We start from the raw sequence: 57,522 nt of genomic DNA, 5'->3' as shown, positions 1-57,522 counted from the left end.
CCTCCCGGGGCGCCCCGACGGCGTGGCGCCCCGGGACCAGACATCTGAACGAGAGGGGGACCGTCATGTTGTGGCGCGTTCGCATGACCCTGCCCGACCGCCCCGGAGCCCTGGCCGTCCTGGCCGCCAACTGCGGCGACCAGGGCGTCAACATCATGGGCCTCCAGATCTTCCCCGGCATCGAGTCGGTGACCGACGAGCTGGTGCTGCGCTGCCCCGACCACTGGGGCCTGCCCGACATCGCGGAGCTCGTCGAGAGCTCCGGGGGCGAGTCGGTCTCGGGTGCGCCGTGCACCGAACAGGCCCTGGTCGACCAGCCAGCCCGGTACGTGCAGGCGGCCCGCACGATCCTGGCCCAACCCGCGGCCTTCCCCGAGGTGGTCGCGCGGTTGTTCGACGCCGAGTCCGACCCGGCGGAGGACGCACTCGCCGTGGTGCAGGACGTGATGGAGATGCAGGTCGGCGAGGTCCAGGTGCAGGTACGGCGTACGGCGCCGTTCACCGCGACCGAGCACGCCCGCGGTTCTGCGATGGCCGACCTGGTCAGTGACGTGCTGGCCCGCGGCCGGCTCGAGGTCTCGCCGCTGCGGCCGAACCCGAGTCGGCGTCTCGGCGGCGGCGCCAACCCGGCGTACGTCGTCGAGGAGGGTGTGGTCACCGCCCGGGTGGAGGGCACTGTCGTCGCCGTGGCCAGTCTCGGGGTCGCCGGACCCGATGGCGCGGTTCCGGTGAGCCTGCGGGTGGACCCCGCATGGCAGCGTCGGGGGATCGGCACCCGGCTGCTCATCGACGTCGGTCGCCTCGCCAACGCCAATGGCATCCACGATGTCGTGCTGACCACGCGGGTGGACAACCAGGCCGTGCTGCCGATGGTCCTGGCGGCCGGGCTCAAGGGCCGGATCCGGATGTCGGCCGACGTGTTGACCGTCCGGATCCCGGTGCACGATCTCAAGCCGCTCCCGGCTTAGGTGGTTGCTTCGGCGTGTCGATACGATGTGCAAGTGGAGCTCCCTGACAAGTTCGCAGCCCTTGGCCTGACCTACGACGACGTGCTGTTGCTGCCGGGGGAGTCCGACATGGCTCCCTCCGACATCGACACCACCTCGCGCCTGACCCGCGAGATCTCGCTGAAGGTGCCTCTGGTCTCCGCGGCCATGGACACCGTCACGGAGTCCCGCATGGCGATCGCGATGGCCCGCGAGGGCGGCATCGGCGTGCTGCACCGCAACCTGTCGCTGCAGGACCAGGCCTACCAGGTAGACCTCGTCAAGCGGACCCAGACCGGCATCATCTCCAACCCGGTGACGATCGGCCCCGACGCGACGCTCGAGGAGCTCGACCGCATCTGTGGCGAGTACCGCGTCTCCGGGCTGCCCGTGGTCGACACCGACAACAAGCTGCTGGGCATCATCACCAACCGCGACCTGCGCTTCACCCCGGTCGCGGAGTGGGCCACCACCAAGGTCGACGAGGTGATGACCACCAGCCCGCTGTTCACCGGCCCGGTGGGCATCTCCCGCGAGGACGCCACCGCCCTGCTGCGCCAGAACAAGCGCGAGCGGCTGCCGCTGGTCGACGAGGACGGCCGCCTCGGCGGTCTGATCACGGTCAAGGACTTCGTGAAGTCGGAGCAGTTCCCCAACGCCTCCAAGGACGCCGACGGCCGACTCATGGTCGGTGCCGCGATCGGCTACTTCGGCGACGCCTGGGAGCGGGCCACCACGCTGATCGACGCCGGGGTCGACGTGCTCGTCGCTGACACCGCACACGGCCACGTGCAGCTCCTGCTCGACATGGTGCGTCGGCTCAAGACCGACCCGGCCACGAAGCACGTCCAGGTCATCGGCGGCAACGTCGCCACCCGGGCGGGCGCCCAGGCGTTCGTCGACGCCGGTGCCGACGCGGTCAAGGTCGGCTTCGGCCCCGGCTCGATCTGCACGACGCGTGTGGTCACCGGGTGCGGCGTGCCGCAGGTCACCGCCGTCTACGAGGCCTCACTGGCCTGTGCCCCGGCCGGTGTGCCCGTGATCGCCGACGGCGGGCTCCAGCAGTCCGGCGACATCGCCAAGGCGATCGTGGCCGGCGCGGAGACGGTGATGCTCGGCTCGCTGCTGGCCGGTTGCGAGGAGTCGCCGGGCGAGCTGGTCTTCGTCAACGGAAAGCAGTTCAAGGCCTACCGCGGCATGGGCTCGCTGGGTGCGATGAGCAGCCGTGGCAAGAAGTCCTACTCCAAGGACCGCTACTTCCAGGCCGAGGTCACCAGCGACGACAAGATCGTGCCCGAGGGCGTCGAGGGCCAGGTCGCCTACCGCGGCCCGCTCTCCGCGGTCGCGCACCAGCTGGTCGGCGGGCTCAACCAGTCGATGTTCTACATCGGGGCGCGCACCATCCCCGAGCTCCACGAGAAGGGGAAGTTCGTGCGGATCACCTCGGCCTCCCTCAAGGAGAGCCACCCCCACGACATCCAGATGACGGTCGAGTCGCCCAACTACAACCGCTGACCGTCCCTTCTGCCGCGAACCGTGGATTCTTGTTGCGCGAGCCGTGGGTTTTTGATGCGCGAACCGGCAATTCTTGTTGCCGCGACCTGCCGATAGGCTGTGCCGGTGACTGAGATCGAGATCGGCAAGGCCAAGCGCGCCCGACGGGCGTACTCCTTCGATGACATCGCCATCGTGCCCTCGCGGCGCACGCGCGACCCCGAAGAGGTCAGCGTGGCCTGGCAGATCGACGCCTACCGTTTCGAGCTGCCGGTGCTGGCCGCGCCGATGGACTCCGTGATGTCCCCCGAGACCGCGATCGCGTTCGGCAAGCACGGCGGCCTGGGCGTGCTCGACCTCGAGGGCCTCTGGACGCGCTACGACGACCCGATGCCGCTGCTCGACGAGGTGGCCGCCCTGCGCGGCATCGAGGCCACCCGGCGCATGCAGGAGATCTACGCCGAGCCGGTCAAGGCCGAGCTGATCACCGCGCGCCTCAAGCAGGTGCGCGAGGCCGGGGTGACCGTGGCCGGGTCGCTCTCCCCGCAGCGCACCAAGGAGTTCGCCAAGGCCGTGGTCGACGCCGGCGTCGACATGTTCGTCATCCGCGGTACGACGGTCTCGGCCGAGCACGTCTCCTCGCAGGCGGAGCCGCTGAACCTCAAGGAGTTCATCTACGAGCTCGACGTGCCGGTGATCGTGGGTGGCTGTGCGACCTACCAGGCCGCGCTGCACCTGATGCGCACCGGCGCGGCCGGCGTACTCGTCGGGTTCGGCGGCGGAGCCGCACACACCACGCGCACGGTGCTCGGTGTGGCTGTGCCGATGGCCTCCGCGGTCGCCGACGTCGCGGCCGCACGCCGTGACTACATGGACGAGTCCGGTGGCCGCTACGTCCACGTCATCGCCGACGGATCCATCGGTCGCTCGGGAGACATCGCGAAGGCGATCGCCTGCGGTGCCGACGCTGTGATGGTCGGTTCGCCGTTCGCCCGCGCCGACGACGCACCCGGTCGCGGCTTCCACTGGGGCGCCGAGGCCTGGCACGGCAAGCTGCCCCGCGGCGAGCGGGTCGAGTTCGGCACGGTCGGCTCGCTCGAGGAGATCCTGTTCGGCCCCTCGCGGGTCGCCGACGGCACGATGAACCTGATCGGCGCGCTGAAGCGCTCGATGGCCACCACCGGCTACACCGAGCTCAAGGAGTTCCAGCGGGTCGAGGTCGTCGTCGAGTGACGTTGCTCGTCGCTGCGGCCCAGGCGGAGTCCGTTGCGGGCGACGTCACGGCCAACGGGGCGAAGGCCGCCCACCTGGTCGAGCTGGCCACGTCGCAGGGCGCGCGCCTCGTCGTACTCCCCGAAGCGTTCCTGACCGGCTACTCCGAAGCGGCCTTCGCCGGCGACGTTCCGTCGGAGGACTCGCTCGACGGCGACTGGCTGGAGCCGCTCAGGGCGGCCTCGCGCGAGGGTGACTGTGTCGTCGTCGTGGGTACGCCGCTGCGGCGTGCGAGCGCAAGGACCCTGTCCCTGTTGGTGATTCGACCGAGCGGCGAGGTGTCGGCGCCCTACGACAAGCAGCACCTGTCCGGCTACGAGAACGACCACTTCGTCGCCGGTGACCACGGCGCCTCGATCGTCGTCGACGGCATCGAGCTGGGCCTGAGCGTCTGCTACGACGGCTGCTTCCCCGAGCACGCCAGGGCTGCCGCCGACGACGGAGCGATCGGCTACCTCAACTCCGCGGCCTACTTCACGGGTGGCGAGCACCGACGCGACCTCTACTATCCAGCTCGCGCCCTGGACAACGGCATGTACGTCGTCTTCGCCGGCCTCACCGGACGCTGCGGCCCGGGCGAGTTCATCGGCGGATCGGCGGTCTACGACCCCGAAGGCCGGCCGTTGTCGCGCCTGGGCACCGAGCCCGGGGTGGCCCTTGCCGAGATCGATCCCGCGCTGGTGTGGATGACCCGGTCGGCGCACCCGATGCACGCCGACCGTCGGTCGACCCTGGGCCCGCGTCTCCGGGCATGACCACGACAGCGCGGAACATCCCAGGCACCTGGTGACTGCGATGTTCCGTGTTGTCCCTGTGCCCACGATGCTCTTTGGCCGCCACACCTGGAACCGCCTGACAGACTGACCGCATGAGCCAGCCGAGTGCCCTCAGTCCCCACTCCCGCAACGACGCCCTCCGGGCCCTGGTCGCCACCGCCGACAACGGTGGTGAGCTCGACGTGCTCGTGGTCGGCGGGGGAGTCGTCGGCGCCGGCACGGCACTCGACGCGGTCACCCGAGGCCTCTCGACCGGACTGATCGAGCAGCGCGACTTCGCCTCGGGCACGTCGAGTCGCAGCAGCAAGCTGATCCACGGCGGCCTGCGCTACCTGGAGATGTTCGACTTCGGGCTGGTCCGCGAGGCGCTGGAGGAGCGTGGCCTCCTGCTCACCCGGTTGGCCCCGCACCTGGTCCGGCCGGTGCCGTTCCTCTACCCGCTGCACAAGACCATCGAGAGGCCGTACGTCGGCGCCGGGCTGGTGCTCTACGACGCGATGGCGATGGCCGGCAAGTACGACATGGGCGTGCCGAAGCACAAGCACCTCTTCCGCCGTCAGGTCGCCCGCATCGCGCCCGACCTCAAGACCGAGGAGCTGACCGGTGCGATCCGCTACTACGACTGCCAGGTCGACGACGCCCGACTGGTGATGACGATCGCCCGCACGGCGGCCACGCACGGCGCCCACGTGGCCACCCGCACCAAGGTGATCGGCTTCGTGCGCGAGGGCGAGCGGGTGATCGGCGTCCGCGCGATCGACCTCGAGACCGACCGCGAGTTCGAGGTGCGCGCCAGGGTCGTGGTCAACGCCGCGGGCGTGTGGACCGACGAGATCCAGGAGATGGTCGGCGGCCGCGGATCCCTCAATGTCCAGGCCAGCAAGGGGATTCACCTCGTCGTACCCCGCGACCGAATTCGCTCCGAGGCCGGCTTCATCACCAAGACCGAGAAGTCGGTGCTGTTCGTCATTCCGTGGGGACGGCACTGGATCATCGGCACCACCGACACCCCGTGGGACCTTGACAAGGCGCACCCCGCGGCGTCGAAGGCCGACATCGACTACCTGCTCACCCACGTCAACAGGATCCTCCGCGAGCCGCTCGACCACGACGACGTCGAGGGCGTGTATGCCGGACTGCGGCCACTGTTGAAGGGCGAGTCCGAGCCGACGTCGAGGATCTCCCGCGAGCACACCGTCGTGACACCGGTGCCAGGGCTGGTCATGATCGCCGGCGGAAAGCTCACGACGTACCGCGTGATGGCCCGCGACGCGATCGAGGCCGCCTCGCACTCACTGAAGACGACGGTGAACCTGACCGTGCGCGACTCGATCACCGACCGGGTGCCGCTGGTCGGTGCCGACGGGTTCGAGACGCGCTCCAACCAGCGGGTGCTGCTGGCTCGGCGCAGTGGGCTCCACGTGGCTCGTATCGACCACCTGCTCGGCCGGTACGGCGACCTCGTCGACGAGGTGCTCGCCCTGCTCGCCGAGCGCCCCGAGCTGCGGGTACCGCTCGAGGGCGCCGAGGACTACCTGGCCGGCGAGGTCGTCTACGCCGTGACCCACGAGGGAGCCCAGCACCTCGACGACGTGCTCACCCGCCGGACCCGCATCTCCATCGAGATGTTCGATCGGGGTGTGGCCGCCGCGCCGAAGGTGGCGTCGTTGATGGCCGGCAAGCTCGGCTGGGACGACCGACGCCGGGCCGACGAGGTCGACCACTACCTGCGCCGGGTCGAGGCCGAGCGGCAGAGCCAGGCCAAGCTCACCGACCAGGAGGCCGACGAGGCGCGGGTGCAGGTCCGCGACATCGTCTGACCCCGGCTTCGACGGCTTGGACGGGTGGGGCAGACTCCACGTCACGAACGAATAAATCCTTTCACGTGACCTCTGGCACGGAAAATCTTTCGTTGCTAGCCTGAATGAACAAGAATTCTCCGAAAGGAGACTTGGTTCGTCGTCGCGCCCAGGGTGGACGACGGGCCCTGCCCGGACACCCCTTGGAGGAACGACAATGGCGTCGCGTTTCCGCGTCACTTATGCCACTCTCTCTGCCGACAACGACGACCTGCACGCCGCCTACGAGCAGGGACTGGAGACCGCGAGGTCCTGGTTCGGCAGCACCCTGCCGACGTACGTCGACGGGGAGGCGCGCACCAGCGGCGAGCTCTTCGACGTGCCCAGTCCGGTGGACACCTCGGTCGTGCTCTGCCACGTCCATGCGGCGACGACTGCCGACGTCGACGACGCGGTGGCCGCGGCCAGGGCGTACGGCGCCGAATGGGCCAGGACCCCGTGGCGGGAGCGCGTGGCCATCCTGCGCCGCGCCGGCGACCTGATCAGCGAGCGCTCCAACGAGCTGGCCGCCCTGATGAGCATGGAGGTCGGCAAGAACCGCCTCGAGGCGCTCGGCGACGTCGAGGAGTCCGCGGTGTTCTTCCGCTACTACTCCGACATGATGGAGAAGCACGACGGCTTCGACGTCGCGATGGACTCCATCGTCGATGCCGAGTCCAACCGCAGCGTGATGCGCCCGTACGGCGTGTGGGGCGTGATCAGCCCGTTCAACTTCCCGATGGCGCTGGCCGCCGGACCGACCGCCGGTGCCCTGATCGCCGGCAACACCGTCGTGCTCAAGCCCAGCCCCCAGGGCACGTTCTCGGCGATCAAGCTCTACGAGTGCCTGCGCGACGCCGGCCTGCCCGCCGGTGCCTTCCACGTCGTCCCGGGCGGTGACGAGATCGGCAAGGCCGTGGTCGCCCACCCTGACGTCGCGGGCCTCTCGTTCACCGGCTCCTACGAGGTCGGCATGTCGATCTACAAGCAGTTCGCCACCGCCTTCCCGAAGCCGGTGGTCTGCGAGATGGGTGGCAAGAACCCGACCATCGTGTCCCGCAAGGCCGACATCGAGCTGGCGGCGGCCGGCATCGCCCGCTCTGCGTTCGGCTTCTCCGGCCAGAAGTGCTCTGCCTGCTCACGGGTGTACGTCGAGCGGGACGCCTACGAGCCGCTGATGGCTGCCCTGGCCGAGAAGGCCACCGGCCTGGCACTCGGCAACCCGACCGACCGGGACGTGTTCCTCGGCCCGGTCATCGACGAGGCGGCGGTGGCTCGCTTCACCGAGGCCGTCGACCACGCCCGCTCGAACGGGCGTGTGGTGGCCGGCGGCGACGTGGTCGGCAAGAGCCCGGCCGGAGCGCTGGGCCACTACCTGGCGCCCACCGTCGTGACCGACCTGCCCACCGACGACAAGCTGTTCCGCGACGAGCTGTTCGTGCCGTTCGTGGCGGTGGCCCCGATCGACTCCATCGACGAGGGCCTGGCCCTGGCCAACGACACGGACCTCGGCCTGACCGCCGGGTTCTTCTCGGCCGACGACGCGGAGGTCCAGCAGTTCCTCGACACGATCGAGGCGGGTGTGGTCTACGTGAACCGCGCCGCGGGCGCCACGACCGGTGCGTGGCCCGGGGTCCAGCCGTTCGGCGGCTGGAAGGGCTCCGGCACCGCCGGCAAGGCCGGTGGCGGCCTCTACTACGTGCAGCAATTCCTTCGTGAACAGTCCAGGACGGTGGTGTCGTGATGACGCAGGTGGAGATGAACCCGACGTGGCTGGCCGACCGGCCGGTGCCCGACATCCGCACGGCGCTGCCCGGGCCCGAGGGGCAGAAGGTGCTCGACCGCGACGGCAGCGTGACCAGCCCGTCGCTGCCGCGGGCCTACCCGTTGGTGCCCGCCCGCGGACACGGCGCGGTCATCGAGGACCCCGACGGCAACCTCTTCCTCGACTTCAACGCCGGCATCGCGGTGAACTCCACGGGCCACTGCCACCCCAAGGTGGTGGAGGCGGTGCAGGCCCAGGCCGCCCAGCTGCTGCACTACTCGGCCAGCGACTTCTACTTGCCGATCTACTCCCAGATGTGCGAGGCGCTGGCCCGCACGCTGCCGATCTCGGGACCCAAGCGGGTCTTCCTGACCAACTCCGGTGCCGAGGCCGTCGAGGGCTCGATCAAGCTCGCGCGCTATGCCACCGGTCGCCCCTACGTGATCAGCTTCTACGGCGCGTTCCACGGCCGCACCTACGGTGCGGTCAGCCTGACCGCCTCGAAGGCGAAGTACCACACGGGCTTCGGGCCGCTGCTGCCCGGCGTGCTGCACGCGCCGTACGCCTTCAGCGAGCGTGACCCCGAGACCGGTGCCCGCGTGCACGACGAGGACGCCACCTTCGACTACCTCGAGAACACGCTGTTCCGCTACGAGGTGTCGCCGACCGAGGTGGCCGCGATCTTCCTCGAGCCGGTGCAGGGCGAGGGCGGCTACATCGTGCCGCCCGCGGCGTGGGTGCAGCGGCTTCGTGAGCTCTGCGACCGCCACGGCATCCTGCTGGTCGCCGACGAGGTGCAGTCCGGCATGGGCCGCACCGGCAAGATGTGGGCGATCGAGCTGGCCGACGTCGAGCCCGACATCATCATCAGCGCCAAGGGCATCGCCTCCGGCCTGCCTCTGGGCGCGTTCGCGGCGAAGGCGGAGCTGATGGAGAAGTGGGGCGCCGGTGCGCACGGGTCGACGTACGGCGGCAGCCCGGTCGCCTGCGCGGCAGGCCTGGCCACCCTCGAGACGATCCAGTCCGAGGGACTGGTCGAGAACGCCACGAAGATCGGCGAGGAGCTGGTCCCCGGGCTCAAGGACCTGCAGTCCCGGTTCCCGAAGATCATCACCGACGTCCGCGGTGTCGGGCTCATGCTCGGCGTCGAGTTCCGCACGCCCGAGCAGGCCGCCGACGTGCAGCAGCGTGCCTTCGAGCAGGGCCTGCTGGTCCTGGAGTGCGGCGAGAGCACGATCCGGATGTCGCCCCCGCTGGTGGTCACGCCCGAGCAGGCGCAGACCGCGCTGCGGATCTTGGGCGACTCGGTGGCCGCGGTCGCGGAGTGAGCAAGCACGTCTTCTCGCGCGGCGGTGACCGGCTCCCGGTCGCCGCCCGCGGGAGCGGCGCGGAGATCTTCGACACCGACGGCCGCCGCTACCTCGACGGCTCCGGGGGTGCGATCGTGGTCGGCATCGGCCACGGAGTCACCGAGGTCGCCGACGCGATCGCCGAGCAGGCCCGGGCCATCGCCTACGCACACGGCACCGCCTTCACCTCCGACTCCCTCGAGGCGTACGCCGAGGAGCTGGCACCGCTGCTCCCGATGGACGACCCGCGGATCTACCCCGTCTCCGGCGGGAGCGAGGCGGTCGAGACCGCACTGAAGATGGCTCGGGCCTTCCACCTGGCGCGCGGCGAGGACCGGCACGTCGTCATCGGACGGGCCGGTGCCTACCACGGCAACACCCGCGGAGCCCTCGACGTCTCCGGCCGACCCGGCCTGCGGGCGCCGTACCTCCCGTGGCTGGGGGCGGCCGAGCACACCACGACGCCCTACGAGTTCCGCTGCCCGTTCCCCGACAGCCACCCCGACGGTTGCGGGACCCGGCACGCCCAGGCACTCGACACGCTGATCGAGCAGACCGGCCCCGAACGAGTGGCCGCGTTCATCGCCGAACCGGTCTCGGGCGCGGCACTCGGCGCCTGCGTGCCGCCGCCGGACTACTGGCCGGCCATCGCGGAGGTGTGCCGTCGGCACGGCGTGCTGTTGATCGCGGACGAGGTGATGACCGGGTTCGGCCGCACCGGCGCCTGGAACGGCTGCGACCACTTCGGGCTGCGCCCCGACCTGATGGTGCTGGCCAAGGGTGCTGCGTCGGGATACTGGCCGCTCGGCCTCGCGGTGGCCTCCGGCCGGGTGTACGACGCCCTCGCCGACGGTGGGTTCACGCACGGGTTCACCTACTCCCACCACGCGGTGGGGGCCGCGGCCGGACTCGCCGTCCTCCGCCGGCTGCGCGACCACGACCTGGTCCGCGCCTCGGCCGAACGTGGTGACCAGCTCGACGTCGCCCTGCGCACCGAGCTCGGGGACCACCCGGCCGTCGGTGACATCCGCGGACTCGGGCTGCTGCGTGGCATCGAGCTCGTGGCCGACCGCCGTACGTCGCAGCCGTTCGCCAGGTCCGAACGCGTCGTCGAACGCGTCGTCGCGGCCGGCAAGGAGCGAGGGGTGCTGCTCTATCCCTCGACCGGCTGTGCCGACGGCATCGACGGCGACCTGATCCTGCTCGGACCTCCGCTGGTGATCACGCCCGGGCAGACCGAGGAGCTGGCCGCCCTGGCCTCGTCCGCGATCCGCGACGTCCTCGGCTGACCGATCGACCTGTCGTGAGTTCTGATCGACCTGTCGCCAGTTCTGGAGCGCGCCCGGAACTGGCGACAGGTCGGCATGAACTGGCGACAGGTCGCCGAAATGGGGTGCACGATGTCCGACATTCGGGATTTACAAAAAGAATCAGAGTGTCAAGGGCATCCAATTGCTACTGAAGGGTAGTGAACGGATTGCCGGTCACCTAGGCTCGGTTCCATGAGCCAGCAGACCCCGCAGCCAGAGCCCCTCGTGGGTGGGCCTCACGACCCCGAGCACGACCCGAGTGCCGCCTACGCACTCGAACCCGACTACACGGCCGCGCTGACCCGGCGCATCGTGTCCACCTCGGGTGACTCGGTGCTGTCGGTCAGCCCGGTCAACGGCCAGCCCCTGGGCCACGTCCCGCAGTCGAGCGAGGACGACATCGTCGAGGCCTTCGCCCGTGCCCGCCGCGCGCAGGCCGCCTGGGCACGTACGTCGCTCGACCACCGCGCGGAGATCCTGTTGCGCCTGCACGACCTCGTGCTCGACCGCGAGGCGGAGATCATCGACCTGGCCGTCTGGGAGTCGGGCAAGGCCCGCAAGGACGCCTACCTCGAGGTCTACCACGTGGCCCTCACCGCGCGTTACTACGCGCGCACGATCCACCAGCACCTCGACACCCAGCGGCGCGCGGGCGTCGTACCAGGTGCCACGCGCATCGACCTGAACCGCGTGCCCAAGGGGGTCGTCGGCATCATCGCGCCGTGGAACTACCCGTTCACGATGGCGCTGTGCGACGGGTTGCCGGCGCTCGCAGCGGGCAACGCGGTGGTCACCAAGCCCGACAGCCAGACCATGCTGACCGCACTGCTCGGCGCCCAGCTTCTCGAGGAGGCCGGCTTCCCGAAGGACCTGTGGACCGTCGTCGCCGGTCCGGGTTCCCGGGTCGGCACCTCGCTGATCGCGAAGTCCGACTACGTCTGCTTCACCGGCTCGACGGCCACCGGCAAGCGGGTCGCCGCAGGGTGCGCGGAGCGCCTGATCGGCTGCTCGCTCGAGCTCGGCGGCAAGAACCCGATCCTGATCCTGCGCGACGCCTCGATCGAGAAGGCCGCCGAGGGCGCCGTCCGCGCGACCTTCTCCAACGCCGGGCAGCTCTGCGTCTCCACCGAGCGCCTGCTGGTCGCCGACCAGGTCTACGACCGGTTCGTCGAGCGCTTCGTGGCGCGCACGAAGGCGATGGTGCTCGGCCCGGGCCACGAGTGGGCCACCGACATGGGCTCGCTGATCTCGCAGGCCCAGCTCGACACGGTCACCGCCCACGTCGACGACGCCGTCGCCAAGGGCGCCACGGTGCTCGCCGGTGGCAAGGCACGGCCCGACCTCGGCCCCTACTTCTACGAGCCGACGATCCTCGAGGGCGTCACGCCCGACATGACCTGTTTCGGCAACGAGACCTTCGGCCCGGTCATCTCGGTCTACCGCTTCCACGACGAGACCGAGGCGATCGCGAAGGCCAACGAGGGCGACTACGGCCTCAACGCCGCGATCTACAGCCAGGACGGCAAGCGGGCCCGCGCGATCGCCCGCGAGATCAAGTGCGGCACGGTCAACGTCAACGAGGCGTACGGCGCCACCTTCGCCAGCGTCGACGCGCCGATGGGCGGCATGCGCCAGTCGGGCATGGGCCGTCGTCAGGGTGCCGAGGGCATCCACCGCTACACCGAGCCCCAGTCGGTCGGGACCCAGCGGGTCTGGGGATTCCGCCCGGTCAAGGGCATGTCCAACGAACTGTTCGCCAAGACGCTCACGGCCAGTGCGCGTCTCATGAAGAAGACGGGCCGCGCATGACGCACTACGACGTACTCATCATCGGATCCGGCTTCGGTGGCTCGGTCTCGGCGCTCCGGCTGACCGAGAAGGGCTACAAGGTCGGTGTGCTCGAGGCCGGTGCCCGCTTCGAGGACGACGACCTGCCGAGCACCTCCTTCGACCTGAAGAAGTACCTCTACATGCCGGCCGCCGGCATGTACGGCATCCAGCGCATCGACATGGTCAAGGACTGCCTGATCCTGGCCGGCGCGGGTGTCGGCGGTGGGTCCCTGGTCTACGCGAACACCCTCTACGAACCCCTCGACGCGTTCTACCGCGACAAGTCGTGGTCGCACATCACCGACTGGAAGGCCGAGCTGGCGCCGTACTACGACCAGGCCAAGCGCATGCTCGGCGTCGTCGAGAACCCGCTGATGACCGCCTCCGACCGGGTGATGAAGCAGGTCGCCGACGAGATGGGCGTGGGCGACACGTTCCACCCGACCCCCGTCGGCGTCTTCTTCGGTGGCCCGGGCCAGCCGAGCCACAAGGCCGTGGCCGACCCGTTCTTCGGTGGTGCCGGCCCCGACCGCAACCCGTGCAAGAACTGCGGTGAGTGCATGACCGGCTGCCGCCACAACGCGAAGAACACGCTGGTCAAGAACTACCTCTACCTGGCCGAGCAGAACGGTGCCGTCGTACACCCGCTTACCACGGTGACCCGGGTCCGCCCGCGTCGCCTCGGCGGCTACGAGATCCAGGCCCGCTGGACCAAGGCCAAGCTCTCCCGCAAGTCTGCGGTGAAGACCTTCACCGCCGACCAGGTGATCTTCGCCGCCGCAGCCCTCGGCACGCAGAAGCTGCTGCACCAGCTCAAGGGCGAGGGCGACCTGCCCTACATCTCCGACCGCCTCGGTGTGCTGACCCGCACCAACTCCGAGGCGATCCTGGGTGCCCTGGCACCCGACCGCTCGACCGACTTCACCCACGGCGTGGCGATCACGTCGTCGTGGCACCCCGACGAGCACACCCACATCGAGCCGGTCCGCTACGGCAAGGGCAGCAACGCGATGGCGATGATGCAGACCGTGCTGGCCGACGACACCGGCACCGAGCCGCGCTGGCGCACCTGGCTCAAGGAGCTCTGGAAGCAGCGCAGGCAGGCCCTCGACCTCTACGACATGAAGCACTGGTCCGAGCGCACCGTGATCGCCCTGGTCATGCAGACCCTCGACAACTCGATCACCACCATCGGCAAGAAGACGCCGTTCGGCTGGCGGATGAGCTCCAAGCAGGGTCACGGCGAGCCGAACCCGACGTACATCCCGGTCGCCTACGACGCCGTACGCCGGATGGCCGACGTGATGGGCGGTACGCCGGGAGGCAACGTGGGGGAGCCGTTCAACGCGCCGCTGACCGCGCACTTCATCGGTGGCTGCACCATCGGCGACTCGCCGGAGAGCGGGGTCGTCGACGCCTACCAGCGCATCTACAACTACGAGGGCCTGCACATCGCCGACGGCTCCGCGATCTCGGCGAACCTGGGCGTGAACCCGTCGCTGACGATCACGGCGCAGGCGGAGCGGGCGATGTCGTTCTGGCCGAACAAGGGCGAGGCCGACACCCGCCCCGCGATGGGTGCGGCCTACTCGCGGATCGCCCCGGTGCAGCCGGCGCACCCGGTCGTCCCCGAGTACGCCCCCGGCGCGCTGCGGCTGCCGATCGTCGGCGTCAGCTGACTCCACCGCCGGATCTGACGGTTTGCACCCCCTCAGACGGGGTGCAAACCGTCAAAACGGGCGTGCCCGAGCCGACGGGCTGGAAAGTTTTGAAGAATTGCGTGGTTCGGGCGTAACCCGCCCCCACGGCCCTCGTTGAGGTGTGTGGGTCCGACAGTCATGCTCCCTCCCACGTCGGGCCCCATGTCCAAGCTCTGTCCAGCAGATGCATGGACGATCAGGGCCCGACCACCCTCCCTCCCCGGTCGGGCCCTGATGCGTTCCCGGACCATTTCAGAACGGCGCACCATTTCGGAGCGGCCGCGGATGGTCGATAGGATCCCGCCATGACCGGTCCCGCGCACAGCCCGCACGAGCACGATCTCGTCCTCGTCGTCGATTTCGGGGCGCAGTACGCCCAACTGATCGCCCGTCGTGTGCGTGAGGCCCGGGTCTACTCCGAGATCGTGCCGCACACGCTGCCGGTCGCGGAGATCCTGGCCCGCAAGCCGAAGGCGATCATCCTCTCCGGCGGGCCCTCCTCGGTGTACGCCGAGGGCGCTCCCGGCATCGATGCCGACCTCTTCGCGTCCGGCGTACCCGTCTTCGGCATGTGCTACGGCTTCCAGCTGATGGCCAAGAGCCTGGGCGGCGAGGTCTCGCACACCGGGGCCCGCGAATACGGCCGTACGCCGGTCCGCGTCACCGCTCCGGGCACCCTCCTGTCCGACATCCCCGCCGAGCACAAGGTGTGGATGTCCCACGGAGACTCCGTGACCGCCGCGCCGGCCGGGTTCGACGTGCTCGCCTCGACCGACGTCACCCCGGTGGCCGCCTTCGAGAACCTGGAGAAGCGCCTCGCCGGCGTGCAGTGGCACCCCGAGGTGCTGCACAGCGAGCACGGCCAGCAGACCCTCGAGCACTTCCTGCACGACATCGCCGGCTGTCGCCAGACCTGGACGATGGTCAACGTCGTCGAGGAGCAGGTCGAGCGGATCCGCAATCAGGTCGGTGACGCCCGCGCGATCTGCGCCCTCTCCGGAGGCGTCGACTCCGCGGTGGCCGCGGCCCTGGTCCAGCGCGCCATCGGCGACCGCCTGACCTGCGTGTACGTCGACCACGGCATGATGCGCAAGGGCGAGACAGCGCAGGTGCGTCGCGACTTCGAGGAGGTCTTCGACACCCTCGACGTGGTCGACGCCGAAGACCAGTTCCTCGGTGCGCTGGCCGGTGTGCGCGACCCCGAGGAGAAGCGCAAGATCATCGGGCGCGAGTTCATCCGCACCTTCGAGGACGCAGAGGTGCGGGTCTTCGGCTCGCTGTCCGACGACGAGCGCGGCGACACGGCGTACCTCGTGCAGGGCACGCTCTACCCCGACGTCGTCGAGTCCGGCGGCGGTGCCGGCACCTCCACGATCAAGTCGCACCACAACGTCGGCGGGCTGCCGGAGGACCTCCAGTTCGAGCTGGTCGAACCGCTGCGCACGCTGTTCAAGGACGAGGTCCGGTCAGTGGGGGAGCAGCTCGGTCTGCCTTCCACGATGGTGTGGCGCCAGCCGTTCCCCGGACCAGGCCTGGGCATCCGCATCATCGGCGAGGTCACCCGCGAGCGCCTCGACATCCTGCGTGAGGCCGACGCGATCGCCCGCGAGGAGCTCACCCGTGCCGGCCTCGACCGTCAGGTCTGGCAGATGCCGGTGGTGCTGCTGGCCGACGTACGCTCCGTGGGCGTGCAGGGCGACGGCCGCACCTACGGCCACCCGATCGTGCTGCGCCCCGTGACCTCCGAGGATGCGATGACCGCCGACTGGGCGCGCATCCCCTACGAGGTGCTCGAGACGATCTCGACCCGCATCACCAACGAGGTGGCCGAGATCAACCGGGTCACCCTCGACGTGACCTCGAAGCCCCCGGGCACCATCGAGTGGGAGTGACCAACCGGGGGTTCTTGCGCTTCGAACCGTGGATTCTTGGTGACCGGACGTCAATGATCCACGGTTCGAGCATCAAGAATCCACGGTTCGCGTCAGACGTGGAGCTCGGTTCGGTCGGAGGCCAGGAGTACGGCGCCGACCAGTGAGGCCCGCTCGCCGAGCACGCCGGCCTCGACCGGAGTGCTCGCGGCGGTGTCGAGCGCGTGCCGGCGCAGGCCGACCCGCACCGAGTCGAGCAGCAGGTCGCCGGCGCGGGCCATGTCGCCGCCGATCAGCACGATGTCGGGATTGAGCAGGTTCACCACGGACGCGACGCCCCAGCCCACGTGCAGACCGGCGTCCTCGAAGGTGCGCAGCGCGGAGACGTTGCCCTCGCGGGCCGCGGCAATGATGTCGTCGATCGACGCGTCGGGGAACTGGCCGACCAGGAGATCCTGCACGGCGCCGACGGACGCGTAGGCCTCGAGGCAGCCACGGCTGCCGCACCGGCAGACCGGGCCCTGGGCGTCGAGGGTGAGGTGGCCGATCTCGCCCGCGCTGCCGGAGGACCCACGGAACAGTCGGTCCTCGAGGATCACGCCGGCGCCGACGCCTGACGAGATCTTGATCAGCACCGAGGTGGCGTGGTCGCGCGCCGCGCCCTGGCGGTGCTCGGCCAACGCCGCGAGGTTGGCGTCGTTCTCGATGTGCACCGGGCTGTCGAAGGCGGCTGTCGCCACCTCTCGGGCGTTCACGCCGACCCAGCCGGGCAGGATCGCCGACGAGCGGACGAGCCCGGCGACGATCGGTGCAGGCAGGCCCATCCCGATGTTGCGGACAGGCTCGTCGATGCCGGCCTCCTCACACAGCTCGGTCATCAGGCTCCGGGCCAGGGTGAGGCCCTCGTCATGGGTGTGGGCCGGGTCGAGGGGCTGGCGGCGCTCGGCGATGACGTTGCCGGCCAGGTCGCCCAGCCCCACCGAGAGGTGACTGTGCCCGAAGTCGACCCCGGCCACCACGCCGGCGGCCCGGGCGATGCGGATCGTCGTGCCCCGCCGGCCGCTGCCGGGTTCGGTGGACACGAGCCCGGCGCCGGCGAGGTCGCGGACGATGTTGGACACGGTCGCGGGGGCGAGCCCGGTGATCCGGGCCAGCTCGGCCTGGGTCAGGGGTGCGCCGTCCGCCGGGACGCCGCCGATGCGGCCACGGAGTACGTCGACCACGCGCAGCTGGTTCGCCGTACGCAGCGACGACGTCGAGCCGGGATGGTGCGCGGCAGGTGTCTCGGGCGGCATGGGTGAACCTTCTGACATCGCAACGCTTGTCGTCAAGAGAAGCGTCCAAATTGCTCAATGTTGCAACTTGGAACGATTTTGCGTTCAACTCTTGACGGCAAACGGTGTGAGCCACAACACTCGACCTCACCAGCGCCGGACGCCGTCCTCACGGTGGCGGACCGGGAATCAGGAGGAAGTCGTGACCACAAAGTTCCATCGCGTCGCCGCCATCGGTGTCGCCGTGCTGATCAGCGCCGGCACCCTGGTGGCGTGCGGCGCCAACGACGCGGCCGAGGGTGGCGACGACCCCGTCATCGCCCTGCTGCTCCCCGAGACGAAGACGACGCGCTACGAGACCTTCGACAAGCCTCTCTTCGAGGCCAAGGTCAAGGAGCTCTGCGAGGAGTGCGAGGTCAAGTACTTCAACGCCGACGGTGACGTGAACGCCCAGTCCGAGCAGGTCGACTCCGCCATCACCCAAGGCGCCGACGTGGTCGTCCTCGACCCCGTGGATGCGAACACTGCGACGTCGCTGATCAAGACGGCGCGAGAGTCCGACGTGCCGACCGTGGCCTATGACCGATTCATCGAGGGTGCCGACTACTACATGTCGTTCGACAATGAGACCGTCGGCCGGATGCAGGGTGAAGCCCTGATCGAGGCCATGGGCGACAAGGGAAGCATCATCATGCTGAACGGCGACCCGCGCGACCCGAACGCGCCGGTCTTCAAGAAGGGTGCGCACTCGGCGATCGACAAGTCGAACCTCAAGGTGATCGCGGAGTACGACAACCCTGACTGGAGTCCCGAGAACGCCAACCAATTCACCACGGACCAGTTGACCAGGTTCGGCAACGACAGGATCCAGGGCATATACGCCGCGAACGATGGCCAGGCCGGCGGTGCGATCAGCGCGCTCAAAGGCGCCGATGTCAAGGAGTTGCCGCCGGTGACCGGACAGGACGCCGAGGTCACTGCCATTCAGCGCATCGTGGCGGGTGAGCAACGGATGACGATCTACAAGTCGATCAAGGAGCAGGCCGAGAAGGCGGCCGAGGTAGCCGTGGCGATTGCCCGAGGTGACGAGGTCACCGGTGCCTCTGACTATGAAGGCGTTCCGTCCTTCATCTTCGACCCGGTCGTAGTGACGCAGGACAACATCATGGACACGGTGGTCGCGGATGGCTTCTGGTCCGTTGACGACATCTGTACGGCGGACTATGCGGACGCTTGTGCGGCGGCCGGTGTGAAGTGACGCACGACGTGGAGGTCGCATCGGCCGGGGAGAACGTGCTCTCCCTCACCGGGGTGACCAAGAGGTTCGGGGCCGTTCAGGCGCTCAGCGATGTGGCGCTCGAAGTTCACGCCGGTGAGGTGGTCGCGCTCGTGGGCGACAACGGCGCGGGCAAGTCAACGCTCGTCAAGATCATCGCCGGCGTCTATCAGGCCGACAGCGGAGCGATGACCTACGCAGGTACGACGACGAGTCCGGACGGCCCCTCGCAGGCCAAGGCGCTGGGTGTCTCCACCGTCTTCCAGGACCTCTCCTTGTGCGACAACCTCGACGTCGTGGCCAACCTGTTCCTCGGTCAGGAGCTGAGAAGGTGGTCGCGCATCGACGAGGTCGCGATGGAGAAGGAGGCCTGGCGACTGCTGCGCAGCCTGTCGGCCAAGATCCCCTCGGTGCGGATTCCGATCGCCGCGCTCTCGGGCGGTCAACGCCAGACGGTGGCGATCGCCCGGGCACTGGTCGGATCACCCAAGGTCGTGATCCTCGACGAGCCCACCGCGGCGCTCGGTGTCGCGCAGACGGCCGAGGTGCTCAACCTCGTCGAGCGACTCCGCGAGAACGGCCTCGGTGTCATCCTGGTCAGCCACAACATGGCCGACGTCCAGGCCGTGGCCGATCGGATCGTGGTGATGCGGCTGGGCCGCAACGCCGCCGAGTTCCGCGCCGCAGACACGTCCACCGAAGAGTTGGTCGCGGCGATCACCGGGGCGTCGGACAACGTCGTCGCTTCACGAGCGCAACGCAGGGGACTGGCCCATGACGAGTGAGACCGCCGAATCGCCGATCGCCGCAGATCTCGTCGACGAGCGACTGATCGGACGCGGCGGGGTCACGGGGGGTGCCCGCAGCCTCTGGAACCGGATCCGGGGCGGCGACCTCGGCATGCTGCCGGTGATCATCGGGCTGATCGTCATCAGCCTGGTCTTCTATGCGATGGAGCCGATCTTCCTCTCCTCGCGCAACCTTGTCTCCATCACCCAGTTCGCCGCACCTGTGGGCATCATCGCGCTCGGCATCGTGCTGGTGCTGCTGCTCGGGGAGATCGACCTCTCCGTGGGCTCGGTCAGTGGCATGGCGGCGGCGGTGATGGCGGTCGTCGTCGTCCGCCAGGGTCACGACATGGCGCTCGGCCTCGTGGCCGGAATCCTGTCGGGGCTTGCCGTGGGCCTGTTCTACGCGATCCTCTACAACGCGTTCGGCATTCCGAGCTTCGTCTTCTCGCTGGCTGGCCTGCTCGGCTTCGAGGGCGTGCTCTATCTGGTGCTCGGCAAGGAAGGGTCGATCAACCTGCCCGAGGGCAGCAACTTCGTGCAATATGTGCGCTACGAATACCTCCCGCAAGGTGCGGCATATGCCTTGGTCGTGTTGCTGAGTGTCGGGTACCTGACCAGCCGCTCGCTCGCCTCCAGGAGTCGAGAAAGAGCCGGGCTGAGTTCGCTGTGGATGCCGGGCGTGCTGATCAAGGCAGGCCTGATGCTCGTCGGTCTGCTGTTCGCGACCTACTACCTGTACATCGACCGCGGCTGGGGCTACCTCTGGGTGTTCTTCGTCCTGCTCGTCATGATTGTCGACTTCGCTCTGCGTCGTACGACGTGGGGCCGTCACGTGTTCGCAATCGGTGGCAGCGAGGACGCCGCGCGTCGCGCCGGCATCAAGGTGGGACGCACCTATGTGTCCGTCTTCGTGATGTGTTCCACCCTCGCTGCCCTCGGCGGGCTGCTGGCGGCGGCGCAGGTGACGTCAGTGTCGCAGAGCAGCGGCACCGGCGACACGAACCTCACGGCGATTGCGGCCGCTGTCATCGGCGGCACCAGCCTGTTCGGCGGCCGGGGCTCGGCGTGGTCGGCGCTGCTCGGCATCCTGGTGCTCAAGGCGATCCAGAGCGGACTCAACATGGTTGGCGTCGACTCGTCGTCGGTGCGACTCATCGTCACCGGCGGGGTGCTCCTGCTCGCCGTTGCGGTTGACTCCAAGGCGCGCCAGGCCAGGGAGTCCAGCGGTCGCGGCTGACTGGCCCCTCCGAGGTTGAGTGCTGAGGTGGTCGCCGGAGCAACCACCTCAGCACTCAACCGCAGGTCGTGCGAAGTTGGTTGCCACATTCCCCACGGTCGCCTCGTCGTAGTGAGTGAGAGAGTGACGTAGCAGCCGAAACAAGGTGGGGACTTCATGCGGCAGGGCGATCGGGCGCAGTTCGAGGACTTCGCGCAAGCGACCTCGGGCGAACTGCTCCGGGCGGCCTTCCTGATGTGTGGGGACCGGTTCCTCGCCGAGGACCTCGTGCAGGACACCCTGGCCCGCGTCTACGGCCGGTGGTCGAAGGTCCGCGACGCTGAGAACCCGGTGGCCTATGCCCGCACCATCCTGGTCCGGCTGTTCATCAGCACGACCCGCAAGCGGTCGTCGACCGAGCGGCCCACCGCCGACATCCCGGATCAGGCATGCCTCGACGCGGACGTTGCGCTGCGACACACGTTGGTCGCGGCGCTGCGCCAACTGTCTGCGACCGACCGCGCGATCGTGGTGCAGCGCTACCTGGTCGGCCTCGACTGCCGGTCCGTCGCACGCGACCTGGACCTGTCCGAGCAGGCCGTTCGCAGCCGCAGCTCGCGGGCTCTCGCGAGGGTACGAGAGATTCTCGGGCCCGATTTTCTGATCACGAGCAGGAGCGGGCCCCATGAATGAGCACGAGATGACGGCACTGCTGGAACGAGCGACTCAGGGCGTTCACGGCACCGAGGCGCTCGTGGCCGGCGGCGTACGCCGAGGGCAGCGTCGGGTACGTCGGCAGCGTGCGACGGCGCTGGCGGGCGCAGCGGCGGTGGTCGCACTGGTGGCCACCACCGCGATGCTGGGCCCGTTCGGGGAGAAGGCGCCGAACCCCGACGAGCGGGTGGCCGCGACCGACGTCAAGCCGAAGCCCGCGGAGGCAGGGCCTGCACTGCCACCCAAGCTCGAGCGCTTGCAACAGCAGGTGATGGCTCCAGTGCCAGCGCGACTGGTCGCGGACGGCACCTACGTCGGCACGATCGAGTTCGATCCGCGCGACGGCACCGGTCTGGGAACCGTCCAGGCGATCGTGACCGAGGACCCCGATGACCCGCTCCTGTCCACGTGGGCAGGCAGGTGCGCGCAGTTGGAGGGCTGCTCCGAGACGGCCGGCGGTTGGGTGCTGGTCGAGCCCAGCAGCCCCGATGTGCTGGGCGTCAACCCCGACCTCGAAGGCACCCGGGGGTTCTACCTCGGCCGTGACGGCAGGTCGGTCAACCTGGTGGCCTACAACGGCACCGATCCGCAAATGGGCGGGCCAGTGACCCGGGAGGACCCGGTGCTCAGCCGCCAGGAGCTCGTGCAGCTGGTCACCGACCCGACCTGGTTCGACTCCTGAAAATGAGTTGAGGGCTCAGGTGGTTGCCATGGCAGCCACCTGAGCCCTCAACCTCGTCAGGTCAGTCGTTCTCCCAGTCGCGACGCGGACCGGTGCGGGCATCGGTCTCCTCGTCGGACATCTTGCGGGAGACGGCCAGGCTGGCGATCGCGGTGATGGCCAGGGTGCCGATGATCACCACGAGCGAGAGCCAGATCGGCACGTCGGGCGCCCACTTGATGTGCTCGCCGCCGTTGATGAACGGCAGCTCGTTCTCGTGCATCGCGTGCAGCACCAGCTTCACGCCGATGAACAGCAGCAGGAACGCCAGCCCGTAGGACAGGTAGATCAGGCGCTGCAGCAGGCCGCCGATGAGGAAGTAGAGCTGGCGCAGGCCCATCAGCGCGAAGACGTTCGCGGTGAACACGAGGTACGGGTCCTTGGTGACGCCGTAGATCGCGGGGATCGAGTCCAGCGCGAACAACAGGTCCGTCGTCCCGAGGGTCAGCACGACGAGGAACATCGGCGTGATGAGGCGCTTGCCGTTCTCGATCGAGAAGAACTTGGTGCCGTGCCACTCGCTGGTCGCCGGCAGGTGGTTCTCGGCGAACTTCACGAGGCGGTTCTCCTCGTATTCGTCGTCCTCGTCCTCGGCGCCTTCCTTGGCCAGCTTGTACGCCGTCCAGACCAGGAACAGGCCGAAGATGTAGAAGACCCAGCTGTACTGGTTGATGGCCGCTGCGCCGAGCACGATGAAGATCGCGCGCATGATCAGCGCCAGCACGATGCCGATCATCAGCACCTTCTGCTGGTACTCACGCGGCACGTTGAAGTTAGCCATGATGATGATGAAGATGAACAGGTTGTCGATGGAGAGTGAGTACTCCAGCAACCAGCCCGAGAAGAACTCCAGTCCCGGGCTCGGGGACAGCTCGTGCGGCTCAGCGAAGATGAACAGGCAGACGCCGAAGACGATCGCCATGCTCACGAAGATCGCGAGGTGGGTGCTGACCTCCTTCATGGAGGGCTCGTGCGGTCGACGGCCGATGATGGCCAGGTCGACGGTGAAGACGGCGATCGCGACGAAGATGGTGATGGCCCAGATCAGCGGGCTGGCGACGGAATCGCCGATGATTGCACCCAAGGAAATCTCCTCCGGAGTGGCGTGACGCTGCGGCACTTGGGGATGCGACAGCCGGACATGTACTCCGGAGGTCTCTTCCGCCCGACGTGAGTCGGACCAGTGGCACCGGACAGATTGCTCTGTCGTGGTGACGACACCACTGCGAAGGAATACTCCCCTCCTGAACGCGGACAGTGTTTCACGTTCCGTCGCCCGATGAGAAACTCGCTAGGGTCGGTGCATGTCACGCGCCGTGCACCACCTGGACCTGTGGGTCGCCGATCTGGCCGTCGCCGAGGGGGAGTGGGGCTGGCTGCTCGGCGAGCTCGGCTGGGAGGTCGACATGACGTCGGGCAGCGGCCGTTCCTGGGTGCATCCCGACGGCACGTACTTCTTCATGGAGCGCTCGCCCGACCAGCTCGACGAGCCGCACGACCGGCTGCGACCCGGCCTGAACCACCTCGCCCTGCTCACCGACGAACGCCACCTGCTCGACCGCATGCGGGCCGAGTCCAGCGCCCACGACTGGCACGAGCTGTACGCCGACCGCTACCCGCACGCTGGTGGGGAGGAGCACGTCGCGCTCTACCTGGAGAACTCCGAGGGCTTCGAGGTCGAAGTCGTGTGGGAGCCCTGAGCGTGGGCGACCGCTGGGCGCAACGCCTCATGCGCAACCCGTTCCTCGCGCCGGTCTACGAGAAGGCCTACCGGCCGCTGCTGGGCTGGGCCTTCATGGGGTTCGACCTCGACCACCTGCGCAACGAGCGCGCCCTCACCGTCCGGGCGCTGCGGTTGACGCCGGGCCACCTCGTGCTGGACGTGGCCTGCGGCCCGGGACTCTTCACCCGTGCCTTCGCGCGTGCGGTGGCTCCTGCCGGACTGGCGGTCGGCATGGACATGTCAGGTCCGATGCTCGAGAGGGCCCGTACGACGAACGCGCACGAGCGGGCGAGGTACGTCTTCGGCGACGCGACCGACCAGCCCTTCCCGGACGACGCGTTCGACGCGGTGAACTGCTACGCCGCGCTCTACCTGATCCCGGACCCGTTCGCGGCGTTCGACGAGATGCTGCGCGTCCTGCGACCGGGCGGGCGGATCTCGTTGATGACCAGCCGCGAGTCGCCGTACCGCCTGGTCCGGCCGGTGCAGTCCCGGGTGCTGGGGGTGACCGGGCTGCGGATGTTCGACGCCGACGAGTTCACGGGGCGGCTGCGCGCGGCCGGGTTCACCGAGATCACCCAGGAGATCCACGGCGTCGCGCAGTACGTCGCCGCGACCGCACCCGCCTGACGGGTTCACCGAGGATTCACTCCCGGGGATGGGCAGGGTCGCCGCGGCGCTCTAACGTGAGGAGCCCGCCCACCCACCCGGAGGTTCCCGTGCGACGTCTGCCCGCCCTTGCCCTGATCGCCGCGATGGCGATCGCCCCGGCGCTCACCGGAGGTTCGGCACAGGCCGGCCCGACGCAGGCCGGGTCCGAGCGCGGCCACGATCGGTTAGTCCGGTTCGCCACCTTCAACGCCTCGCTCAACCGCACAGCGCCGGGCCAGCTGGTTGCCGACCTCTCGACACCCGACAACCAGCAGGCCCGCAACGTCGCGGAGACCATCCAGCGGGCGGCGCCGGACGTCGTGCTGGTCAACGAGTTCGACTACGACCCCGAGGCCGTGGACCTGTTCCGCGACAACTACCTGGAGGTCGGGCAGAACGGCGCCGACCCGGCGCACTACCCCTATGCCTGGGTGGCGCCGTCGAACACCGGTGTGCCCAGTGGCTTCGACCTCGACAACAACGGCACCGTCGGCGGCGGCAACGACGCCCTCGGCTTCGGCGAGTTCGAGGGGCAGTACGGCATGGTCGTCTACTCGAAGTACCCCATCGACGCCGGTCGCGCGCGCACCTTCCAGCACTTCCTCTGGAGGGACATGCCGGGTGCTCGGCTCCCCGACGACGCCGCGACACCGGCGCCGGGTGACTTCTACTCGGCCGACGAGCTGGCCGTCCTGCCGCTCTCGTCGAAGTCACACTGGGACCTCCCGATCACGGTGCACGGCCGCGCGATCCACTTCCTGGTCGCGCACCCGACTCCGCCGGTCTTCGACGGTCCCGAGGACCGCAGCGGGCTGCGCAACGCCGACGAGATCCGGTTCTGGGCCGACTACGTCAGCGGCGGCCGCGCCGCGGCGTACGTCCGCGACGACGAGGGCCGCCGCGGTGGCCTCGACCGGCGCGCCCAGTTCGTGATCGCCGGTGACCTCAACTCCGATCCGCGCGACGGCGACTCGCTGGCGGGTGCCACCGACCAGCTGCTCGACAACCGCCGGGTGAACACGTCCTCCACGCCGACCTCCGAGGGCGCGGTCGAGGCGTCCGAGCTGCAGGGCGGCGCCAACGAGTCGCACGTTTCCGACCCGGCGTACGACACGGCCGACTTCGCCGACAACACCCCCGGCAACATCCGCGCCGACTACGTGCTGCCGTCGAAGGGACTGCGGATCCTCGACTCCGCGGTCTTCTGGCCGACCACCACCGACCCGCTCCACCGGCTCACCGGCGCCTACCCGTTCCCGACGTCCGACCACCGCCTGGTCTGGGTCGACGTACGCCGCTGAGCCCGGCGTCGCGACCGTGGTCAGCGAGGCGCGGATTCTCCGACCATGGGCGGATGCGTCGGGGCGTGCACCGCCCTACGGTGGGCGGCATGGCCAACGCATCTCGAACGTGGGAGTCGATCATCCTGCCGGTGCAACGTCGGCTGGCGAATCCGATCGCCCGTCGCCTGGCGCCCTACCTGCGCGGTGAAGCTGTGCTGGAGACGATCGGTCGGACCAGTGGCCTGCCACGCCCGACCCCGGTCGGTGGCAGGCTCGACGGCGACACGTTCTGGATCGTCTCGGAGTTCGGCCGCCGCTCCCAGTACGTGCGCAACCTCGCGGTGAATCCGCAGGTCCGTGTCCAGCTCGCAGGCGTCTGGCGAACCGGGGTGGCGGTCATTCTCGATGACGACGATCCTCGCGCCCGGCTCAAGCAGTTGCCCAGGATCAACAGTGCGCTGGTGCGACTCGTCGGCACCGACCTGTTGACCATTCGGGTGGACCTGGAGCCTGCTCCTGACTAGGTGCGCTTGATGGGTACGCCGTACAGGGTGGTGCGTTCGCGGACGGGGCGGTTGATGCCGGCGCCGACCTCGACGAGTTCTTCGACGGTCTTGGCCGAGCCGTGCTCGGAGCCGGCCATCCGGGAGATGGTCTCCTCCATCAGGGTGCCGCCGAGGTCGTTGGCGCCGGCGTTGAGCATGGCGCGGGTGCCTTCGGTGCCGAGCTTGACCCAGGAGGTCTGGATGTTGTCGATGCGTCCGTGGAGCATGATCCGGGCCATCGCGTGCACGGCGAGGTTGTCGCGCAGGGTCGGTCCCGGGCGGGCCACCCCGGCGAGGTAGATCGGTGAGGAGGTGTGCACGAACGGCAGGGGGACGAACTCGGTGAAGCCACCCGTCTCGTCCTGGATGCGGGAGAGCACGCGCAGGTGCTGCACCCAGTGGCGCGGGTTGTCGACGTGGCCGTACATCATCGTCGAGCTGGACCGGATGCCCACCTTGTGTGCGGTGGAGACGATCTCGATCCAGGTGGCGGTGGGCAGCTTGCCCTTGGTCAGGATCCAGCGGACCTCGTCGTCGAGGATCTCCGCGGCCGTGCCCGGGATCGTGTCGAGGCCGGACTCGCGGGCCTTGATCAGGAAGTCCTCGAAGCTCAACCCGGTGCGTGAGGACCCGTTGACGATCTCCATGGGTGAGAAGGCGTGCACGTGCATCTCGGGCACCCGGGTCTTGACCGCCGCGGCGAGATCGAAGTAGGCGGTGCCGGGCAGCTCGGGGTCGATGCCGCCCTGCATGCAGACCTCGGAGGCGCCGAGGTGCCAGGCCTCCTCGGCCCGGTCGGCGACCTGGTCCAGGGACAGGGAGTAAGCGTCGGCGTCGGTACGGCGTTGGGCGAACGCGCAGAACCGGCAGCCGACGTAACAGACGTTGGTGAAGTTGATGTTGCGGTTGACGACGTAGGTGACCTCGTCGCCGACGACCTCCTTGCGGAGCGCGTCGGCCAGCCTGATGACCTCGTCGAGCAGGTCGCCCTCGGCGGTCATCAACGTCAGCGCGTGCTCGTCGGTCAGGTTCCCCGGATCCGCCTCCGCCGCCGCCAGGGCGGCGGATTCATCCCGGCCCACGGGGCCGGAGGCGGAGCCTCGGGAGCGTAGAGGGGTTTGGTCGCGACGCAGCGACTGAGGTTCTGCCGCAGGCCCGGAGGGCCGGTCCTGATCCGCCACCTCGGCGGCTGCGGAGCTGACCTCGTCCCAGGAGCCGTAGACGGTGTCGAAGTCGTCGCGACGATCGTTCGTGCGGCCCTCGGTGTCGATGCTCTCGTGAAGATCGGTGCGGCCCACACTGGCGAAGCCACCGTCGGGTTCCTGCCACGGCAGTCCCTCGGGTCGTACGCCGACCTTCGCGAGACCGTCCTCGTCCGCGAGGGCGGCCACGTGGCCCGAGACACGGGGGTCCAGCCACGGCTCACCCTGGACGACGTACTCGGGGTGCACGGTCAGCCGCGGTCGCAGCTCCAGACCGGACGCGGCGGTCAACGCACGCAACCGCTCCAGCGAGGGCCACGGGCGCTCGGGGTTCACGTGGTCGGGCGTCAGCGGCGAGACGCCACCCCAGTCATCGACACCGGCACCCAACAGTGCGGTGCATTCCTCGAGGGAGACAAGGTTCGGTGGTGCCTGGATCCGCATCTTCGGGCCGAGCACGATGCGGGTGACCGCGATCGCCGCACGGTACTCGTCGAGGTCGAGGTCGTCGGTGTGCCGCATCGCGGTGTCCGGCTTGGCCCGGAAGTTCTGCACGATGACTTCCTGCAGGGCGCCGTAGCGGCGGGCGTTGGCCCGCAGCGCGAAGATCGTCTCCGCACGCTCCTCCAGGGTCTCGCCGATGCCGACCAGCAGGCCCGAGGTGAACGGGACCGAGAGGCGCCCGGCGTCCTCGAGCACCCGCAACCGGACCTCCGGGTCCTTGTCGGGGGAGCCGTGGTGGGCCTCGCCCTTGGTCTCGAAGAGCCGACGCGAGGTGGTCTCGAGCATCATCCCCATCGACGGGGAGACCGGCTTGAGCCGGTTCAGCTCCTCCCACGACATCACGCCGGGATTGAGGTGCGGCAGCAGACCGGTCTCCTCCAGCACCCGCACCGCCATCGCCCGGATGTAGGCGATCGTCGAGTCGTAGCCACGGGAGTCGAGCCACTCGCGGGCCTCGGGCCACCGGTCCTCGGGCCGGTCACCCAACGTGAACAACGCTTCCAGACAGCCCAGCTTCGCGCCCTGGGCCGCGATGTCGAGGATCTCATCCGGGGACAGGTATGGCTCCCGGCCCTCACGAGCGGCCTGCCCCGGGGTCTCCACGAACGTGCAGTAGTGGCACCGGTCGCGGCACAACCGGGTGATCGGGATGAACACCTTCGGTGAGTACGTCACCACCCCCGGACGTCCGGCCGCGACCAGTCCGGCGTCGCGCACCCGGGCGGCCGCCGTACACAACGCGTCGAGCTGTTCGCCGGTCGCGGCCAGCAACGCGGCGGCCTCGGCCTCGTCGAGGGCGGCTCCGCGCTCGGCACGGGCCAGCGCGCGGCGGATCTGCTGTGGTGTGACGCTCACGGGGTCGAGGCTACTTCCCGGTGCGAACATCGGTGCGGCCAGTCCCACTCACGCGCTGGAGGAACCACCACCCGGGGGCTCAGCCCACGCGCTCGGAGTCACAGGCCGAGGGACCGGCCGATGATCTCCTTCTGGATCTCGGTCGTGCCGCCGTAGATCGTGGAGATGCGGCTGTCGAGGTAGGCCTTGGCGACCGGGTACTCCATCATGTAGCCGTAGCCGCCGTGGAGCTGCACGGCCTGGTTGACCAGCTTGTTCTGCAGCTCGGTGGCCCAGTACTTCGCCATCGAGGCGCCCATGGCGTCGAGCTCGCCGGCGTTGTGCTTGGTGATGCAGTCGTCGATGAAGACGCGGGTGATGCGCGCCTCGGTGGCCATCTCGGCGACCAGGAAGCGGTTGTGCTGGAACTTGCCGATCGGCTTGCCGAACGCCTCGCGGGTCTTGGCGTATTCGAGGCAGAGGTCGACCATCAGGTCGCACACGGCGGCGGCCTGCGCCGCGATGATCAGCCGTTCCTGCTGGAGGTTCATCATCAGCGAGATGAAGCCGCTGCCCTCCTCGCCGAGAAGGTTCGCCTTGGGCACCTCGACGTCGGTGAACGACAGCTCGGCGGTGTCCTGGGCGTGCAGGCCGATCTTGTCGAGGTTGCGGCCGCGCTCGAAGCCGGGCATGCCGCGCTCGACCACGAGCAGGCTGATGCCCTGGTGTCCCGCGTCCGGGTTCGTGCGGGCCACCACGATGACGATGTCGGCATTGATGCCGTTGGAGATGAACGTCTTCGAGCCGTTCAGCACGTAGTGGTCGCCCTTGTCGACCGCGGTCGTGCGGATGCCCTGGAGGTCGCTGCCGGCGCCGGGCTCGGTCATCGCGATCGCGGTGATGATCTCGCCGCTGACGCAGCCGGGCAGCCAACGCTGCTTCTGCTCGTCGGTGGCCAGGCTGGAGAGGTAGGGAACGATGATGTCGGTGTGCACCGAGAAGCCGGGGCCGCTCACGCCGGCCCGGCTCTGCTCCTCCGAGAGCACCACGTTGTAGCGGAAGTCCTTGACCCCGGCGCCGCCGTACGCCTCGTCGACGTCGAAGCACAACAGGCCGGCCTCGCCGGCCTTGAGCCACAGGTCGCGGGGGACGATGCCGTCCTTCTCCCACTGGGCGTGGTGCGGCACGACCTCCTTCTCGAAGAAGGTGCGGCAGCTCGCGCGGAAGTCCTCGTGCTCGGCCTCGAAGATGTCGCGGGTCATCCGATCAACTCCTTCATCTCGCGGACCAGTGCGGCCGGGTCGTCGGCGGCCGGGGTGATCTGCAGATTGGTGACGCCGGCGGCCCGGAACGCCTCGATGCGCTCCTTGACGTACGCCGCGGGGCCGACGAGGTTGCCGAGCTCGAGCATCTCGAGCGGAATGGCTGCCTCGGCCTCCTTCTTCTTGCCGTCGAGGTAGAGGTCCTGGACCAGCTTGGCCTCGGCCTCGTAGCCGTACTGGACGGCGAGCTCGTTGTAGAAGTTCTTGCCGCGCGCGCCCATGCCGCCGATGTAGAGGGCGGTCAGCGGACGCGCGAAGTCGAGCAGCCCCTTGACGTCGTCGCCGATGGCGCACATGCCGCCGGCCGCGATCTCGAGGGGCGCCAGGTCGGCCGACCGCTTGGCCCTGCCGGCCGCGAGCGCGTCGCCCCAGACCGACTCCGCCTTCTCGGGAATGTAGAGGAACGGCAGCCAGCCGTCAGCGATCTCCGCGGCCTGCTCGACGCTCTTCTGGCCGAGTCCGGCGATGTAGATCGGGACGGCGTCGCGCTCGGGGTGGGTGAGGATCTTCAGCGCCTTGCCCAGCCCGGTGACCGCGCCGTCCTCCTTGCTGAGCGGCAGCTTGAAGATGCCGTCGGCGGCGAGCTTCTCGCGGCGCAGGCCGGCGCGCATCAGATCGATGACCTCACGGGTGCGGCCCAGGGGCTTGGAGTAGGGAAGTCCGTGCCAACCCTCGATCACCTGCGGGCCGGAGGCGCCCAGGCCGATGATGGCCCGGCCGCCGGAGACGTTGTCGAGGCCGGCTGCGGTCTGGATCAGCGTGCCCGGCGTTCGCGAGTAGATGTTGAGGATCGCAGCGCCGATCTCGATCGTCTCGGTCCGGGCGGCGAGGTAGCCCATCAGCGTGGGGGAGTCGAAGCCGTAGGCCTCGGCGACCCAGACGGTGTCAAGACCGGCCTTCTCGAGCTCGGTCACCTGGTCGGCGGCCTCGCGCGGGTTCCCGGCGTACATCAGGGGCATGGAGAGCTTCATGGACACGATCCTTCACGACCTTGGCATCTGGATACTCTGTGAACTGCGCGCAACAACAGTGACAGTAACACTGTCACGATCGCAAGGGGTTGCCGCACACCATGACTTCGCCGAACCAGGAGACACACCACATGACGACCTTCCGCATCGCCGTGATCGGCGGCACCGGCCCACAGGGCAAGGGCCTCGCCTACCGCTTCGCCAAGCACGGGAACGAGGTCGTCATCGGCTCGCGGGCCGCCGACAAGGCCGAGGTCACGGCGAAGGAGATCGCCGAGCGGATCACCGCCGAGGGCGGCGCGCCGGTCGTCTCAGGGGCCGCCAACGCGGACGCCGTGTCCGCCGCCGACGTGGTGCTGCTGGCGATTCCGTTCAACGGCCACGACGAGCTGGTGGAGTCCCTCGCCGCCGAACTGGCCGGCAAGACGATCATCTCGTGCGTGAACCCGCTCGGCTTCGACAAGGGCGGACCCTACGGACTCGACGTCGAACGCTCGGCCGCCGAGGCTGCGGCCGCGATCGTGCCGACGGCGTCGGTGGTCGGCGCGTTCCACCACGTGGCGGCCGCCTCGCTGTGGTCCGAGGACGAGTACCTCGACCACGAGGACGTCCTCGTCTGCGGTGACTCCGCCGAGTCGAAGGAGACCGCCCAGGAGCTGGCGCGCACCGTCACCTCGCGGATCGGCATCGACGCCGGCAAGCTGCGCCTGGCTCGTCAACTCGAGCCGCTGACCGCGGTGCTCATCTCGATCAACAAGAAGTACAAGGTGCGCTCGGGCATCAGCATCTCCGGACTCTGACCCTTCCGCTACCGAAGAGTCCGCATGATCTCGCGCGAGATTTCCTGCTGACTGTTCGGTAGCGGGGGTTTCAGCGGGGCGTGCCGTTCCAGGAGTCCCAGAGCGCGGCGTACGAACCCCCGGCGGCGACGAGTTCGTCGTGCGAGCCGAACTCGATGATCGTGCCGTCCTCGCACACCGCGACCCGGTCGGCGTCGTGGGCGGAGAAGAGGCGGTGCGCGATCGCGATCACCGTGCGGCCGTGCAGCACTGCGGCCAGCGACCGCTCCAGGTGACGCGCGGCCCGGGGGTCGATCAGCGAGGTGGCCTCGTCGAGCACGAGCGTGTGCGGGTCGGCCAGCACCAGTCGCGCCAGGGCCACCTGCTGGGCCTGGGCGGCGGTCAGCGTGCGTCCACCCGACCCCACGACCTCCCTCAGTCCGTCGGGGAAGGCGCGCACCCAGGCGTCGGCGTCGACGGCGGCAAGGGCCGACCAGATCTCCGCATCGCTGGCCTCGTGCGGGGCGGCCAACGCCAGGTTCTCCCGGATCGTGCCGACGAAGACGTGGTGCTCCTGGGTCACCAGGGCCACGTGCCCGCGCAGGTCGTCGAGCGGCAGCTCGGTCAGGCCGACGCCGCCCACCGTCACCGAACCGGCACGGGGCGGATGGATCCCGGCCAGGAGCCGGCCCAGGGTCGACTTGCCGGCACCCGACGGCCCGACCATCGCGATCCGCTCGCCGACGCCGACCGACAGGTCGATGCCGTGCAGCACGTCGCGCCCCTCGACGTACGCGAAGTGCACGTCGCGCGCGTCGAGCTTCTCGTTCTCGGGCTGCGCTCCGGTGGCCACACGGTCGTCGGGCACCTGCGCGACGCCGAGCAGTCGCGCCAGTGACGCGCCGCCGACCTGGAGCTCGTCGAGGATCGACACGATCCGGTCGACGGGGTCGATCAGCATCTGCACGTAGAGCGTGGCCGTGGTGACCTCGCCCAGCGAGGCGTGGCCCTGCGTGTAGAGCCAGCCGCCGAACAGCAGCGTCGCGACGGTCGGCAACAGGTAGGCGAGCTCCATGCTCGGGAAGAACACCGTGCGCAGGTGCAGCGTGTACTTCTCGGCGGCGTACGAGCCCTTGCAGTCGGCGTCGAGCGCGGCCACCCGCTCCGGACCGAGGCCGAGTGCCTCGATGGTGCGCGCGCCCTCCGTGTTCTCGGTCAACGTCGCCGAGATCTGGGAGTACGACGCGTTCTCGCGCAGGTAGCCGTCCTTGGCCCGGGCGAGATACCAACGCAGCCCGATCACCAGGATGGGTACGCCGATCAGCGCCGGGAGCGCCACCCACCAGCCGACCGCCAGCGCCGCGGCGAAGGTGAGGATCGCGGTGACGACCGCGATCGTCCACTCCGGCATCGCCCAGCGCACCGACCAGCCGAGCTGGTCGACGTCACGGGAGGTGCGGGTGAGCAGGTCGCCGGAGCCGGCCGACTCGACCACGCCGACCGGCAGCGCCAACGTGTTCTCGACGAAGTCCTCGCGCAGCTCGGCGAGCACCTCCTCGCCCAGCGACTGCGAGACGTAGCGCGCCTGGCGGGTCAGGATCGTCTGCACCACGAGGAAGCCGGCCAGCAGCATCGCGACGTGGTCGACGTGGTTGATCGACGTGCCCTTCTCGACCGCCTCGACCAGCTGGCCGAACAGTCGCGGCGCGGCCAGGGCGGCCAGGGCCGCCAGTGCGTGCAGGCCGACCGCCAGCCAGAGCATGCGCGGGTGGTTGCGCGCGATCGACACCGCATAGGCCCGCACCTCACGAGTGCCCGCGACCGGAAGCACCTGGTTCATCGGGCCACCTCCACGTCGTCGTCCATCTCGGTCTCGCGGGTCACCGTGCGGCGGTACGCCGGGCAGGTGTCGAGCAGGTCGCGGTGCGTGCCGGAGGCGACGATGCGCCCGCCGTCGAGGAACGCGACCTCGTCGACCGCGTCGAGCAGCAACGGGCTCGACGTGGTCACCACCGTGGTGCGGCCCTGCCTGTGGCCGCGCAACCGGGTGGCGATGCGGGACTCGGTGTGGGCGTCGACGGCACTCGTCGGCTCCACCAGGACCAGGATCTCGGGGTCGACGAGCAGGGCCCGGGCGAGCACCAGGCGCTGACGCTGGCCACCCGAGAAGGAGCGTCCGCGCTCGGCGACCTCGCCGTCGAGCCCGCCCTCGAGCGCGTCGAGCACGTCCTCGGCGCTGGAGGTGTGCAGGGCCGCCTCCACGTCGGACCCGGGTCGGCCGAGCACGTTGAGCCGGTCGCCGAGCCGGCCGGAGAACAGGGCACTGCCGGTGTCGGAGACCACGATGCGGTGCCGCACCTCGGCCGGGTCGAGGCCCGTCAACGGCACCCCGCCCAGACGCACGTCGTCGTCCGGGTCAGGCGCCTGCAGGCCCAGTCGGTCGGCCAGGTGCGCGGAGTCGTCGGGCTGGTCCGAGACGATGGCCGTGAGGCGACCGGGGGTGATCGACAGCCCGGTGCGGACGTCGTACAGGCCGGAGCCGGTGGGTGGCGAGGGCATCGGATCGGGCACCGCCGCGACGTCGGGCTCCAGGGCCAGGACCCGGCAGACGCGGGCGGCCGAGACGCGGGCGCGGATGAACTTGTTGGCGTACTCGGTGGCGGTGCGCAACGGGATCATCAGGAACGCGGCGTAGCCGTAGAACGCGACGAGCTCACCCGGGCTGATCTGTCCGCGGACGGCGTACCGCGCGCCAAGCCAGACCACCAGCACCACGAAGATCCCGGGCAGCAGCACCTGCAGCGCGTCGAGGATCGACTGCAGGCGCGCCACCTGTACGCCGGCCCGGCGGGTGCGTTGCGACTCGCGACGGTAGCGGTCGAGGAAGACCGACTCGCCGCCGACACCACGCAACACCCGCAGGCCACCGACGATGTCGCTGGCGGTGTTGGACAGCTCGCCCATCAGGTGTCGTTGACGGGCGGAGCGCTTCTGGAGCGGGGAGAGCAACGGGCCGATCAGCAGCATGAGGGCGGGCACGCCGATCAGCACCACCAGTCCGAGCGTGACGCTGGTCTGCAGCAGGATCACCGAGACCAGGACGAACGACACGATGGCGCCGGCGAACCGTGCCGTCACGTCCATCACCTGGCCGAGGTTGGAGATGTCGCTGTTGCCGATCGCGACGACCTCGCCGGTCGAGACCTTGCGGGGCAGGGTGCCGCCCAGGCGTGCCACCTGGCGGCCCACCAGCTGCACGGTGCGGTAAGCCGCGGTCAACCAGTTCGTCACCGCGAACCGGTGCCTGATGATGCCGGAGGCCGCCTGCAGGAGGCCGATCGCGAACATCACCGAGGCCCACTTGACCAGCTCGCCACGGTCGCGGTCTGCCACGCCGAGGTCGATCGCGCGCCCGATCACGGCGGGCATCACGGCCTGCGAGCTCATCCAGATGATGCCGAAGACCATGCCCAGCGCGAGCGTGTGCCACTGGCCCTTGGCCATCCACCACAGGAACCGCCCCGGCGAGCGGTGATCGGCGAGGCCGGGGACGGCCAGGGGAAGGTTGCGCACCCGCCAACGCTACGTTTGCCGCCTGTGTCGGAGCCACTGGTTTTCGCGGGCCGGGCGGCTCAGCGGGCCAGGTCGGGAACCACCTCGGCGCCGGGCAGCTCACCGAGCAGCCGGCCGGGGAGGAACAGCTTCGAGTGGCGTACGCCGCTGCCGATGATGGTGCGCTCGATCTCCAGCACCCGCGTGTCGACCAGCAGTCGCCATTCGGCGGGCAGACCGATCGGGGTGATGCCGCCGTACTCCATGCCGGTCTCCTCGACCGCGCGCTCCATCGGGTGGAAGGAGCACTTGCGGACGTCGAGGGTGCGCTTGACGAGGCCGTTCACGTCGGCCCGGGTGTCCGCGCGGACGACGCACGCCGCGAGCCGCTCCTCGCCAGATCGCTTGCCGCTGATCACCACACAGTTGGCGGAGTCCTCCATGGAGGTGCCGTAGGCCTCGCTCATCACGGCGGTGTCCGCGAGCTCCGGGTCGATCTCGGCGACCAGCACCTCACCGGCGTGCGCCCAGTCGCGCAGCGCCTTCGCGACGGGGTCGGCGACGAGGTCGAGGCGGTCCAGGGCGGGCAGGAGGTCGAGGGACATGCCTGACATGGTGTCAAAGTGCTCGCGCGCCATTCACCGCGCCTTCACCACCCGGACCCCTGCCCATGTCTCACTGATGGTGTGACCCAACTTGCCGTCTCGCGCAAGACGCAGAGCCTGGTGGTGACGCCCGCCGTGGTGGCGCACCGCGGGGCCAGTGGCTACCGACCCGAACACACCCTCGAGGGCTACCGCATGGCGATCCGCATGGGCGCCGACGACATCGAGCTCGACCTGGTGGCCACCAAGGACGGTGTGCTGGTGGCCCGCCACGAGAGCGAGATCGGCACCACCACTGACGTGGCGGACCACCCCGAGTTCGCCCACCGGCTGACCACCAGGACCATCGACGGGGTCGTGCTGCACGGCTGGTTCGTGGAGGACTTCACCCTCGCCGAGCTGAAGACCCTGGCCGCTCGCGAGCGTCTGGCGAGCCTGCGTCCGGACAGTGCGTCGTACGACGGCGCCTGCGGGATCCCGTCGTTCAACGAGGTGCTGGCGATGGTCGGGGCCGAGTCCGTGCTGGGCGGCCGCAGCATCGGCGTGATGGCCGAGCTCAAGCATGCGGCGTACTTCGACTCGATCGGACTGCCGCTCGACGAGATGCTGCTCTCGGACCTGAGGCGCCACGACCTGGACCACCCACGCTCACGGGTCACCGTGATGTCGTTCGAGCCGACCGTCCTGCGCCGGCTCGCCCATCGCACGCGGGTGGCCGTCGTTCAGCTGCTCGAGGCCGCCGACAAGCGCCCCGCGGACCTGGTCGCAGTGGGCGATCCCCGCACGTACGCCGACCTGTGCACGCGCGAGGGCCTGGCCTGGATCGACGAGTACGCCGACGGCATCGGGGCGCACAAGTCGCTGGTGCTCCCTCGCGACGACAGCGGTGCGATCTCGACGCCGTCGGCCCTGGTCCGCGAGGCCCACCGGATGTGGTTGACCGTCCACGTGTGGACCCTGCGCCGGGAGAACCGCTTCCTTCCGCTCAACCTGCGCCGCGATGGTGGGCCCGGTGCGGCCGGTGACCTGGCCGCCGAGGCCAAGGCCTTCCTCGACGCCGGGGTCGACGGGTTGATCACCGACCATCCCGACATCGTGCTCGACGTGCTCCGCGAGGCGGACGTCCTGCGGTCCGGTGGCCAGGGCAGCCGAACTGCCTGACGTTGTTCGGGACGTCCTGCACCGAGGTCGTCCCAGCCGCCGCGTCGCAGGACGTCCTGCCTTCGGTCACGTCGCGTTCACCGGGTTCCGGACTCGGTGTCATCTGCGGCCACGACGCTCGCGATCATGAAACGAACTCTCGGTACCTCCGTCGTCGCCGCACTCGTGGCTTCCGTCCTCCTCGCGCCGGGCGGCGCCTCTGCCGGTGCGGCACCGGCCGCAGCCTCGGCCGCGAAGGAGCGCACCACCGAGCCGATCGTGATCGGCCACCGCGGTGCCTCCGGATATCGCCCCGAGCACACGCTGGCGTCGTACCGCCTGGCCATCCGGATGGGCGCCGACTACGTCGAGCCGGACCTGGTCTCCACCAGTGACGGCGTGCTCGTCGCCCGCCACGAGAACGAGATCGGCGGCACCACCGACGTCGCGGACCACCCCGAGTTCGCCGACCGCAGGACCACGAAGACCATCGACGGCAAGCCGATCACCGGATGGTTCACCGAGGACTTCACGCTCGACGAGCTCAAGACCCTCCGCGCCAAGGAGCGGCTCCCACAGGTGCGACCCGACAACACGCGGTACGACGGGCAGTTCGAGATCCCGACCCTCGACGAGGTGCTCGCCATGGTGCGTGAGGAGTCCAGGCGCACGCACCGCCGCATCGGCGTCTATCCCGAGACCAAGCACCCGACCTACTTCGACTCGATCGGCCTCTCGCTGGAGGAGCCGCTGCTGCGCACGCTGCGCCGGCATCACCTGGACCGCCGCAACGCACCGGTGATCCTGCAGTCCTTCGAGACCGCCAACCTGCGCGACCTCGATGCCCGGACCGACCTGCCGATCGCCCAGTTGATCGACGGCTCGGGGGCCCCGTACGACCTCGTCGAGGCCGGTGACCCGCGCACCTACAAGGACCTGACGAAGCCGGAGAACCTCGCCGACATCGCGTCGTACGCCGACGGGCTGGGCGCGCACAAGGACCTGGTGCTGCCGCGTGACGCGTCCGGCGCGACCGGAGAGCCCTCCGCACTGGTCGACGACGCGCACGACGCCGGGCTGACCGTGCACGTGTGGACCCTGCGCGACGAGAACCAGTTCATGGCGACGAACTTCCGGATCGGCACCGACCCGAACGCCAAGGGCGACTCGCGGGCGGAGGCGTTCGCGTTCTTCGACGCGGGGGTCGACGGCGTCTTCACCGACTACACGGACACCATCGTCGCGGCCCGCGAGGACTGGCTGGCCGAGCAGTGAAAGCAGCAGCGATGCGTGACGCCGACGCAAAAAAGGTGCAGGGTGCTGGAATGACATTCACTCTCGGGACACGAAGGACCACAGTCCAGCGCCGCCCAATCCGCATCAGCACAGTCCTCATCGTGATCGCCTTCGTGGTGGCACTCGTCCAGGCACCGGTGACCGCGGCGACCCCGCTCACCGTGGCGCAGGGCATCTCCACCCAGAACGGCTCGTCGGCCACCGTGCGTGGCTACGTGGTCGGGCAACCCACGGCCACGAACACCGTGGTCACCAGCAACTATCCGAACGACTACGCGCTCGCCCTCGCGGACAGCGCGTCGGAGACCAGCACCTCTCGGATGCTCTACGTGCAGATCCCCGCGGAGTTCCGCGCACAGTGGGGGCTCCAGTCGAACCCGTCGCTCGAGGGCCAGCAGGTCGACGTGACCGGCTTGCTGTCGGCGTACTTCACCCACCCCGGGCTGAAGTCCGCATCGGCGTTCAGCCTCGTCGGCTCCGACCCTGACCCTGACCCGACCGACCCGCCGCCCGGCGACGGTGAGCACGACGACTACTACGCCGACGCCCTCGGCAAGACCGGTCCGCAGCTGCGCAGCGCGCTGCACACGATCATCTCGACGCAGACGAAGCTGAGCTACGACCAGGTCTGGAACGCGCTGAAGGCGACCGACGAGGACCCGAACAATCCCAGCAACGTGATCCTGTTCTACTCCGGCATCTCGCGCAGCAAGTCGCTCAACGGCGGCGGCGAGAACGACTGGAACCGTGAGCACGTCTGGGCAAAGTCGCACGGCGACTTCGGTACGGCGACCGGTCCCGGCACCGACATCCATCACTTGCGGCCCACCGACGTTTCGGTGAACTCGATCCGTGGCAACAAGGACTTCGACAACGGCGGGGGTGCGGTCAGCGAGTGCTCCGACTGCGCCACCGATGCCGACTCGTTCGAGCCGTCCGACGCGGTCAAGGGCGACGTGGCCCGGATGATCCTCTACATGTCGATCCGGTACGAAGGCGGCGACGGCTTCGCGAACCTCGAGCCCAACGACCTGGTCAACAACGGGGCGAACCCCTACATGGGCCGCCTCTCGGTCCTGCTCCAGTGGAACGCGGCGGACCCGCCCAGCGCGTTCGAGAAGCACCGCAACGACGTCATCTTCGACCAGTTCCAGCACAACCGGAACCCGTTCATCGATCACCCCGAGTGGGCCAACGCGATCTGGAACTGATCCACGAACCTGCAGTTGCTGCGCCTCGAACCGGCAGTTCCTGCGCTCGTCATGGGCGCAAGAACTGCCGGTTCGGCCATCAAGAATCGCCGGCTCGCGCAGCAAGAATTGCCGGCTGGTGGGTCAGGACTCGGGCATCAGGACCCAGGCGGCGACGTAGGCGAGGGCCACGGTGCCGAAGCTGAACAGCGCGGCGACCACGGTCAGCACCCGGACCAGGGCCAGGTCGATGTTGAAGTAGTCCGCCACACCCGCGCAGACACCTCCGAGCATGTTGTCCTGCCGGCTGCGGGTCAGGCGCTTGCGTGCGTAGTCGTTCATCGGTTCTCCTCCATGAAGTGGTGGTTCGGTTCGCCCGTCGTACGACGGGATCGGATGTTGGCCCAGGTGGCGGCAGCGAGGCCGATGGCACCGCCGGCCACCCAGGGAATCGGCAGCAGCCAGCGGATGTCGTCGTCGTCGACGGCCTCCCCGGCGACCAGCGCCCAGATGCCGACCAGGCCCAGGAAGACCAGGCCCATCACCAGGTGTCCGGTGTTGACCGGGTGTCGACCGGTGTCGGCGCGGGGGTCCGTCGTGCTGTCCGGTGCGGTGTCGAACGAGGTCTCCATGTCGGGTCCTTCGGTGCCGGGGGAGTCGTGGCCTGAATCTGATCCGGGGAGTCTCATCGCGCGACCACACTCACGTCGCCGACTTCGAGGTCCGCGTCGATGCGCAGGTGCGGTTGGTCCGCGTCGCCGAGGTTGCTGCCGCTCAGGTCCAGGTCGAGGCCGCCGGTGGAGCGGCCGAAGACCTCGATCTCACCGATCTCGACCGTGGCGTCGGCGGAGACGTGGAGCCCGCGGGGCACGATCACCTCGATGGTTCCGACCTCGCCGTCGATCTCGAGCGTCCGTCCGTCGAGCGCCCGGAGGTCGCGGACCTGGGTGAGGTCGAGCCTGATCTCGCCGGCCTCCATGTCGTACGACGACTTCAGCTGGCTGGCCGACGTCGGGCTCTCCTTGACCGTCGTCCCGTCCCAGCGATCGGCGATCGTGCTCAGGCTGAGCACCACCGCGGCCACCAGGCCGAGGAAGATCAGCCCGCCGGCCCGGCCGTAGAACGCGCCGACCACCAGCATCACGCCGATCACGCCGAGCGCGAGGGCCGGGTATGCCGAGTCGGCGACGTCGGCACCGGCCAGGTCGAAGATGCCCAGCACACCGGAGGCGAGCGCGGTCAGGGCCAGGGTGAACCAGAAGAGGATGGGGCCGCGTTTGCGTGGGTTGCGGGGAAGCCGCGGCGGAGGAGGCGGCGCCATCGGTCCGCCGGTCGCGCCGTCAGTCGGGCCGCCGGTCAGGGGCATCGTCGCGGTGGCGTCCGCGCCCACCCAGCCGGGCTGGGCGCCGGCGCCGGACCAACCGGTCTGCGTGCCCGGGCCCACCCAACCGGCGTTCGGACCGTAGGTGCGTTCGTTCCTGCGCCGCTCGCGACGGTCGCGTCGGGACAGGATCACCCAGGCGATGAGCCCGATCGCGAACAACGGCCAGGGGAACCAGCCCGGGCCCCAGGCGTCACCGACCAGTGCGAGGCCGGCGAGGATGCCGACACCGATCAGGGCGACGTTGCGTGAGCGGGCGTCGAGCTGGATGGTGGCGCTGCGACCGGTGTCCTCGGGAACGAGCAGCCAGCAGGCGACGTAGATGATCAACCCGGCCCCACCGAAGAACGTGAGCACCACGAACGCGACGCGCAGGATCACCGGATCGACGTCGAGGTGACGGCCCAGGCCTCCGGCGACGCCGGCGACGTGCCGGTCGTAGCTGCTGCGCCGCAGGTTGGCGAGGTCACGCATCTGCTCGCCGCTGACCCGCGGGCCCTCGTGGGAGGAGCCGGGTTGCGGACCAGCCTGCTGGCCGGCGTGGGGCGCTTCGGTGTCGGCGCCGTCGTTGGTCGGGTTCTCGTTCATGTCTCCAGCCTGAGGCCTGCTCACGCCCGGCACCATCGGGAACAACCCTGATCTCTTGCCGTTGCAGGGCAATTCGGCTCAGGGTCGGGTCAGGGGTTCGCCTCATGGTCCGCGCGCCCGCACTGTGTGACGATTGCTGCACGATGACGAGCACTGCCCCCCACCACGAGGTACGACGGGCCACCCGCGACTCGACCGACAACTACCTCGGTGGAGTGGCCGCCGGGTTGGCGCGTCACCTCGGCCTGCCCGTGATCTGGGTGCGCGTGGCGTTCATCCTCACTGCGGCGCTCGGCGGCATGGGCATCGCGATGTACGCCGGCCTCTGGATGGTGCTGCCCACCGACGAGCGGTTCAGCGACGAGGCGCCGGGCCTGGCCTCGGCCAGTCGCTCGGGCAAGCGTCCCGGCCGGGTTCGCCGGATGGCCGACATGGGACCCACGATCGCCCTGGGCGCACTGGCCTTCGGCATCGTGATCATGGTCGAGTCGGTCTTCGGGAGGGGAGCCCTCTTCTGGCCGGTCGTGCTCGGCATCGTCGGCGTCGCCCTGATCTGGCGCCAGGCCGACGAGGCACAACGCGAGCGCTGGCTCGACTCCTCCGAACGACTCGACCCGGTCAAGGCCATGTTCGGCAGTCGCACCTGGGCGTCGTACGCCCGCATCTTCGCCGGCGGTGCCCTGATCCTCTCCGGACTCGGTGTCTTCGCCCTGACCGGTGGCCGTCTCGACGTGGCCCGCGAGATCGTCGTCGCAGGCTTCCTCGGCGTGGTCGGTCTGGCGCTCGTGGTGGGGCCGTGGGTCTTCCGGCTCTCCTCCGACCTCGGCCAGGAACGCGCCGAGCGGGTGCGCAGCCAGGAACGCGCCGACGTGGCCGCGCACCTGCACGACTCGGTGCTGCAGACCCTCGCCCTGATCCAGAACAACGCCCACGACCCGGCCACCGTGGCTCGTCTCGCCCGCGCCCAGGAACGCGACCTGCGGACCTGGCTGTTCGCCGAGCAGAAGGACGAAGGCGCCTCCATCGCCGCCGCGCTGCGGGCCCTGACCGCCGAGGTCGAGGACACCTACGGCGCCACCGTCGAGACCGTCGTGGTCGGCGACGTGCCGGTCAACGAACACGTCGCGCCGATCGTCCACGCCACCCGCGAGGCGATGACCAACGCGGCCAAGCACGCCGGCACCGGCAAGATCGACGTGTACGCCGAGGTGTCGCCCTCGCGCGTCGAGATCTACGTCAAGGACCGCGGTGTCGGCTTCGACCCGTCGTCCGTGGCCGAGGACAGGCAGGGTGTCCGTGGCAGCATCGTGGCGCGCATGGAACGCCACGGAGGCAGCGCCGAGATCCGTAGTACGCCGGGTGCCGGCACCGAAGTGGTGCTGGGCATGCCCCTGCAGGAGGAGAAGTCGTGACCCGAGTCGTGATCGTCGATGACCACGCCATGTTCCGCGCCGGAGTGCGCGCCGAGCTGACCGGCGCCGCAGCCCCCGGAGCGCTCGAGATCGTCGCGGACGCCGAGGACGTGCCGACCGCGGTCGCCGCGATCCGTGAGCACCGGCCCGACGTCGTGCTCCTCGACGTGCACCTGCCCGGAGGCGGCGGCGTCGAGGTGATGCGCCAGCTGGGCACCACCGAGACCCGCTTCCTGGCGCTCAGCGTCAGCGACGCCGCCGAGGACGTCATCGGCACCATCCGGGGCGGCGCCCGCGGCTACGTCACCAAGACCATCACCGGTCCCGAGCTGGTCGCCGCGATCAAGCGCGTGGCCGAGGGCGATGCCGTGTTCTCCCCACGGCTTGCGGGTTTCGTGCTCGACGCCTTCGCCGGCTCCATCGAGGTCGCCGCCGTCGACGAGGACCTCGACCGGCTCACCGAACGCGAGCGCGAGGTGATGCGCCTGATCGCCCGGGGCTACGCCTACAAGGAGGTCGCCAAGGAGCTGTTCATCTCCGTGAAGACCGTCGAGACCCACATGTCCTCGGTGCTGCGCAAGCTCCAGCTCTCCTCGCGCCACGAGCTGACCCGATGGGCGAACGACCGCAGGCTCCTCTAGGTCGGCGTACGACGACACGCCTGTCCAGTGGCGCATCATTGACATTCGCGCGGTGTCACGGTCCGATGAAGGACGCGCAATTGCTGACGTCCATCGATTCCAGCACCGGGAGAGTGACCATGCACGTCGTCATCGCCACAGATGGTTCGCGTCAGTCCCTGACTGCGGCCAAGCAGTTCAAGTCGTTCGCCGATCCCGCCAAGGTCACCGAGGTCTCGGTCGTGGCGGTGATCCGTCCCCTGGCCGCGGTGGCGTTCGCCAACGACCTGTCCACGTCGAAGCGTGCCAAGGACCCGGGCGAGGACACCTCGTCGCGCCAGGCTGCCATCGACGCGGTCGACACGATCGCGGCCGTCTTCGACGGATGGGGCGCCAAGGTGCACAAGCGGGTCCGCAGCGGTTCGCCGGCCAACGAGATCATCAAGGCCGCCACGACGTACGGCGCCGGCCTGGTCGTCATCGCAGCCGGAGGGCGCGGGCTCAGCGACACCGTGCTGATGGGCAGTACGGCGCAACGGGTGCAGCACTACGCCCCGTGCCCTGTGCTGGTGGTGCGTCCGGCCAAGAAGCCGCGTGGCAGCAGGCGCGAGGCGGCGAAGAACGCGGCCCGCAAGGCGGTGCACGCGAAGCCCGCCACGCCGGCGAAGAAGACGCCTGCCAAGAAGACGCCTGCCAAGGCAGCGCCAGCCAAGGCAGCGCCAGCCAAGACGACACCCGCCAAGACGGCGCCGGCAAAGAGCGCCGCGAAGGCGCCGGCCAAGAAGACCGCAGCGAAGAAGACCGCTCCGAAGAAGTAGCACCCGACCGCGCCGGCTCCATGGCCACGTAGGATCCCGGCCATGGAAACCCTGCGGCTGGTGCTTCTCTTCATCCACATCCTCGGTTTCGCCGCGCTGATCGGTGGCCTGCTCTCCCAGATGGGCGCCGTCGACAAGGTGGTCAACGGGCCGATGCGCGACGGCGCCGGTACGGCGTTCCTCGCCGGCCTGGCCCTGGTCGGCGTACTCGAGGCAGGCGACGGCGACGTCAACCACGCCAAGATCGGCGTGAAGCTGGTGATCGGCCTGGTCATCCTCGGGCTGGTGATGGCCAACCTTCGCAAGCCGAGGATTCCCGACGGCCTGTTCTACGGACTGCTCGCGCTGTCGGTGGTCAACGTGGCCGTCGCGGTGTTCTGGTCCTCGGCCCACGTCTGAGGCTCGCGCCCGGCGCCTGCGCCTGACGGTCCGGCACGCGGCGCGGCAACTCTGGCTGCGACAATGAAGCCATGGCCAGCTCCGAGCACCAGTCCTCGCCCGAACGAGTCGTCATCATCGGCGGCGGACCCGGCGGCTACGAGTCGGCCCTGGTGGCCGCGCAGCTCGGCGCCGACGTGACCGTGGTCGACTCCGACGGCATCGGCGGCAGCGCCGTACTCACCGACTGCGTGCCCAGCAAGACCCTGATCGCCACCGCCGAGGTGATGACCGAGGTGGCCGACGCCGCGGAGCTGGGGGTCACGTTCCTCGACTCCGAGGGCGACGTGGCCAGCAAGGTGAAGGTCGACCTGGCCAAGGTCAACGCCCGGGTGCTGCGCCTCGCCGCCGACCAGTCCGCCGACATCGCCCGGCGCCTCGAGCGCGAGGGCGTCAAGGTGGTCAGTGGCCGCGGTCGCCTCGTCGCCTCACACGCGGGCAGCCACACGGTCGCGGTGACCGCCGCCGACGGCAGCGAGCAGACCGTCGAGGCCGACGCCGTGCTCGTGGCCACCGGTGCCGCACCGCGCACCCTGCCCTCGGCTCAGCCTGACGGCGAGCGCATCCTCACCTGGGAGCAGGTCTACGACCTCACCGAGGAACCGGAGAAGCTGATCGTGGTCGGCTCGGGTGTCACCGGCGCCGAGTTCGCCTCGGCGTACCTCGCCCTGGGCATCGACGTCACCCTCGTCTCCTCGCGCGACCGGGTGCTGCCCGGCGAGGACGCCGACGCCTCCGCCGTCCTCGAGGACGTCTCCAAGCGGCGCGGCATGAACGTGCTCTCGAAGTCGCGCATGGAGTCGGTGACCCGTGACGGCGACACCGTCACCGTCACGTTGACGGACGGCCGTAGCGTCACCGGCTCGCACTGCATCCTCGCCCTCGGGTCGATCCCGAACACCGCGGACCTCGGACTCGAGGAGGCCGGCGTCCGGGTCGACGACGGCGGGTTCATCAAGGTCGACAAGGTCTCGCGCACGTCGGCGCGCGGGGTGTACGCCGCGGGCGACTGCACCGGCGTCCTGATGCTGGCCTCGGTCGCCGCCATGCAGGGTCGCATCGCGATGTGGCACTTCCTCGGCGACGCGGTCGCGCCGCTCGACCTGCGCAAGGTGTCCTCCAACGTCTTCACCGCGCCCGAGATCGCCACCGTAGGCTGCTCGCAGAAGGCGGTCGACGACGGCGAGATCATCGCCGAGGTCGTGATGCTCAAGCTCTCGGGCAACCCGCGGGCGAAGATGCAGGGTGTGCGTGACGGCTTCGTGAAGCTGTTCTGCCGTCCCGGAACAGGCACTGTCGTCGGTGGCGTCGTGGTCGGTCCGCGCGCGTCCGAGCTGATCCACCCGGTCTCGATCGCGGTGGCCGAGGCGCTCACCGCCGACCAGGTGGCCCAGGTGTTCACGGTCTACCCGTCGATGTCGGGCTCCATCGCGGAAGCCGCGCGCCGCCTGCACAACGTTTGAGCGTGGTGACCGGGCGGGCGTCAGTCGTCGGCCAGGGTGTGCCGCAGGTAGCGCATCGGGGCGTCGAGGTAGGCCTTCCAGTGATGGACCAGCTCCAGCTCGTCCCACGTCGTCTCGCGCAGCCCCCAGTCGCCGACCTCGATGATGCGCGCCCCCGGCATCGCCGCAAGGACGGGGGAGTGCGTCGCGCACAGCACCTGGCCGCCCGCGGCCGCGATGTCGTGCAGCGCCCGGATCAACGTCAGCGTCGACCCGAAGGACAATGCCGCCTCCGGCTCGTCGAGACAGTAGAAGCTGGGTGAGGAGAACTTGCGCCTGAGCACCTCGAGGAACGACTCTCCGTGGCTCATCGCGTGGTAGTCGGCGTCATTGGGTCCGCCGTGCTCGTCCATGTAGGTGTACCACCCGTGCATGGTCTCGGCGCGCAGGAAGAATCCCCAGCGTGCACTGCCGATGCCGCGCTGGATCCGGAGACTGGCATGCAGCGGTGACTCGGTGGTGCGGGTCTCGTGCCGGCCATGGGCGCTGCCGCCCTCGGGTGAGAGCCCGTAGGCAGCAGCGACCGCCTCGACCAGGGTGGACTTGCCGGAGCCGTTCTCGCCGACGAGGAAGGTCACGCCCGGCGGGAGGTCGAGCCCTCGGGCCAGCAGCTGTGCCACGGCCGGAATCGTGGCGGGCCACTCGGTCGGTGGCAGGTCATCGTCGGGGTCGCGGCTGATCCGCACCACGGGCGGCTGGTCGAACTTCACGGTGCCACCTTGGCAGGTGGGTCAGAAGCCGCCGAAGTCTCCACCGCCGAAGTCGAAGCCGCCGCCGTCGCCGCCCCAGCCACCGTCGAAGCCACCGCCACCGTCGCCTCCGCCGTCTCCACCACCGGAGTCGCCGCCCCAGCCGCCGTCGAAGCCGCCACCGTCGCCTCCGCCGTCTCCACCACCGTCGCCACCGCCGGCGGACCAGTCCTCGCCTCCGCCGCCGTCGGCGCCGGAGAGGTCACCGTCACCGCTGGTGACGTCGGGGCTCCACACACCGGCCATCATCGACCCGATCAGGAAGCCGGGAAACAGTCCGTTCATCGCGTAGGAGCCGTAGTAGCCGTTGGCGTACTGGCTGTAGGCCGGGCCGCCTTGGTACCACGGCACCATGCGGGACCCGTCGCGCACGCGGCGTACGTCGGGCTCGGCGCCGGCCTCGACACGCTCGGCGTCGGCGAGACAGACCGGCACCTCGCGCGGGATGCCGCCCGGCGGCGCCCAGGACACGTCGGCCTGCGCGGGCCCGTGCCTCGGGTTGAAGAAGCACGGGGGTCGGCGCTGGGGGAGCGGCTGGTTGTCCTGGCGAGCCAGCACGCAGGCCTGCGCATAGCGGCCGTCCTCGAGGGTGCGGGTGACAGCGGTGATGTCTTCGGGAGTGCGCACGTCGTCGAGCAAGGACTTGGCGTCCTCGTAGCAGTCGAGCGCGCGCTGGTAGTCCTGCCGCATGGGGACGTCGAGCTCGGTGGCGAGGGTGTCGATGTGGAGCTCCTGGAGCTCTTCCCCGAAGCGGGTGACGTCCTCCTCGGCGACCCGCTTGACCTTGGTCACCGCGTCTTCCTTGGTGCGCACGAGTTCCTTGCGGTTGCGTTGCTGGGTCGCCACGAGTGCGGCCACCGCCAGGACCGCCAGGAGGAGCATGATCCACACCATGCACCCACGCTAGCAACGCCGTGGAAACTACGGGTCTGTAATTCACAGGGTTCCGTGGACAGGCCGCAATCGTCCGTGTTGGGATCAATGGTCACTCCCGTTTCCACCTGTCCCAATGATCTCGGAGCACCCCATGCGGCGCACGTTCCCCGCCCTGGTCGCCGGCGCACTGGCCATCGGAGCGCTCGTCCTCACCACGGCGATCGCGCCGAGCAGCGCGCGCACGGTCACCGTCGACCAGCGCTACCCCATGCCCAGCACCGGCAAGATCGCGATCGTGGGGCACGGCTACGGACATGGCCACGGCATGTCGCAGTACGGCGCCGAGGGTGCCGCTCGACAGGGCCTCACCTGGCAGCAGATCACCTCCTTCTACTACCCGGGCACGAAGGTCGCCAACGGCAGCGGGCTGGTCACGGTGCTGGTCAGCGCCGACACCAGCCCGGACGTCGTGGTCGACGCTCGAGCCGGCCTGCGCGTGGGCAGCCACGCGCAGCACAAGGGCTGGACACTTCCGGCCAAGGGCACCGGCCAGTGGCGGCTGCGCGGAACGACGCGGACCCGCACCCGCGTGGAGTTCCGGAGCGGCGACACCTGGACGGTGTGGCGGATCTTCGCGGGCACCGGCAGCTTCTACGCCTCCGGCCTGCCGATCCGGCTCCGCTACGGGTCGACGTCGGTGCTCTATCGCGGTCGTCTCATCGCGGCGTTCCCGCGCGCCGGGTCGACGGACGTCGACACGGTCAACGCGCTGGACATCGACGCGTACATCAAGGGCGTGATCCCCGCGGAGATGCCGGCCACCTGGACCCCTGCCGCCGTACAGGCCCAGGCGGTTGCGGCCCGCACCTACGCGTCGTACGAGAAGCAGCACCCGCGCGCTAAGCACTACCAGATCTGCGACACCACCTCGTGCCAGGTGTACGGCGGCTACTCGCGCGAGCACCCCGCCTCGAACGCCGCGGTCGACGCGACCCGGGGACGGATCCTGACCTACGCCGGGGCTCCGGCGTTCACCCAGTTCGGCTCGAGCAGCGGCGGTTGGACCTCGGCGAACCAGTTCCCCTACCTGCCCGCCAAGGCCGACCCGTACGACGACTGGTCCGGAAACGCCAACCATGATTGGCGAATCGAGCTCGACGTGTCGCGCATCGAGAAGGCCTGGCCGACGATCGGCAACCTGCGCCAGATCCGGGTGACCAGTCGCGACGGGCACGGCCAGTGGCAGGGTCGCATCGAGCGGATGACCTTGGTCGGCGGCACTAGGAGCGTGACGATCGGCGGTGACGAGTTCCGCTCGAGGCTCGGCCTGAAGTCCACCTGGGTCAGCTTCGCCGCCGCAGCCGCTCCGCGGAAGACGGCCACCTCGAGGTCGGCTCTTCCCGAAGACGCGGCGGACACCTCTGTTCTCGACTGATCGAAGGCGACGGAAAGTCCATTGCGGTGGACCGGACCGTTGGGCAGGATCGGCTCATGGTCACGGTCGAGGACGTGCGTCAGCTGGCGCTGACCCTGCCGCGCACCACGGAGCACTTCATCCACGGGCGGGTGAAGTTCCGGGTCAAGCAGATCGTCTACGTCTCGTTCTCCCGGGACGGAAGCCTGATGGGCTTCGGGTTCCCGAAGGATGAGCGGGCCGCCCTGGTCGAGAGCGAGCCCGACAAGTTCCAGCTGCCGCGCGAGTCGGACCTGCGCTTCCACTGGGTGGTGGCCCGCATGGACGCGCTCGACCTCGAGGAGATGACCGAGCTGGTCACCGACGCCTGGGCCATGGTGGTGCCCAAGTTCCTGGTTCGAGAACACTTCGCCGAGCTGCCCGACCACGAGTGATCGAGCAGGACCAACTGGACGATCCGCCCAGCAGCTAGTCCGAGGCAACGGCAGCCAGCACCTGGTCGCAGAACGCCCGGAAGTCGGTGTCCAGGCCGTCAAGGAGTTCCTCCAGGGCGCGGGCGCTGGATGCACTGCTTCGGAGCGAGCAGTGCAGCAGCCGATCGCCAACTTCGTAGCCGTAGCCCAGGCCGCCGTAGAACGGGGCTGTGGTCTCCCACCGGAGCGTGGTGTCCCACGGCGCATGGTCGGCCAGAGGCTGGTGCGAAGCTCCTGCAGTTCCGGCCGGGATGTCGAGTTCGGCGAAACGGTCATCCGTCAGCGGTCCGAGTCCGGACGCCACGCCGATGAAAACCGCGGGCTGACCGATTCCGTCATCACCGGGGTCCAGGTCGGGGGTCCAGCTGCAGCCGACCGAGGGTGTTCCGTCCGGGCCGGTGGCCTTCCGCATCTCTGTTCCCGTGACCACGTCGGCCACGTCGGCCGTGAGCGCATTGCAGTCGATGGTCTTGGGTAGAGGGTCACGGGGCTGCTCCAGAACTGGCGTCCGGACCTCTTGTCCGTCACTTTCGTCGTGGCTGCAACCCGACGCCGCCAACAGAATCACCAGGCAGATCAAGATGCGAAGCGGCATTGAGTCTCCCGAATGATCGCGTGGTCAAGACAGTTCGTCTCGATGGTCTCGCCGCCCTCCTGTGACCAGGAGCAGGCACAGACCCGCCAGGACCATGCCGAGTCCCAGCACCAACCATCCGGCCGGAACCCCGCCGGTGTCAGGCAGTTCGCCGCCGGACGGGACGTCGGGCGGCGTCTCCGAGGGCGGTTCGGTGGGGTTGCTCGTGGGGGACTCCGATGGCGAGGGCGAGGCGGTGGGTGTCGCGGTGTCGTCGTCGGCCACGAGCCGGAAGTCCTGGTCGCCCCGGATCTCTCCGGCGGCCGTGATCTCCACGGAGCGGGTCGACGGGCCGTCCACGCGGGTGCCGTCCGGAGCGGTGACCGCGATGGTCCAGGTGCCGGGCGGCAGGTCGTCGAGGAAGTAGCGTCCCTCCCCGTCGGTGGTGAGGACCCGGGTGCCGCCCGGTCCCTCGACGGTGACCACGACACCCGGGACCGGTGTGCCGGCACGCGTGACCTGGCCGCCCAGTGCCCCACTCCGTTCGAGGGCGAAGTCCTGGTTCGTGAGGTCGGTGCCGTTCACGGTCACCGGGCGGCTGGTGGCCCCGGCGTAGCCGTCCGGCGCGACGATCGCCAGCGTGTAGTCCCCGTCGGGCACCCTGGTGAGGTCGTAGCTGCCGTCGGCGCGGGTCGAGGTGGTCAAGGGCGCGCCGCCCCCGGTCGGGGTCAGGGTGACCTGTACGCCGCCCAAGGTTCCGCCACCGCCGGTGACCGTGCCGGACACCGCAGGCAGGGCCAGCACCACGAAGTCCTGGTCGACCACCGGTGACGTGTCGATCTCGATGCCCGTCCGCTCGGTGCCCTCTGGGCCGGGGCGGTATCCGGCGGGAACGGTCACGGCCACCGCGTAGCCGATGCCGATCTCGCAGTCGTCGAAGAGATACGTGCCGTCCGGGGAGGTGGTGGTCGTGATTGGCGTGCCACCTCCGGGTGGGGTGAGCGTGACGGCCACTCCCGCCACCGGACTGCCCGCACCGTCGCGCACCGTGCCGCTGAGCGGCTGCGGGATGATCGCGCGCACGTCGAAGTCGGCGCGGGAGGCAGGGTCGCCGTCGTTGCCACGGTTCGACACCGTCTGCTGCGACGACCCGATCACGGCGCACGTTGCGGGGGCCGAGAGCCGCACGAGGTAACCATCCTGGGTGGCGAACTCCCCGAAGTCGTAGGAGCCGTCCGCCGCCGGCGAGGTGCTGGCGAGCTGTTCGCCGTACGGCGACGCCAGGGTCAGCACGACCTCGGTGATCGGACAGCTCCCGCTGACCGACTGGTCGGTGACGGTGCCGCCGATGGGCCGGGCCCGGCTGACGAACCAGGTCTGGTAGACGGGGAACCCGGCACGTCGCGTGTAGGTGAAGGTCAGGCTGGTCAGGCGGACGTCGGGCTCGAACCAGCCGCTGGCACCGGAGGTGTCGACCGCGCCGGCGTTGCCGGTGAGGGTGCCGGTCGCGGCGTCCCACGTGGGGAGGTCGGTCTCGCCGGCGTAGTTGAACGTGCCCTGGAACCACGAGTCGGTCTCGGCGGCGCTCACCTCGTTGCCGTCCTCGTCCGTGGCACGCACCCGCACGAGGTCGGCGTCGATGTCGCCCAGCACGAACGCCCATCCGGTGTCGGGAGTGGGGTGCTCGAACGTGTAGGTCGTCGTGGACGGCGTGGTGGCGGTGTCGGCGCGGGGGCGCAGCACGACGTAGGCCTGGTTGCGGCTGGAGCCGTACTTGGCGCCCGGAGGCGTGGCCGTGCCCAGGAAGGTCGAGGCACCGGACGGCAGCTGCACGTTGCTGCGGGAGTCGGAGCGCATGCCCGCGGCCGGGAAGCCCGGCGCCTGCTGTCGCACCGTCGTGGAGTAGTCGTTAGACGTGCCGGTGATCGGGTCCCAGGCGGCCCAGCGATCGGTCATCGCCCAGGAGGCAGGGGCCAGCAGCGCCATCAGGAGCAGGAAGACCACGGGGAACGCAACGCGACGCCACACNGGGGGGGGGTCAGCCGAGCACCAGGATCAGGTCGCCGCCCTCGACGGAACGCGTGTCCGGTACGGCGACGCGCTCGACGGTGCCCGCCATCGGTGCGGTGATCGAGGCCTCCATCTTCATCGCCTCGATGGTGGCGACGGCCTCGCCGGCCTCGACCTTGTCGCCCTCGGCAACGGTCACCGTGACCACGCCCTGGAACGGCGCCGCGACCTGACCGGGCTTGCCGGGCTCGGCCTTCTCGGTGGCGGCGACCTCGGCCGCGACGCCGCGGTCGCGCACGCTGATCGGGCGGAGCTGGCCGTTGATCGTGCACATCACCGAGCGGTAGCCGCGCTCGTCGGGCTCGCCGATCGCCTGCAGCCCGAGCAGCATCTTCTTGCCCGGCTCGAGGTCGACCTCGTGCTCCTCGCCGGCGTTGAGGCCGTAGAGGTAGTCGATGGTCGGCAGGATCGAGGTGTCGCCGTACTGTGCGCGGGCCTCGGCGAACTCGCGGGCCGGGCCGGGGAACAGCAGCTCGTTGAGGGTGCGCCGGCGGTCGCTGTCGAGCCCGGCGACCTGCTCGGGGGTCAACGCCGGTGCGGGCCTGCGGGCCGTGCGGCCCTCGAGTGCCTTGGTGCGGAACGGCTCGGGCCAGCCACCGGGCGGGTCGCCCAGCTCACCGCCGAGGAAGCCGATCACCGAGTCGGGGATGTCGAACTTCGCGGGGTTCTCCGCGAACTCGGCCGGGTCGGCGCCGACCGCGACCAGGTGCAGGGCGAGGTCGCCGACCACCTTCGACGACGGGGTCACCTTCACGATGTTGCCGAGGATGTCGTTGGCCGCGGCGTACATGTCCTCGATCTGCTCGAACTTCTCGCCGAGGCCGAGCGCGATCGCCTGCTGGCGCAGGTTGGAGAGCTGTCCGCCGGGGATCTCGTGGGTGTAGACCCGGCCGGTCGGCGAGGGCAGGCCCGACTCGAAGGGCGCGTAGACCCGACGGGTGGCCTCCCAGTAGGGCTCCAGGGCGCAGACCGCGTCGAGGGAGAGCCCGGTCTCGCGGGCCGAGTGGTCGGTGGCCGACACCAGTGCGGAGAGCGGCGGCTGCGACGTCGTCCCGGCCAGGGCTGCGGAGCAGGCGTCGACCGCGTCGACACCGGCGTCGATGGCGGCAAGGAGCGTGCCGAGCTGTCCGCCGGGGGTGTCGTGGGTGTGCAGGTGCACCGGCAGGTCGAACTCGTCGCGGAGTGCGGTGACCAGGGTGCGGGCCGCCGGGGCGCGGAGCAGGCCGGCCATGTCCTTGATCGCCAGCACGTGGGCGCCCGCGTCGACGATGCGCCCGGCCAGCTTCAGGTAGTAGTCGAGCGTGTAGATCTTCTCCGCAGGATCGGACAGGTCGCCGGTGTAGCACAGCGCCACCTCGGCGATGGTCGTACCGGTGTCGCGCACCGCCGCGATCGCGGGCGCCATCTGGGAGACGTCGTTGAGTGCGTCGAAGATGCGGAAGACGTCGATGCCGGTCGCCGCGGCCTCGTGCACGAACGCGTCGGTGACCTCCGTCGGGTACGGCGTGTAGCCGACCGTGTTGCGTCCGCGAAGCAGCATCTGGAGACAGATGTTGGGCACTGCCTCGCGCAGGGCGGCCAGGCGTTCCCACGGGTCCTCGGCGAGGAAGCGCAGCGCCACGTCGTACGTCGCCCCGCCCCACGCCTCGATCGAGAGCAGTTCCGGTGTCATCCGGGCTACGTGGCCGGCCACGCCGACCAGGTCACGGGTGCGCACCCGGGTGGCCAACAGCGACTGGTGGGCGTCGCGGAACGTGGTGTCGGTGACCCCGACGGTGGTCTGGGCGCGCAGGCTCCGCGCGAACTCCTCGGGCCCCAGGGCCAGCAGGCGCTGCCGCGAGCCGTCGGGCGCGGGCACGTCGAGGTCGAGCGTTGGCAGCTTGGTGGCCGGGTCGAGCCGGGTCGGGGCCGGGCCGTGGGGCTGGTTGACCGTCACGTCGGCCAGGTAGTTCAACAGCTTGGTGCCGCGGTCGCCGCTGGCCCGGACCGAGAGGAGCTGCGGGTGCTCCTCGATGAAGGCGGTGGTCACCCGGCCGGCCACGAAGTCGGGGTCGTCGAGGACGGCCTGGAGGAACGCGATGTTGGTCTCGACGCCACGGATGCGGAACTCCGCGATCGCGCGACGCGCCTTCTCGACGGCCTTGCCGAAGTCGCGGCCGCGGCAGGTCAGCTTCGCGAGCATCGAGTCGAAGTGCGCGGAGACCTCGGCGCCGGTGTAGGTCGTACCGCCGTCGAGGCGCACGCCCGGCCCGCCGGGGGAGCGGTACGTCGTGATCTTGCCGGTGTCGGGACGGAAACCGTTGGCGGGGTCCTCGGTGGTGATGCGGCACTGCAGCGCCGCCCCGCGCAACGTGATCGACTCCTGGGAGAGGCCGAGGTCGGCGAGCGTCGCACCCGCGGCGATGCGCATCTGGGACTGCACCAGGTCGACGTCGGTGACCTCTTCGGTGACCGTGTGCTCGACCTGGATGCGCGGGTTCATCTCGATGAAGACGTGGTTGCCCGACGCGTCGACGAGGAACTCGACGGTGCCGGCGTTGCGGTAGCCGATCTCGCGCGCGAAGCGCAGGGCGTCGTCGCACATGCGATCGCGCAGGGCCGGGTCGAGGTTGGGCGCCGGGGCGATCTCGATGACCTTCTGGTGCCGACGCTGCACCGAACAGTCGCGCTCGAAGAGGTGGATCGCCTCGCCGGTGGCGTCGGCCAGCACCTGCACCTCGATGTGGCGCGGGTCGACCACGGCCTGCTCGATGAAGACGGTCGGGTCCCCGAACGCCGCCTCGCCCTCGCGCATGCAGGTGGCGACCGCGTCGCGCAGGTCGGCCGGGTCATCGACGCGACGCATGCCACGGCCACCGCCACCGGCGACCGCCTTGACGAACAAGGGATAAGGCAGCGCCTCGGCGGCGGTGACCAGCTCGTCGACGTCGGTCGACGGGGCGACGCCGGCCAGGGTCGGCACCCCGGCCGCCTTCGCGGCGGCGATCGCGCGGGCCTTGTTGCCGGCCAGGGTGAGTACGTCGGCCGTGGGCCCGATGAACGTGATGCCCGCGGCCGCACAGGCCTCGGCCAGTGCGGGGTTCTCGGAGAGGAAGCCGTAGCCCGGATAGATCGCGTCGGCGCCGGAGCGCAGGGCGACCTCGACGATCGCCTCGGGGTCGAGGTAGGCCCGCACCGGGTGGCCGCGCTCGCCGATCTCGTAGGCCTCGTCGGCCTTCAGCCGGTGCTCGGACCACCTGTCCTCGTGGGGGAACACCGCGACCGTGCGCGCACCGATCTCGTAGGCCGCCCGGAAGGCCCGGATCGCGATCTCGCCACGGTTGGCGACGAGAACCTTGGAGAACATGTGCCCACGGTAGCCAGCGTCGCTCATGCGGTGAGAGCCGTCTCAAGGATCTCGGCGGTCCGCTGGTAGTGCTGGCGCAGGCGCTCGACCGCGGTCTCGCTGTCACGGGCCAGCGTGGCCTCGAGTATCTCGCGGTGCTCGCAGGCCACGTCGCGACCGGTCTCGCGGGTCTGTGACCAGCGGCGGTAGAACTCGGCGGCGTCGCGCAGGCTGCAGGCGATGTCGAGGAGCCGCGGGCTGCCGCATCCGTCGAGCAGGGCGATGTGGAACCGACCGTGGGCCTCCTCCCACTCGTCGGAGATGCGGGGCGGGCCGTCGGTGGTCAGCATCGGCGTCCGCTCGAGCTTGTGGTGGGCGCCGACCATGTCGGCCTCCCAGTCGACCCCGCCGCGCTCGATGGCATAGGCCAGCGCGATCGTCTCGATGTCGATGCGGGTCGCGGTGAGATCACGCAGGTCATCGATGGAGACCGAGCGCACCTTGAAGCCGATCTTCGGCTCGGACTCGACCAGGCCCTGTTCGACCAGCCGGGTCAGTGCTTCGCGGATCACGCTGACGCTGGCGCCGTACCGCTCACAGAGCGAGGCGAACTTGAGGCGTTCTCCGGGCTGGTGCACGCCACCGAGCACGTCGGCACGCAGCAATGCGTGCACGGCCTCGGTGTTGGCACGGGTCTTCTCCTGGGTCATGGGAACAGCGTAGCAGCAAGCGCACATTCTAGAAATATTCGAAAATCTCTTGCTTGTTCGAGAATCGCGAGGAAAACTGTGTGAAGCAGACCACTCTCAGATCCAGGAGGCTTCTCCATGACTCAATCTCCAAGGCACCTCGTCATCGTCGGCGGCACGAAGGGCCTCGGGCTCGAGATCGCCCGTGCGGCCGTCGCCCGCGGAGACCGGGTCACCGTGGTCGGTCGCACCCGTGAGGTCGCCGAGGTGGAAGCGAAGAAGTTGGGGGAGAACGCGCTCGCCGGCGTGTGCGACCTGACCGACTGGGCCTCCCTGGAGTCCTTCTTCGACAGCGTGGGCCCGATCGACCACCTGGTCCTGGCCGCGCTCGACCGCGACCAGAACACCATCAAGGACTTCCGGCCCGACGACGCAGCCCGCACCTCGTTGATGAAGAACGTCGGCTACGCGGCCAGCGTGCACTACGCGCTCCCGCACCTGTCGCCCGAAGGCTCGGTCCTGCTGTTCAGCGGCCTGTCGATGTGGCGGCCGATGCCCGGCTCGACCACCATCTCGATGGCCAACGCCGGCGTCGTCGGCCTCGGCAACTCCCTGGCCGTCGAGATCGCTCCCGTGCGCGTCAACGTCATCACGCCCGGCGTCGTGATGGGCACCGAGGCCGTCGACGAGGCCGACCCGGTGCGCGCCGAGACCTACGAGCGGCTGCGTCAGCGCACACCCGGCAAGAGGCTGCCCGAGCCCGCGCACATCGTGGCCGCGGCCTTCGCACTCATCGACAACCCCGGAATCAAC

General features: G+C 69.5%; 49 protein-coding genes (1 of these 49 cut by a window edge). 32 read left to right on the top strand and 17 right to left on the bottom strand.

Translation table 11 applies throughout. The annotated features are described in order from the left end of the window. Positions 1 to 83: 83 nt before the first annotated feature. The 11 genes from ASH02_RS12885 (at position 84) to guaA (ending at position 16,212) form a co-directional block, all read left to right on the top strand. Positions 84 to 968: a GNAT family N-acetyltransferase gene (locus tag ASH02_RS12885; protein ID WP_235529943.1), complete on the top strand. Its 885-nt coding sequence runs from the start codon at positions 84 to 86 to the stop codon at positions 966 to 968. A 33-nt stretch (positions 969 to 1,001) separates the two neighbouring features. Further along, complete coding sequence (guaB, locus tag ASH02_RS12880) at positions 1,002 to 2,501, top strand: IMP dehydrogenase (RefSeq protein WP_057294873.1); 1,500 nt, start codon at positions 1,002 to 1,004, stop codon at positions 2,499 to 2,501. 105 nt (positions 2,502 to 2,606) lie between these two features. Beyond that, the gene (locus tag ASH02_RS12875) at positions 2,607 to 3,713 is read left to right on the top strand and encodes a GuaB3 family IMP dehydrogenase-related protein (protein WP_056684893.1); all 1,107 of its coding nucleotides are present in this window, start codon (positions 2,607 to 2,609) and stop codon (positions 3,711 to 3,713) included. Further along, positions 3,710 to 4,507, top strand: a complete 798-nt coding sequence (locus tag ASH02_RS12870) for a carbon-nitrogen hydrolase family protein (protein WP_057294872.1) — start codon at positions 3,710 to 3,712, stop codon at positions 4,505 to 4,507. Before ASH02_RS12875 ends, ASH02_RS12870 begins: the two co-directional genes overlap by 4 nt. A 113-nt stretch (positions 4,508 to 4,620) precedes the next feature. Continuing rightward, complete coding sequence (locus tag ASH02_RS12865) at positions 4,621 to 6,348, top strand: glycerol-3-phosphate dehydrogenase/oxidase (RefSeq protein WP_057294871.1); 1,728 nt, start codon at positions 4,621 to 4,623, stop codon at positions 6,346 to 6,348. Positions 6,349 to 6,544: 196 nt separating this feature from the next. Beyond that, positions 6,545 to 8,110, top strand: coding sequence for an aldehyde dehydrogenase family protein (locus tag ASH02_RS12860; protein WP_057294870.1), 1,566 nt, complete (start codon positions 6,545 to 6,547; stop codon positions 8,108 to 8,110). Beyond that, the gene (locus tag ASH02_RS12855) at positions 8,110 to 9,459 is read left to right on the top strand and encodes an acetyl ornithine aminotransferase family protein (RefSeq protein WP_057294869.1); all 1,350 of its coding nucleotides are present in this window, start codon (positions 8,110 to 8,112) and stop codon (positions 9,457 to 9,459) included. The genes ASH02_RS12860 and ASH02_RS12855 overlap by 1 nt, the downstream gene beginning before the upstream one ends. Continuing rightward, a complete protein-coding gene (locus ASH02_RS12850) occupies positions 9,456 to 10,769 on the top strand; it encodes an aminotransferase family protein (protein WP_057294868.1) in 1,314 nt (437 codons plus the stop codon). Before ASH02_RS12855 ends, ASH02_RS12850 begins: the two co-directional genes overlap by 4 nt. A gap of 213 nt (positions 10,770 to 10,982) precedes the next feature. Next, positions 10,983 to 12,599, top strand: a complete 1,617-nt coding sequence (locus ASH02_RS12845) for a succinic semialdehyde dehydrogenase (RefSeq protein ID WP_056681617.1) — start codon at positions 10,983 to 10,985, stop codon at positions 12,597 to 12,599. Next, entirely contained in the window at positions 12,596 to 14,299 is a 1,704-nt protein-coding gene (locus tag ASH02_RS12840; RefSeq protein WP_056681616.1) for a GMC family oxidoreductase N-terminal domain-containing protein, read from the top strand. Before ASH02_RS12845 ends, ASH02_RS12840 begins: the two co-directional genes overlap by 4 nt. Before the next feature lie 326 nt (positions 14,300 to 14,625). Continuing rightward, a complete protein-coding gene (gene guaA, locus ASH02_RS12835) occupies positions 14,626 to 16,212 on the top strand; it encodes a glutamine-hydrolyzing GMP synthase (RefSeq protein WP_056681615.1) in 1,587 nt (528 codons plus the stop codon). Positions 16,213 to 16,304: 92 nt separating this feature from the next. Here guaA and ASH02_RS12830 read toward each other — a convergent pair whose 3' ends face one another. Then, positions 16,305 to 17,486 carry an ROK family transcriptional regulator gene (locus ASH02_RS12830; protein WP_056681614.1) on the bottom strand — a complete coding sequence of 394 codons (1,182 nt, stop codon included), beginning with the start codon at positions 17,484 to 17,486 and terminating at the stop codon, positions 16,305 to 16,307. A gap of 181 nt (positions 17,487 to 17,667) precedes the next feature. Here ASH02_RS12830 and ASH02_RS12825 point away from each other — a divergent pair, with 181 nt between their 5' ends. The 5 genes from ASH02_RS12825 to ASH02_RS12805 all read left to right on the top strand — a co-directional run bounded on the left by ASH02_RS12825 (position 17,668) and on the right by ASH02_RS12805 (position 22,144). Continuing rightward, positions 17,668 to 18,723: a sugar ABC transporter substrate-binding protein gene (locus tag ASH02_RS12825; RefSeq protein WP_056681613.1), complete on the top strand. Its 1,056-nt coding sequence runs from the start codon at positions 17,668 to 17,670 to the stop codon at positions 18,721 to 18,723. An 8-nt stretch (positions 18,724 to 18,731) separates the two neighbouring features. Then, the gene (locus ASH02_RS12820) at positions 18,732 to 19,526 is read left to right on the top strand and encodes an ATP-binding cassette domain-containing protein (RefSeq protein WP_056684890.1); all 795 of its coding nucleotides are present in this window, start codon (positions 18,732 to 18,734) and stop codon (positions 19,524 to 19,526) included. Then, positions 19,516 to 20,769 carry a sugar ABC transporter permease gene (locus ASH02_RS12815; RefSeq protein WP_056681612.1) on the top strand — a complete coding sequence of 418 codons (1,254 nt, stop codon included), beginning with the start codon at positions 19,516 to 19,518 and terminating at the stop codon, positions 20,767 to 20,769. The genes ASH02_RS12820 and ASH02_RS12815 overlap by 11 nt, the downstream gene beginning before the upstream one ends. Positions 20,770 to 20,925: 156 nt before the next feature. After that, positions 20,926 to 21,441: a SigE family RNA polymerase sigma factor gene (locus tag ASH02_RS12810; RefSeq protein WP_056681611.1), complete on the top strand. Its 516-nt coding sequence runs from the start codon at positions 20,926 to 20,928 to the stop codon at positions 21,439 to 21,441. Next, positions 21,434 to 22,144 carry a hypothetical protein gene (locus ASH02_RS12805; RefSeq protein WP_056681610.1) on the top strand — a complete coding sequence of 237 codons (711 nt, stop codon included), beginning with the start codon at positions 21,434 to 21,436 and terminating at the stop codon, positions 22,142 to 22,144. Before ASH02_RS12810 ends, ASH02_RS12805 begins: the two co-directional genes overlap by 8 nt. Positions 22,145 to 22,205: 61 nt before the next feature. On the opposite strand, the gene ASH02_RS12800 is transcribed toward ASH02_RS12805, so the two are convergent. After that, positions 22,206 to 23,267, bottom strand: coding sequence for a TerC family protein (locus tag ASH02_RS12800; protein WP_235539041.1), 1,062 nt, complete (start codon positions 23,265 to 23,267; stop codon positions 22,206 to 22,208). A 220-nt stretch (positions 23,268 to 23,487) separates the two neighbouring features. Between ASH02_RS12800 and ASH02_RS12795 the strand changes: the two genes are divergently transcribed. The 4 genes from ASH02_RS12795 (at position 23,488) to ASH02_RS12780 (ending at position 26,364) form a co-directional block, all read left to right on the top strand. Then, positions 23,488 to 23,883 carry a VOC family protein gene (locus ASH02_RS12795; protein WP_057294867.1) on the top strand — a complete coding sequence of 132 codons (396 nt, stop codon included), beginning with the start codon at positions 23,488 to 23,490 and terminating at the stop codon, positions 23,881 to 23,883. Between the two features lie 2 nt (positions 23,884 to 23,885). Next, complete coding sequence (locus ASH02_RS12790) at positions 23,886 to 24,536, top strand: methyltransferase domain-containing protein (protein WP_156409764.1); 651 nt, start codon at positions 23,886 to 23,888, stop codon at positions 24,534 to 24,536. Between the two features lie 89 nt (positions 24,537 to 24,625). Beyond that, a complete protein-coding gene (locus ASH02_RS12785) occupies positions 24,626 to 25,858 on the top strand; it encodes an endonuclease/exonuclease/phosphatase family protein (protein WP_200951149.1) in 1,233 nt (410 codons plus the stop codon). Between the two features lie 89 nt (positions 25,859 to 25,947). Then, positions 25,948 to 26,364, top strand: a complete 417-nt coding sequence (locus ASH02_RS12780) for a nitroreductase/quinone reductase family protein (RefSeq protein WP_056681607.1) — start codon at positions 25,948 to 25,950, stop codon at positions 26,362 to 26,364. Here the strand turns inward: ASH02_RS12780 and ASH02_RS12775 are convergent. The 3 genes from ASH02_RS12775 to ASH02_RS12765 form a co-directional block, all read right to left on the bottom strand. Continuing rightward, entirely contained in the window at positions 26,361 to 28,976 is a 2,616-nt protein-coding gene (locus tag ASH02_RS12775) for a bifunctional FO biosynthesis protein CofGH (RefSeq protein WP_057294865.1), read from the bottom strand. The two genes, ASH02_RS12780 and ASH02_RS12775, sit on opposite strands and share 4 nt — an antisense overlap. Before the next feature lie 68 nt (positions 28,977 to 29,044). Then, on the bottom strand, positions 29,045 to 30,187 hold the full coding sequence (locus tag ASH02_RS12770; RefSeq protein ID WP_057294864.1) for an acyl-CoA dehydrogenase family protein: 1,143 nt from the start codon (positions 30,185 to 30,187) through the stop codon (positions 29,045 to 29,047). Continuing rightward, entirely contained in the window at positions 30,184 to 31,218 is a 1,035-nt protein-coding gene (locus ASH02_RS12765) for an LLM class F420-dependent oxidoreductase (RefSeq protein WP_056681604.1), read from the bottom strand. The genes ASH02_RS12770 and ASH02_RS12765 overlap by 4 nt, the downstream gene beginning before the upstream one ends. Positions 31,219 to 31,349: 131 nt before the next feature. Here ASH02_RS12765 and npdG point away from each other — a divergent pair, with 131 nt between their 5' ends. Then, entirely contained in the window at positions 31,350 to 32,018 is a 669-nt protein-coding gene (npdG, locus tag ASH02_RS12760) for an NADPH-dependent F420 reductase (RefSeq protein ID WP_056681603.1), read from the top strand. 70 nt (positions 32,019 to 32,088) lie between these two features. On the opposite strand, the gene ASH02_RS12755 is transcribed toward npdG, so the two are convergent. From ASH02_RS12755 to ASH02_RS12745, 3 genes are read right to left on the bottom strand one after another with little or no spacing between them, the layout of a single operon-like run. After that, positions 32,089 to 33,837, bottom strand: coding sequence for an ABC transporter ATP-binding protein (locus ASH02_RS12755; protein ID WP_056681602.1), 1,749 nt, complete (start codon positions 33,835 to 33,837; stop codon positions 32,089 to 32,091). After that, complete coding sequence (locus ASH02_RS12750; protein WP_056681601.1) at positions 33,834 to 35,570, bottom strand: ABC transporter ATP-binding protein; 1,737 nt, start codon at positions 35,568 to 35,570, stop codon at positions 33,834 to 33,836. The genes ASH02_RS12755 and ASH02_RS12750 overlap by 4 nt, the downstream gene beginning before the upstream one ends. 59 nt (positions 35,571 to 35,629) lie before the next feature. Continuing rightward, a complete protein-coding gene (locus tag ASH02_RS12745) occupies positions 35,630 to 36,154 on the bottom strand; it encodes a YbaK/EbsC family protein (protein ID WP_442938236.1) in 525 nt (174 codons plus the stop codon). A gap of 81 nt (positions 36,155 to 36,235) precedes the next feature. Here ASH02_RS12745 and ASH02_RS12740 point away from each other — a divergent pair, with 81 nt between their 5' ends. The 3 genes from ASH02_RS12740 to ASH02_RS12730 all read left to right on the top strand — a co-directional run bounded on the left by ASH02_RS12740 (position 36,236) and on the right by ASH02_RS12730 (position 39,801). Next, positions 36,236 to 37,315, top strand: a complete 1,080-nt coding sequence (locus tag ASH02_RS12740) for a glycerophosphodiester phosphodiesterase family protein (protein WP_056681599.1) — start codon at positions 36,236 to 36,238, stop codon at positions 37,313 to 37,315. A gap of 126 nt (positions 37,316 to 37,441) precedes the next feature. After that, positions 37,442 to 38,569, top strand: a complete 1,128-nt coding sequence (locus ASH02_RS12735) for a glycerophosphodiester phosphodiesterase (RefSeq protein ID WP_056681598.1) — start codon at positions 37,442 to 37,444, stop codon at positions 38,567 to 38,569. 122 nt (positions 38,570 to 38,691) lie between these two features. Next, positions 38,692 to 39,801, top strand: a complete 1,110-nt coding sequence (locus ASH02_RS12730) for an endonuclease (RefSeq protein ID WP_235529939.1) — start codon at positions 38,692 to 38,694, stop codon at positions 39,799 to 39,801. 123 nt (positions 39,802 to 39,924) lie between these two features. Here the strand turns inward: ASH02_RS12730 and ASH02_RS12725 are convergent, their stop codons facing one another. The 3 genes from ASH02_RS12725 to ASH02_RS12715 are packed head-to-tail and all read right to left on the bottom strand — an operon-like array spanning position 39,925 to position 41,749. Beyond that, complete coding sequence (locus ASH02_RS12725; RefSeq protein ID WP_056889958.1) at positions 39,925 to 40,122, bottom strand: PspC domain-containing protein; 198 nt, start codon at positions 40,120 to 40,122, stop codon at positions 39,925 to 39,927. Further along, a complete protein-coding gene (locus ASH02_RS12720) occupies positions 40,119 to 40,412 on the bottom strand; it encodes a hypothetical protein (RefSeq protein WP_057294863.1) in 294 nt (97 codons plus the stop codon). Before ASH02_RS12720 ends, ASH02_RS12725 begins: the two co-directional genes overlap by 4 nt. A gap of 53 nt (positions 40,413 to 40,465) precedes the next feature. Next, positions 40,466 to 41,749, bottom strand: coding sequence for a PspC domain-containing protein (locus ASH02_RS12715; protein ID WP_057294862.1), 1,284 nt, complete (start codon positions 41,747 to 41,749; stop codon positions 40,466 to 40,468). 143 nt (positions 41,750 to 41,892) lie between these two features. On the opposite strand from ASH02_RS12715, the gene ASH02_RS12710 reads away from it, so the two are divergent. The 5 genes from ASH02_RS12710 to ASH02_RS12690 all read left to right on the top strand — a co-directional run bounded on the left by ASH02_RS12710 (position 41,893) and on the right by ASH02_RS12690 (position 46,500). After that, the gene (locus ASH02_RS12710) at positions 41,893 to 43,161 is read left to right on the top strand and encodes an ATP-binding protein (protein WP_082599294.1); all 1,269 of its coding nucleotides are present in this window, start codon (positions 41,893 to 41,895) and stop codon (positions 43,159 to 43,161) included. After that, entirely contained in the window at positions 43,158 to 43,802 is a 645-nt protein-coding gene (locus ASH02_RS12705) for a LuxR C-terminal-related transcriptional regulator (protein WP_082563801.1), read from the top strand. The genes ASH02_RS12710 and ASH02_RS12705 overlap by 4 nt, the downstream gene beginning before the upstream one ends. 119 nt (positions 43,803 to 43,921) lie before the next feature. Then, positions 43,922 to 44,599, top strand: a complete 678-nt coding sequence (locus ASH02_RS12700; protein WP_082620882.1) for a universal stress protein — start codon at positions 43,922 to 43,924, stop codon at positions 44,597 to 44,599. A 42-nt stretch (positions 44,600 to 44,641) separates the two neighbouring features. Then, positions 44,642 to 44,998: a hypothetical protein gene (locus tag ASH02_RS12695; RefSeq protein WP_056681593.1), complete on the top strand. Its 357-nt coding sequence runs from the start codon at positions 44,642 to 44,644 to the stop codon at positions 44,996 to 44,998. Positions 44,999 to 45,069: 71 nt separating this feature from the next. Continuing rightward, on the top strand, positions 45,070 to 46,500 hold the full coding sequence (locus tag ASH02_RS12690; RefSeq protein ID WP_056889956.1) for an NAD(P)H-quinone dehydrogenase: 1,431 nt from the start codon (positions 45,070 to 45,072) through the stop codon (positions 46,498 to 46,500). Between the two features lie 20 nt (positions 46,501 to 46,520). On the opposite strand, the gene ASH02_RS12685 is transcribed toward ASH02_RS12690, so the two are convergent. Both ASH02_RS12685 and ASH02_RS26385 read right to left on the bottom strand, forming a co-directional pair. Then, positions 46,521 to 47,249, bottom strand: a complete 729-nt coding sequence (locus tag ASH02_RS12685; protein ID WP_057294861.1) for an AAA family ATPase — start codon at positions 47,247 to 47,249, stop codon at positions 46,521 to 46,523. A 21-nt stretch (positions 47,250 to 47,270) separates the two neighbouring features. Beyond that, positions 47,271 to 48,182 (bottom strand): hypothetical protein, encoded by a 912-nt coding sequence (locus ASH02_RS26385; RefSeq protein ID WP_057294860.1) that lies wholly within the window; start codon positions 48,180 to 48,182, stop codon positions 47,271 to 47,273. Between the two features lie 133 nt (positions 48,183 to 48,315). Between ASH02_RS26385 and ASH02_RS12675 the strand changes: the two genes are divergently transcribed. Together ASH02_RS12675 and ASH02_RS12670 are read left to right on the top strand one after the other, a co-directional pair. Next, positions 48,316 to 49,599, top strand: coding sequence for a SpoIID/LytB domain-containing protein (locus tag ASH02_RS12675; RefSeq protein WP_162262586.1), 1,284 nt, complete (start codon positions 48,316 to 48,318; stop codon positions 49,597 to 49,599). Positions 49,600 to 49,655: 56 nt separating this feature from the next. Next, positions 49,656 to 50,012 (top strand): MmcQ/YjbR family DNA-binding protein, encoded by a 357-nt coding sequence (locus ASH02_RS12670; RefSeq protein ID WP_057294858.1) that lies wholly within the window; start codon positions 49,656 to 49,658, stop codon positions 50,010 to 50,012. Between the two features lie 34 nt (positions 50,013 to 50,046). On the opposite strand, the gene ASH02_RS12665 is transcribed toward ASH02_RS12670, so the two are convergent. The 4 genes from ASH02_RS12665 to ASH02_RS12650 all read right to left on the bottom strand — a co-directional run bounded on the left by ASH02_RS12665 (position 50,047) and on the right by ASH02_RS12650 (position 56,730). Further along, positions 50,047 to 50,631: a hypothetical protein gene (locus ASH02_RS12665; protein ID WP_156409763.1), complete on the bottom strand. Its 585-nt coding sequence runs from the start codon at positions 50,629 to 50,631 to the stop codon at positions 50,047 to 50,049. A 39-nt stretch (positions 50,632 to 50,670) separates the two neighbouring features. Beyond that, positions 50,671 to 52,482 (bottom strand): MSCRAMM family protein, encoded by a 1,812-nt coding sequence (locus ASH02_RS27545; protein ID WP_442938414.1) that lies wholly within the window; start codon positions 52,480 to 52,482, stop codon positions 50,671 to 50,673. Positions 52,483 to 52,663: 181 nt separating this feature from the next. Continuing rightward, positions 52,664 to 56,041: a pyruvate carboxylase gene (locus ASH02_RS12655; protein ID WP_056684876.1), complete on the bottom strand. Its 3,378-nt coding sequence runs from the start codon at positions 56,039 to 56,041 to the stop codon at positions 52,664 to 52,666. Positions 56,042 to 56,064: 23 nt separating this feature from the next. Beyond that, complete coding sequence (locus ASH02_RS12650; protein ID WP_057294855.1) at positions 56,065 to 56,730, bottom strand: GntR family transcriptional regulator; 666 nt, start codon at positions 56,728 to 56,730, stop codon at positions 56,065 to 56,067. A gap of 117 nt (positions 56,731 to 56,847) precedes the next feature. Between ASH02_RS12650 and ASH02_RS12645 the strand changes: the two genes are divergently transcribed. Next, a protein-coding gene (locus ASH02_RS12645; RefSeq protein ID WP_056681584.1) for an SDR family oxidoreductase crosses the window boundary here: on the top strand, positions 56,848 to 57,522 show its 5' portion. It continues 42 nt past the right edge of the window; 675 of the gene's 717 nt are visible here — the first part of the coding sequence; it begins with the start codon at positions 56,848 to 56,850; its stop codon lies off the right edge, out of view.

This window comes from Nocardioides sp. Soil796 (assembly GCF_001429525.1).
Classification (GTDB): domain Bacteria; phylum Actinomycetota; class Actinomycetes; order Propionibacteriales; family Nocardioidaceae; genus Nocardioides.
This window is presented reverse-complemented; position numbering and strand designations above follow the sequence as displayed.

Excerpts from the sequence above, each read along its gene's own strand:
- ASH02_RS12885 (WP_235529943.1), top strand. The coding sequence starts at position 84 with ATGACCCTGCCCGACCGCCCCGGAGCCCTGGCCGTCCTGGCCGCCAAC.
- ASH02_RS12865 (WP_057294871.1), top strand. The coding sequence starts at position 4,621 with ATGAGCCAGCCGAGTGCCCTCAGTCCCCACTCCCGCAACGACGCCCTC.
- ASH02_RS12860 (WP_057294870.1), top strand. The coding sequence starts at position 6,545 with ATGGCGTCGCGTTTCCGCGTCACTTATGCCACTCTCTCTGCCGACAAC.
- ASH02_RS12855 (WP_057294869.1), top strand. The coding sequence starts at position 8,110 with ATGACGCAGGTGGAGATGAACCCGACGTGGCTGGCCGACCGGCCGGTG.
- ASH02_RS12845 (WP_056681617.1), top strand. The coding sequence starts at position 10,983 with ATGAGCCAGCAGACCCCGCAGCCAGAGCCCCTCGTGGGTGGGCCTCAC.
- ASH02_RS12840 (WP_056681616.1), top strand. The coding sequence starts at position 12,596 with ATGACGCACTACGACGTACTCATCATCGGATCCGGCTTCGGTGGCTCG.
- guaA (WP_056681615.1), top strand. The coding sequence starts at position 14,626 with ATGACCGGTCCCGCGCACAGCCCGCACGAGCACGATCTCGTCCTCGTC.
- ASH02_RS12830 (WP_056681614.1), bottom strand. The coding sequence starts at position 17,486 with ATGCCGCCCGAGACACCTGCCGCGCACCATCCCGGCTCGACGTCGTCG.
- ASH02_RS12815 (WP_056681612.1), top strand. The coding sequence starts at position 19,516 with ATGACGAGTGAGACCGCCGAATCGCCGATCGCCGCAGATCTCGTCGAC.
- ASH02_RS12810 (WP_056681611.1), top strand. The coding sequence starts at position 20,926 with ATGCGGCAGGGCGATCGGGCGCAGTTCGAGGACTTCGCGCAAGCGACC.
- ASH02_RS12805 (WP_056681610.1), top strand. The coding sequence starts at position 21,434 with ATGAATGAGCACGAGATGACGGCACTGCTGGAACGAGCGACTCAGGGC.
- ASH02_RS12795 (WP_057294867.1), top strand. The coding sequence starts at position 23,488 with ATGTCACGCGCCGTGCACCACCTGGACCTGTGGGTCGCCGATCTGGCC.
- ASH02_RS12780 (WP_056681607.1), top strand. The coding sequence starts at position 25,948 with ATGGCCAACGCATCTCGAACGTGGGAGTCGATCATCCTGCCGGTGCAA.
- ASH02_RS12775 (WP_057294865.1), bottom strand. The coding sequence starts at position 28,976 with ATGTTCGCACCGGGAAGTAGCCTCGACCCCGTGAGCGTCACACCACAG.
- ASH02_RS12770 (WP_057294864.1), bottom strand. The coding sequence starts at position 30,187 with ATGACCCGCGACATCTTCGAGGCCGAGCACGAGGACTTCCGCGCGAGC.
- ASH02_RS12765 (WP_056681604.1), bottom strand. The coding sequence starts at position 31,218 with ATGAAGCTCTCCATGCCCCTGATGTACGCCGGGAACCCGCGCGAGGCC.
- npdG (WP_056681603.1), top strand. The coding sequence starts at position 31,350 with ATGACGACCTTCCGCATCGCCGTGATCGGCGGCACCGGCCCACAGGGC.
- ASH02_RS12755 (WP_056681602.1), bottom strand. The coding sequence starts at position 33,837 with ATGAACCAGGTGCTTCCGGTCGCGGGCACTCGTGAGGTGCGGGCCTAT.
- ASH02_RS12745 (WP_442938236.1), bottom strand. The coding sequence starts at position 36,154 with ATGTCCCTCGACCTCCTGCCCGCCCTGGACCGCCTCGACCTCGTCGCC.
- ASH02_RS12735 (WP_056681598.1), top strand. The coding sequence starts at position 37,442 with ATGAAACGAACTCTCGGTACCTCCGTCGTCGCCGCACTCGTGGCTTCC.
- ASH02_RS12725 (WP_056889958.1), bottom strand. The coding sequence starts at position 40,122 with ATGAACGACTACGCACGCAAGCGCCTGACCCGCAGCCGGCAGGACAAC.
- ASH02_RS12720 (WP_057294863.1), bottom strand. The coding sequence starts at position 40,412 with ATGGAGACCTCGTTCGACACCGCACCGGACAGCACGACGGACCCCCGC.
- ASH02_RS12715 (WP_057294862.1), bottom strand. The coding sequence starts at position 41,749 with ATGAACGAGAACCCGACCAACGACGGCGCCGACACCGAAGCGCCCCAC.
- ASH02_RS12710 (WP_082599294.1), top strand. The coding sequence starts at position 41,893 with ATGACGAGCACTGCCCCCCACCACGAGGTACGACGGGCCACCCGCGAC.
- ASH02_RS12700 (WP_082620882.1), top strand. The coding sequence starts at position 43,922 with ATGCACGTCGTCATCGCCACAGATGGTTCGCGTCAGTCCCTGACTGCG.
- ASH02_RS12695 (WP_056681593.1), top strand. The coding sequence starts at position 44,642 with ATGGAAACCCTGCGGCTGGTGCTTCTCTTCATCCACATCCTCGGTTTC.
- ASH02_RS12690 (WP_056889956.1), top strand. The coding sequence starts at position 45,070 with ATGGCCAGCTCCGAGCACCAGTCCTCGCCCGAACGAGTCGTCATCATC.
- ASH02_RS26385 (WP_057294860.1), bottom strand. The coding sequence starts at position 48,182 with ATGGTGTGGATCATGCTCCTCCTGGCGGTCCTGGCGGTGGCCGCACTC.
- ASH02_RS12675 (WP_162262586.1), top strand. The coding sequence starts at position 48,316 with ATGCGGCGCACGTTCCCCGCCCTGGTCGCCGGCGCACTGGCCATCGGA.
- ASH02_RS12670 (WP_057294858.1), top strand. The coding sequence starts at position 49,656 with ATGGTCACGGTCGAGGACGTGCGTCAGCTGGCGCTGACCCTGCCGCGC.
- ASH02_RS27545 (WP_442938414.1), bottom strand. The coding sequence starts at position 52,482 with ATGCGCTCCGACTCCCGCAGCAACGTGCAGCTGCCGTCCGGTGCCTCG.
- ASH02_RS12655 (WP_056684876.1), bottom strand. The coding sequence starts at position 56,041 with ATGTTCTCCAAGGTTCTCGTCGCCAACCGTGGCGAGATCGCGATCCGG.
- ASH02_RS12650 (WP_057294855.1), bottom strand. The coding sequence starts at position 56,730 with ATGACCCAGGAGAAGACCCGTGCCAACACCGAGGCCGTGCACGCATTG.